48 protein-coding genes (1 of these 48 cut by a window edge) are annotated in these 57,671 nt (G+C 40.1%); 30 read left to right on the forward strand and 18 right to left on the reverse strand.

Annotation, left to right across the window (positions count from 1 at the left end; all coding sequences use genetic code 11):
- On the forward strand, positions 1–436 hold the final stretch of the coding sequence (clpA, locus tag I3259_RS03385; protein WP_238028328.1) for an ATP-dependent Clp protease ATP-binding subunit ClpA. Its footprint begins 1,832 nt before the window's first position; the window shows 436 of its 2,268 coding nt (coding positions 1,833–2,268); its start codon lies off the left edge, out of view; it ends in the stop codon at positions 434–436.
- Positions 437–578: 142 nt separating this feature from the next.
- Here clpA and infA read toward each other — a convergent pair whose 3' ends face one another.
- The 6 genes from infA to trxB form a co-directional block, all read right to left on the reverse strand.
- Complete coding sequence (gene infA / locus I3259_RS03390) at positions 579–797, reverse strand: translation initiation factor IF-1 (protein ID WP_005368778.1); 219 nt, start codon at positions 795–797, stop codon at positions 579–581.
- A gap of 200 nt (positions 798–997) precedes the next feature.
- Positions 998–1,687 carry an arginyltransferase gene (locus I3259_RS03395; RefSeq protein WP_238028329.1) on the reverse strand — a complete coding sequence of 230 codons (690 nt, stop codon included), beginning with the start codon at positions 1,685–1,687 and terminating at the stop codon, positions 998–1,000.
- Positions 1,688–1,690: 3 nt separating this feature from the next.
- Positions 1,691–2,404: a leucyl/phenylalanyl-tRNA--protein transferase gene (aat, locus tag I3259_RS03400; protein WP_238028330.1), complete on the reverse strand. Its 714-nt coding sequence runs from the start codon at positions 2,402–2,404 to the stop codon at positions 1,691–1,693.
- Positions 2,405–2,527: 123 nt separating this feature from the next.
- Positions 2,528–4,249: a cysteine/glutathione ABC transporter ATP-binding protein/permease CydC gene (gene cydC / locus I3259_RS03405; protein ID WP_238028331.1), complete on the reverse strand. Its 1,722-nt coding sequence runs from the start codon at positions 4,247–4,249 to the stop codon at positions 2,528–2,530.
- Complete coding sequence (gene cydD, locus I3259_RS03410; RefSeq protein ID WP_238028332.1) at positions 4,242–6,014, reverse strand: cysteine/glutathione ABC transporter permease/ATP-binding protein CydD; 1,773 nt, start codon at positions 6,012–6,014, stop codon at positions 4,242–4,244. Before cydD ends, cydC begins: the two co-directional genes overlap by 8 nt.
- 118 nt (positions 6,015–6,132) lie before the next feature.
- Complete coding sequence (gene trxB / locus I3259_RS03415; RefSeq protein WP_238028333.1) at positions 6,133–7,083, reverse strand: thioredoxin-disulfide reductase; 951 nt, start codon at positions 7,081–7,083, stop codon at positions 6,133–6,135.
- Between the two features lie 886 nt (positions 7,084–7,969).
- Between trxB and lrp the strand changes: the two genes are divergently transcribed.
- The 5 genes from lrp to serS all read left to right on the forward strand — a co-directional run bounded on the left by lrp (position 7,970) and on the right by serS (position 15,527).
- Positions 7,970–8,464, forward strand: a complete 495-nt coding sequence (lrp, locus tag I3259_RS03420) for a leucine-responsive transcriptional regulator Lrp (protein ID WP_005368765.1) — start codon at positions 7,970–7,972, stop codon at positions 8,462–8,464.
- Between the two features lie 439 nt (positions 8,465–8,903).
- Entirely contained in the window at positions 8,904–11,927 is a 3,024-nt protein-coding gene (locus I3259_RS03425; RefSeq protein ID WP_238028382.1) for a DNA translocase FtsK 4TM domain-containing protein, read from the forward strand.
- Positions 11,928–12,028: 101 nt separating this feature from the next.
- Positions 12,029–12,646, forward strand: a complete 618-nt coding sequence (lolA, locus tag I3259_RS03430; RefSeq protein ID WP_238028383.1) for an outer membrane lipoprotein chaperone LolA — start codon at positions 12,029–12,031, stop codon at positions 12,644–12,646.
- Between the two features lie 89 nt (positions 12,647–12,735).
- On the forward strand, positions 12,736–14,091 hold the full coding sequence (locus tag I3259_RS03435; RefSeq protein WP_275949774.1) for a replication-associated recombination protein A: 1,356 nt from the start codon (positions 12,736–12,738) through the stop codon (positions 14,089–14,091).
- A 128-nt stretch (positions 14,092–14,219) separates the two neighbouring features.
- Positions 14,220–15,527: a serine--tRNA ligase gene (serS, locus tag I3259_RS03440; RefSeq protein WP_105059839.1), complete on the forward strand. Its 1,308-nt coding sequence runs from the start codon at positions 14,220–14,222 to the stop codon at positions 15,525–15,527.
- Positions 15,528–15,570: 43 nt separating this feature from the next.
- Here serS and I3259_RS03445 read toward each other — a convergent pair whose 3' ends face one another.
- The 3 genes from I3259_RS03445 to metG all read right to left on the reverse strand — a co-directional run bounded on the left by I3259_RS03445 (position 15,571) and on the right by metG (position 20,418).
- Positions 15,571–16,425: a hypothetical protein gene (locus I3259_RS03445; RefSeq protein ID WP_238028335.1), complete on the reverse strand. Its 855-nt coding sequence runs from the start codon at positions 16,423–16,425 to the stop codon at positions 15,571–15,573.
- 196 nt (positions 16,426–16,621) lie between these two features.
- A complete protein-coding gene (locus I3259_RS03450; RefSeq protein ID WP_238028336.1) occupies positions 16,622–17,935 on the reverse strand; it encodes a dicarboxylate/amino acid:cation symporter in 1,314 nt (437 codons plus the stop codon).
- A 437-nt stretch (positions 17,936–18,372) separates the two neighbouring features.
- Complete coding sequence (gene metG / locus I3259_RS03455) at positions 18,373–20,418, reverse strand: methionine--tRNA ligase (protein WP_238028337.1); 2,046 nt, start codon at positions 20,416–20,418, stop codon at positions 18,373–18,375.
- 244 nt (positions 20,419–20,662) lie between these two features.
- On the opposite strand from metG, the gene apbC reads away from it, so the two are divergent.
- From apbC to yhjD, 5 genes are all read left to right on the forward strand, one after another.
- Positions 20,663–21,754, forward strand: a complete 1,092-nt coding sequence (apbC, locus tag I3259_RS03460) for an iron-sulfur cluster carrier protein ApbC (RefSeq protein WP_238028338.1) — start codon at positions 20,663–20,665, stop codon at positions 21,752–21,754.
- Between the two features lie 143 nt (positions 21,755–21,897).
- Positions 21,898–22,542 carry a uridine kinase gene (gene udk, locus I3259_RS03465; protein WP_238028339.1) on the forward strand — a complete coding sequence of 215 codons (645 nt, stop codon included), beginning with the start codon at positions 21,898–21,900 and terminating at the stop codon, positions 22,540–22,542.
- Between the two features lie 119 nt (positions 22,543–22,661).
- Positions 22,662–23,255 (forward strand): dCTP deaminase, encoded by a 594-nt coding sequence (gene dcd, locus I3259_RS03470; protein WP_107206183.1) that lies wholly within the window; start codon positions 22,662–22,664, stop codon positions 23,253–23,255.
- Positions 23,256–23,486: 231 nt separating this feature from the next.
- Complete coding sequence (locus I3259_RS03475) at positions 23,487–25,679, forward strand: AsmA family protein (protein WP_238028340.1); 2,193 nt, start codon at positions 23,487–23,489, stop codon at positions 25,677–25,679.
- Between the two features lie 168 nt (positions 25,680–25,847).
- Positions 25,848–26,810: an inner membrane protein YhjD gene (yhjD, locus tag I3259_RS03480; protein WP_238028341.1), complete on the forward strand. Its 963-nt coding sequence runs from the start codon at positions 25,848–25,850 to the stop codon at positions 26,808–26,810.
- A gap of 35 nt (positions 26,811–26,845) precedes the next feature.
- On the opposite strand, the gene I3259_RS03485 is transcribed toward yhjD, so the two are convergent.
- On the reverse strand, positions 26,846–27,169 hold the full coding sequence (locus I3259_RS03485) for a hypothetical protein (protein ID WP_238028342.1): 324 nt from the start codon (positions 27,167–27,169) through the stop codon (positions 26,846–26,848).
- A 218-nt stretch (positions 27,170–27,387) separates the two neighbouring features.
- Here I3259_RS03485 and I3259_RS03490 point away from each other — a divergent pair, with 218 nt between their 5' ends.
- Entirely contained in the window at positions 27,388–28,440 is a 1,053-nt protein-coding gene (locus tag I3259_RS03490; protein WP_238028343.1) for a metal-dependent hydrolase, read from the forward strand.
- Between the two features lie 200 nt (positions 28,441–28,640).
- The gene (locus I3259_RS03495; RefSeq protein WP_238028344.1) at positions 28,641–29,963 is read left to right on the forward strand and encodes an anaerobic C4-dicarboxylate transporter; all 1,323 of its coding nucleotides are present in this window, start codon (positions 28,641–28,643) and stop codon (positions 29,961–29,963) included.
- Between the two features lie 57 nt (positions 29,964–30,020).
- On the opposite strand, the gene I3259_RS03500 is transcribed toward I3259_RS03495, so the two are convergent.
- From I3259_RS03500 to rne, 6 genes are all read right to left on the reverse strand, one after another.
- Positions 30,021–30,455 (reverse strand): phosphate-starvation-inducible PsiE family protein, encoded by a 435-nt coding sequence (locus tag I3259_RS03500; RefSeq protein ID WP_238028345.1) that lies wholly within the window; start codon positions 30,453–30,455, stop codon positions 30,021–30,023.
- A 154-nt stretch (positions 30,456–30,609) separates the two neighbouring features.
- Positions 30,610–31,215, reverse strand: coding sequence for a cob(I)yrinic acid a,c-diamide adenosyltransferase (gene cobO, locus I3259_RS03505; RefSeq protein ID WP_238028346.1), 606 nt, complete (start codon positions 31,213–31,215; stop codon positions 30,610–30,612).
- Positions 31,216–31,224: 9 nt separating this feature from the next.
- Positions 31,225–32,052, reverse strand: coding sequence for an adenosylcobinamide-GDP ribazoletransferase (locus tag I3259_RS03510; RefSeq protein WP_238028347.1), 828 nt, complete (start codon positions 32,050–32,052; stop codon positions 31,225–31,227).
- The gene (gene cobT, locus I3259_RS03515) at positions 32,049–33,077 is read right to left on the reverse strand and encodes a nicotinate-nucleotide--dimethylbenzimidazole phosphoribosyltransferase (protein WP_238028348.1); all 1,029 of its coding nucleotides are present in this window, start codon (positions 33,075–33,077) and stop codon (positions 32,049–32,051) included. The genes I3259_RS03510 and cobT overlap by 4 nt, the downstream gene beginning before the upstream one ends.
- A gap of 159 nt (positions 33,078–33,236) precedes the next feature.
- Entirely contained in the window at positions 33,237–34,793 is a 1,557-nt protein-coding gene (locus I3259_RS03520) for a SulP family inorganic anion transporter (protein WP_238028349.1), read from the reverse strand.
- Between the two features lie 240 nt (positions 34,794–35,033).
- A complete protein-coding gene (gene rne, locus I3259_RS03525) occupies positions 35,034–38,315 on the reverse strand; it encodes a ribonuclease E (RefSeq protein ID WP_238028350.1) in 3,282 nt (1,093 codons plus the stop codon).
- Positions 38,316–38,751: 436 nt separating this feature from the next.
- Here rne and rluC point away from each other — a divergent pair, with 436 nt between their 5' ends.
- Positions 38,752–39,696 carry a 23S rRNA pseudouridine(955/2504/2580) synthase RluC gene (gene rluC, locus I3259_RS03530; RefSeq protein ID WP_238028351.1) on the forward strand — a complete coding sequence of 315 codons (945 nt, stop codon included), beginning with the start codon at positions 38,752–38,754 and terminating at the stop codon, positions 39,694–39,696.
- 63 nt (positions 39,697–39,759) lie between these two features.
- Here the strand turns inward: rluC and I3259_RS03535 are convergent, their stop codons facing one another.
- Positions 39,760–40,341 (reverse strand): nucleoside triphosphate pyrophosphatase, encoded by a 582-nt coding sequence (locus I3259_RS03535; RefSeq protein WP_238028352.1) that lies wholly within the window; start codon positions 40,339–40,341, stop codon positions 39,760–39,762.
- Positions 40,342–40,799: 458 nt separating this feature from the next.
- Here I3259_RS03535 and yceD point away from each other — a divergent pair, with 458 nt between their 5' ends.
- The 16 genes from yceD to I3259_RS03615 all read left to right on the forward strand — a co-directional run bounded on the left by yceD (position 40,800) and on the right by I3259_RS03615 (position 56,525).
- Positions 40,800–41,318 (forward strand): 23S rRNA accumulation protein YceD, encoded by a 519-nt coding sequence (yceD, locus tag I3259_RS03540; protein ID WP_005368721.1) that lies wholly within the window; start codon positions 40,800–40,802, stop codon positions 41,316–41,318.
- Between the two features lie 20 nt (positions 41,319–41,338).
- Positions 41,339–41,509, forward strand: a complete 171-nt coding sequence (gene rpmF / locus I3259_RS03545; RefSeq protein WP_005368719.1) for a 50S ribosomal protein L32 — start codon at positions 41,339–41,341, stop codon at positions 41,507–41,509.
- Between the two features lie 9 nt (positions 41,510–41,518).
- Positions 41,519–42,544 carry a phosphate acyltransferase PlsX gene (gene plsX / locus I3259_RS03550; protein WP_238028353.1) on the forward strand — a complete coding sequence of 342 codons (1,026 nt, stop codon included), beginning with the start codon at positions 41,519–41,521 and terminating at the stop codon, positions 42,542–42,544.
- Positions 42,545–42,549: 5 nt separating this feature from the next.
- Positions 42,550–43,506, forward strand: a complete 957-nt coding sequence (locus I3259_RS03555; RefSeq protein WP_238028354.1) for a beta-ketoacyl-ACP synthase III — start codon at positions 42,550–42,552, stop codon at positions 43,504–43,506.
- Between the two features lie 119 nt (positions 43,507–43,625).
- Entirely contained in the window at positions 43,626–44,555 is a 930-nt protein-coding gene (fabD, locus tag I3259_RS03560; protein ID WP_238028355.1) for an ACP S-malonyltransferase, read from the forward strand.
- 26 nt (positions 44,556–44,581) lie between these two features.
- Positions 44,582–45,316, forward strand: a complete 735-nt coding sequence (fabG, locus tag I3259_RS03565) for a 3-oxoacyl-ACP reductase FabG (RefSeq protein ID WP_008987487.1) — start codon at positions 44,582–44,584, stop codon at positions 45,314–45,316.
- Positions 45,317–45,473: 157 nt separating this feature from the next.
- Complete coding sequence (gene acpP, locus I3259_RS03570) at positions 45,474–45,707, forward strand: acyl carrier protein (RefSeq protein ID WP_005368712.1); 234 nt, start codon at positions 45,474–45,476, stop codon at positions 45,705–45,707.
- Between the two features lie 88 nt (positions 45,708–45,795).
- Complete coding sequence (gene fabF, locus I3259_RS03575; RefSeq protein WP_238028356.1) at positions 45,796–47,034, forward strand: beta-ketoacyl-ACP synthase II; 1,239 nt, start codon at positions 45,796–45,798, stop codon at positions 47,032–47,034.
- A gap of 111 nt (positions 47,035–47,145) precedes the next feature.
- The gene (gene pabC, locus I3259_RS03580) at positions 47,146–47,955 is read left to right on the forward strand and encodes an aminodeoxychorismate lyase (RefSeq protein ID WP_238028357.1); all 810 of its coding nucleotides are present in this window, start codon (positions 47,146–47,148) and stop codon (positions 47,953–47,955) included.
- The gene (mltG, locus tag I3259_RS03585; protein WP_238028358.1) at positions 47,949–48,968 is read left to right on the forward strand and encodes an endolytic transglycosylase MltG; all 1,020 of its coding nucleotides are present in this window, start codon (positions 47,949–47,951) and stop codon (positions 48,966–48,968) included. The genes pabC and mltG overlap by 7 nt, the downstream gene beginning before the upstream one ends.
- Positions 48,965–49,594, forward strand: a complete 630-nt coding sequence (gene tmk, locus I3259_RS03590; RefSeq protein WP_238028359.1) for a dTMP kinase — start codon at positions 48,965–48,967, stop codon at positions 49,592–49,594. The genes mltG and tmk overlap by 4 nt, the downstream gene beginning before the upstream one ends.
- A gap of 1 nt (position 49,595) precedes the next feature.
- A complete protein-coding gene (gene holB / locus I3259_RS03595) occupies positions 49,596–50,558 on the forward strand; it encodes a DNA polymerase III subunit delta' (protein WP_238028360.1) in 963 nt (320 codons plus the stop codon).
- A gap of 64 nt (positions 50,559–50,622) precedes the next feature.
- Positions 50,623–51,399, forward strand: a complete 777-nt coding sequence (locus I3259_RS03600) for a YchF/TatD family DNA exonuclease (protein ID WP_238028361.1) — start codon at positions 50,623–50,625, stop codon at positions 51,397–51,399.
- Positions 51,400–52,008: 609 nt separating this feature from the next.
- Positions 52,009–53,517, forward strand: a complete 1,509-nt coding sequence (locus I3259_RS03605; RefSeq protein WP_238028362.1) for a PTS transporter subunit EIIC — start codon at positions 52,009–52,011, stop codon at positions 53,515–53,517.
- A 914-nt stretch (positions 53,518–54,431) separates the two neighbouring features.
- Positions 54,432–56,048, forward strand: coding sequence for a PTS transporter subunit EIIC (locus I3259_RS03610; RefSeq protein ID WP_238028363.1), 1,617 nt, complete (start codon positions 54,432–54,434; stop codon positions 56,046–56,048).
- A gap of 6 nt (positions 56,049–56,054) precedes the next feature.
- On the forward strand, positions 56,055–56,525 hold the full coding sequence (locus tag I3259_RS03615; protein WP_255721069.1) for an RDD family protein: 471 nt from the start codon (positions 56,055–56,057) through the stop codon (positions 56,523–56,525).
- A gap of 54 nt (positions 56,526–56,579) precedes the next feature.
- Here the strand turns inward: I3259_RS03615 and I3259_RS03620 are convergent, their stop codons facing one another.
- Positions 56,580–57,479 (reverse strand): lysine exporter LysO family protein, encoded by a 900-nt coding sequence (locus tag I3259_RS03620; protein WP_238028365.1) that lies wholly within the window; start codon positions 57,477–57,479, stop codon positions 56,580–56,582.
- Between the last annotated feature and the right edge of the window lie 192 nt (positions 57,480–57,671).

Here is a 57,671-nt window from a genome sequence, read left to right on the forward strand (position 1 = left end):
TGTTACCGAGACAGTACGTAAATCTATTGGCCTTATACAACAAGACCATAGCCATGATGCGATGACTGAAATCAAACGTGTATTTACACCTGAATTCAGAAACCGTTTAGACAATATCATTTGGTTTAACCACCTAGAGAAAGATGTTATTGGTCAAGTGGTAGATAAGTTTATTGTTGAACTGCAAGCCCAACTTGATGCGCGTGGTGTATCGATGGAAGTCTCTGAGCGCGCACGTAACTGGATGTCAGATAAAGGTTATGATAAATCAATGGGTGCTCGTCCGATGGCTCGTGTGATTCAAGATAACTTGAAAAAGCCGCTGGCGAATGAATTACTGTTTGGTTGTTTAGTGAATGGTGGTTCTGTACGTGTTGACTTTATTAATGATGAGCTTGATTTCCAATTCAGTAGTGAGATGGAACCTGCGCATTAGTGATTAAATGCGATAAAACTAGAACGCCGCAGACTATATAAGTCTGCGGCGTTTTTTTATCTACGCAAAAAGATTATTTGATAGATAAAATAAAACCCAGCAATTAGCTGGGTTTCACTGCATCGTTAATTTTGAAAGAAAATTAACGTGCGCGGAAGACGATGCGACCTTTAGTTAGATCGTAAGGAGTCAGTTCCACAGTTACTTTGTCACCAGTAAGAATACGGATGTAGTTTTTACGCATCTTACCAGAGATGTGAGCAGTAACTACGTGACCGTTTTCCAGCTCAACACGGAACATTGTATTAGGTAGTGTATCTAGTACAGTACCTGCCATTTCAATTACGTCTTCTTTTGCCATTGAATCCTCTTAGGCTACCAGCCATTCATCTTGATCGGGCTGGATAATGCCTCGAAACTGTTTAAGTGTAAAGTTTAGGTGGTAATTTTACCCTTGCCAGTTGTCTTTGTCAGCTTTTGTTCGCGATTAATACGTATTTTCTACGTAAATTGACTTTTGTTTGATGTGTTCAGTTTGTATTGCTTTAGATTTAAGCAAACTTATTGCCATATACCATCAATAAGTTTTTGATGAGGGGAAAAACGTGTTTTGTAATTCATAGCCTTACAAGCATCGATTTGAAACCCTGGATATAGCCACTGACGCTTTGATTGACGACAGAACTCGATTTGAAAAAGTACACACAAGGTTCCGAGTGAAAGAGAATGCTCTGGCTCAAAAAAGCTATACACAGCACTTAATGCGTCAGGAAATACATCTGTGACTGCAATGGCGATAAGTTTGTCATCTTCATAAACATGCAAAAATGCGGTTGCCATCCAAGGTGCAGTTACAAATTCAAAAAATTGCTCTTTATTAGCTGGAAACATGGAGCCTGTAGAGTGACGAATACGGATGTATTTTTCATATAATGTAAACCAGTTTTCATCTAGCTTTGTTTTAAATTCGAAGCGCAGATTTCGCATTTGAGCTTGTTGACGCTTTTGACTTCTTGATGGTGTGAATCCTTGGCAATCAATACGTAAAGGGGTGCAGGCTGAACAAGCAATACACATAGGCTTATAAATGGCACGGCTACTGCGACGGTAACCTGAAGCTATTAATAAATCGTAGCCTTCGGGTGATAGCCACTGTGGCTCAATAACTACCCCTAATCGCTCTGTTTCATTAGGTAAGTAGCTGCAATTAGATTCTGGTGTTAGACCAATTTGTAGTGATAACTGATTCATTGGTTAGGCCTGTGCAACCGGTAAAACGTGAGAAAGATAGGTTTCTACTGGCAGTATAATATCTCGCTGCTGGTAAAGATGGTCTAAAAATAGCGAACGCTCAAAGGTTTCTGCGCCTAAGGATTCAAGGTGTGGGTTCATCATTTGGCAATCAATTAATGTACCACCAACCTCAGAGAAATAACGACAAAACTGCCATAGTGCAATTTTAGATGCATTATCAGCCAATGAAAACATCGACTCACCACAAAAAACAGTTCCTATTTCAACACCATAAAAACCACCTACTAGTTTTTCATTAGACCAAACCTCTACAGAGTGACAAATACCTAACGTATGTAGTCTTTGATAGGCTGAAATCATTTCTTCGGTGATCCACGTTTGTTCAGGCCCACGGCAACTTGCACAGTGGTGAATCACATCATGGCATGCTTTATTGATTGTAATGGTATAGCCTGATTTGCGGAAAAACTTTTTCAGGCTTTTACTTGGCATAAAAGCATGTGGATGAAAAACGCCACGAGGGGTAGGGCTCCACCAAAGAAGAGGTTCACCTTCAGAAAACCAAGGAAAAATACCTTCACGATAGGCGGTTTGTAAGCGTTTTGGGCTGAGATCACCTCCCATAGCCAGTAACCCATTAGGCTCTGATAAGGCGTTTGATGGGTGAGGGAATTGGTAAGCGTTGCTATCGATCTCTGGTAAATAAATAGTCATACTTTACTGATAGTAGTGGTAAATCTTAAATGATTATATCGCAGTTGATAGTGAGATGAGACAGATAATAAAAAGGCGATACACTCAGGTATCGCCTTTATTTATTTTTAGCTCTTACAGTACTTAAATACGATTACACAATTCTGCGTAACGACCGTTTTGTGCCAGTAATGCTTGGTGTTTACCGCGTTCGATGATTTCCCCTTCATCCATTAAACAGATTTGATCCATTTGATCGAGTCCAACTAATCGGTGGGTGATAAAGAGTACGGTTTTATCTTTTGCATGTTCGAGTAACAAGGCTAATATTTGTTGCTCAGTTCGGCGATCAAGACCTTCTGTTGGCTCATCCATTAGTAGGATAGGCGCATCATGAAGCAGTGCGCGAGCGATACCTAAGCGGCGTCTTTCACCACCAGAGATTTGACGTCCGCCTTCACCTAACCAAGTATCTAACCCTTTATCTTCAAGTAGGGGAGATAGGCCGACTTGAATTAATGCTTCTGTAAATTCAGCATCAGTGCCGTTAGGTTTCGCTAACACAAGGTTTTCACGCAATGAACCGTTGAAGATATCAACACGTTGGCTAACCACGGTAATTGCTTTACGTAGAGCGCCTTCACTCCATGCAGGAAGTGGTTTGCCATCAATTGAAATTTGACCTTGCTGAGGATCCCAACTACGCGTGAGCAGTTGAAGTAAGGTTGATTTACCACAACCTGTTCGCCCTAGTAATGCCAGTTTTTCACCTTGTTTTAAGTCTATTGATACATTCTTCACAACAGTCTGAGTGCTACCGTAGTAGGTGTAGCTGACATTTTCAATCTTCAGCTCACCTTGTGCATCACAGTGGTAACCGTTTGGATCAAAGACCGTATCTGGCGTAGCTTCAATGATTTCATTTAAGCGTTTTGCTGACGTTATGGTTTGTCCTAGGTATTGGAAAGCACCAGCAACGGGCATCATCATCTCAAAGCTTGCCATGGTTGCAAATGCGACCATAGCTACAAATGGATCGGGCGCATGGCCACCAATACCATCAGCAGCAATCCATAGAATGACCACTAAGGTCCAGCCTGTAGCTGCCATCAACATACCATTCGCAATACCTGTTAAACTCGCCATTTTGCGTTGAGCTGCAAGCAGTTGGTCTTGCTCTGCTTCTGCTTGTTGGCGGTAACGAGGTTCTGCATTAAACAGCAAGAGTTCTGCATGGCCTTGCAACCAATCTAGTAGTTTTATACGGTAGTTCGCTTTTGCAACTGTCAGTTGTTCACCGTTACGTTTACCTAAGCGGTAAAAGATAATAGGTAATATAAACATTAATGAGAGTAATATCCCACCAAGTGTTAAGCCTATCTTTGGATCAAACCATGATAAAAATGCGGTAATCGCAGCAATACCCAGTACGCCAATCACTAAAGGACTAACCAATCTTAGATAGATGTGATCCATCGCATCAACATCAGCAACTAAACGGTTCAGCAAATCAGCATCACGTAGGTTCGCTTGACGACCTGGGATCAGTGGTGTGAGCTTTCTAAAGAAAAATAAACGTAGATCGGCAAGGAGCTTAAACGTTGCATTGTGGCTAACAACGCGTTCCCCCCAGCGACCGGCTGTACGTGCCATAGAGAAACCACGAACACCTGCACCGGGTAGCATGTAATTGAATGTTTCTCTGGCTATGGTTAAACCTGCAACAGCAGAAGCGGCAATAAACCATCCCGATAAAGTTAATAGACTTATAGCGGCAAGAATTGTAGCTAAACCTAAGAGCATACCGAGTGTTAAGCCAAACCAATGCTTACGGTAAAGTTTTAGGTAAGGGATTAAATCACGCATCGAGATCCCTCTTATCTGTATGACTTAGCATATCTGCCAGTAAGCCATGTTGACTAATTTCTATGAACGAACCGTTTTGAACAAGTTTGCCATTCTCCATTACAAGAACACGATCCATTGCATGTAATTGATCTAAACGGTGGCTAACCATTAATGTGGTGTGTTGCTCAACAGCACGACCTAAACTTTCAAGGACTAAGCGTTCACTGTTAGCATCAAGGCTGGCTGTGGGTTCATCTAAAATCCAAAACGCACCCTGTTGTAACATCGCACGAGCAACAGCAATACGCTGCGCTTGACCTACAGATAAACCACCAGAACGATCACCCACATGATGTTGATAACCTTTTTCTAAGCGATTAATGAATTCGTCAGCGTAAGCTTCTTTTGCAACTTGAGTCACTTTTGTTTGTTCCGCTAACTGATCACCCAATGTGATGTTTTCATAAATCGTACCGTGAACAAGTAACGGGTTTTGACCAACCCAGCTAATTGCTTGACGCCATTCACTATGGTTAAGCTCTTTTAATTCCACATCATTAACTTTGATACTGCCACGGTAGGGAAGGAAACCCAGTAATGCATTTAGCAAACTGGTTTTACCTGCTCCACTAGGCCCAACCAATGCCACATGCTCATTGACATTAATATTAAATGTCAGTGGACCTGCAAGCTTTTGACCTTCAGGGCTGAGTACTTCTAAATCAGTAACAGAAATTTGAATTTTTTCAGGATTCACTAATGCTTTTGAACCATCCGTCATTTCGTCTGCTTCAATATTAAGAAACTCAACGATAGACTCTGCAGCACCAATAGCTTGTGCCTTTGCATGATAGAAAGTACCAAGATCACGTAGCGGTTGATAAAACTCAGGTGCAAGCACCAGAATGAACAAACCAGTAAATAAAGTAATAGGAATACCGTAGTTACCGAAATTTAATTCACCGATAAAAGCAAAACCGAAGTAAACCGCAACAATAGCAACAGAAATAGCAGAGAAGAACTCTAATACTGCTGAAGATAAGAAAGCAAGACGAAGGACTTCCATTGTACGTTTACGAAGTACGTGTGAAGCTGCATGAAGATTTTCTGCTTCAGCCTCTGCACGATCAAATAAACGTAGGGTAGAGAGTCCTTGAAGGCGATCGTAAAAGTGACCGGATAAGCGTTGTAATGCCTTAAAGTTTCGACGGTTAGCATCTGCAGCACCTAAGCCAACCAGTGCCATGAATAAAGGAACAAGTGGTGCGGTGAGTAAGAAAATTAACCCTGCAGCCCAGTTTAGAGGGAAAACGACAAATAAAATGACGACAGGAATAAGAACGGATAACGACATCTGGGGTAGATAACGTGCAAAGAAATCTTGCATTTCTTCTACTTGTTCTAGGACAAGGCTTGCCCATGTTCCTGCAGGTTTTCCTTTAATATAAGCGGGGCCCAAACTTTGTAGGCGATTAAGAATTAATTGGCGTATATGTAAGCGTATTTGTTCGCCACAACGGTAGCCAAAAATTTCTCTCCCCCAACTACATAGAGCACGCAAACCGATAATGGCAAATAAACCAATAAATTGATTAATAAGAGAGTATTTATCAGCATGTTCAATAATTAGTTGATGCAGAATGCTTGCAAGTAACGCCGCTTGTCCAACAAGTAGTAAACCAGACAAAAAGCCTAATCCAATACTTAGCATAAGCCAGCGTTTTGCTAACTTGCTTTGAGATTTAAGCCACTTGGTTAAATCGCGCTGTAATTGTTTATCCATATAAGGGTTTCATTACGGTATTAACGGTGGGTAGCTCATAGTTAAATGGTGAGCATACATTTAACTATGAGATAAACAAACCGCCACTTATTTAAGTTGCGGTTTGGACACTTACTGATTATTGAGCGTCAAGGTAACGTTCAGCATCAAGTGCAGCCATACAGCCTGTACCTGCTGATGTGATTGCTTGGCGGTAGTTATGATCCATAACATCACCTGCGGCAAAAATGCCTTCAATGCTTGTTTGTGTAGCATTACCATTTAAGCCTGACTGTACTTTAATATAGCCATTTTCCATATCTAATTGACCTTCGAAAATAGCAGTATTTGGCTGGTGGCCAATCGCAATGAACACACCCATAACATCTAACTCTTCTGTTTCGCTAGATTGGGTGTTTTTAAGACGAAGACCAGTAACACCCATATCATCACCAAGTACTTCATCTAAAGTGCGATCTGTATGAAGGATGATATTGCCATTAGCGACTTTATCCATTAGACGATCAATCAGGATTTTTTCTGAGCGGAAAGAATCACGACGGTGGATAAGGTGGACTTCAGCTGCAATATTTGACAGGTAAAGTGCTTCTTCAACGGCAGTATTGCCACCACCAACAACTGCGACTTTCTGGTTACGGTAAAAGAAACCATCACAAGTTGCACATGCAGAAACGCCACGGCCTTTGAATGCTTCTTCTGATTCTAAACCAATGTATTTTGCTGAAGCTCCTGTTGAGATAATTAGCGCATTACATGTATAAGTATTACTTTCACCTTTTAATAAAAAAGGACGCTGGCTGAAATCTGTTTCAACGATGTAATCGGTAATAATTTCAGTATTGAATTTTTCTGCGTGTGCTTTCATGCGATCCATTAGCGCAGGACCAGTTAGATCATCAGCATCACCAGGCCAGTTTTCAACTTCTGTCGTTGTGGTTAATTGACCACCTTGCTGCATACCAGTGATCATCACTGGTTTTAAGTTTGCACGTGCAGCATATACCGCCGCGGTGTAACCCGCAGGACCAGAACCAAGGATGAGTAGTTCACAATGTTTTACGTTACTCATTTCTTCTCCAGGCTGAATGAGATTATTGTTATTGAGAATTGATTGTAGGTAAATTGAAGACGTAAAGGAAGAGTCGAATTAAGAATAGCTTGTTGCTAATTAGTGGTTATATATGACAAAAAAAAGTTAACTAGAGACAAATAGGTTAATAAATAAAACGTTATATAGATCACAAAAAAACACGAAAGAAAATGAATTAGTAAAAAAGTTAAAATTGCAAAATCAGATCATATTTTTATCACGTCATTTTTTTATTATTAATTGTTTTGTTTTTAACCTTACGAGGCGTGTTAAATTTACAAGATAAAAAGTAACATGTTCTTAACGTGTTGATTTGTAGTTTTAATTTATCTGTATTTCTGAGAAGTGGAATAAGAAAACGTAAACAAAGATCCTTTGATTATAAAATGTTTGACTATAGATTAGTCACTTTTATATGGTTAATTATTCATATGATAGTGCTCTTTATTTCAAATGATATGAAGTCAAAGATACATGTTTTAGGTGTTTTTTACGCATTTTCGTAGTGATTAATACGTCTATTGCTGCTGTTTTACTTTGACAATCATTTCTTATCTGGTAAAAATTTCTATAACTACAGAGATAAGCGCACCCTATATTATAGGGTGAGTGGATGATAAATATTCAATTTTTAGCATGCGACAAAAATATTATAGGTCTTTTTGGGCAAGGAACATGAGTAAGATAGTGAATCATAAAGCTCAAATTGCCACGAAAATAATGTCAGATAGTCAATTTGTCTACGTTATACGTCAATTTATAGGTGATCATGAACTATTAATTTTGACTTATGGCGTATTTGATTCTAAAAATAGATAAAATGTAGTATATTTTTTTGCAAGGAAGTAAGAAGGTGGAATAAAAAATGGTAGATACCAAAAAGAAACCATCCAAGGAATTGGATCGCATTGACCGTAATATTTTGAATGAACTTCAAAAAGACGGCAGAATTTCAAATGTTGAGCTATCTAAGCGTGTTGGTTTATCTCCAACACCTTGTCTTGAGCGTGTACGTCGTTTAGAACGTCAAGGTTATATTAGTGGTTATACGGCATTGCTTAACCCACAGTTTCTCGATGCTTCATTATTAGTGTTTGTAGAAATCACGCTAAACCGTGGTGCGCCAGATGTATTTGAACAGTTTAATAAATCAGTTCAAGAGCTCGAAGATATTCAAGAATGTCATCTTGTTTCTGGTGATTTTGACTACTTATTGAAAACACGTGTATCTGATATGTCAGCGTACCGTAAGCTTCTTGGTGAAACATTATTGCGTCTACCGGGTGTTAATGACACGCGTACGTACGTTGTAATGGAAGAAGTTAAACAGTCAAATAATCTAGTAATTAAAACACGATAAGTGTATTGCTGGATATAAGCAGAATAAATAAACGAGCGGCTATTTAGCCGCTCGTTTTGTTTGTACGATATGTAATTGATTCATTGTGATGGTTAATTGGACAAACAGTGAATCAAATTGACATAGTGATGAATTTTTTTATCTATTAAGCGTCTACAATAGGTATCTCATATGAACTATTTGTACCTTGTTATCTGGGACGAGTGAAAATTTTTATTAAAAACTTTATCGGTACACAGACAATGTGCGCATTTAGTATAGAATAGTGGCATTGAGATAATGACATTGTATTTCTGATATTTGGCTAAGCTTTATAGCGTATTTGGCTGTAGAGATTAGTATTATTCGATGAATGTCTTAGATTTCTGGCAAATTTTTGAGTTTTATAGAGACATCGGAGTTATCCTTGAGGAAGATTAAAGGTAAAAAACTGTCCCAGATGCGTTTGTCAGGTACACAACGCATTATTGAAGGTTTTTTAATCATCAGTATTTTAGCTGCTATTTATATTATGGTGGCATTGGTAACATTTAACCCTGCAGATCCATCATGGTCACAAACTGCTTGGGAAGGGGTTGTTCAGAATAAAGCTGGCGCGTTTGGCGCTTTAGTCGCTGATACTTTCTTCTTCAGTTTTGGCTCATTAGCCTATGTATTTCCTGCCTTGATAGTCTTACTTGGCTATTATTTATTTCGTCGCCGTTCAAAAAGTTTATCTCACGATTATATGGTTTACGGCACTCGTCTTTTAGGCCTAATTTTATTGCTGTTAACGAGCTGTGGTCTTGCTGATTTAAACTTTGATGATATTTGGTACTTTTCATCTGGTGGGGTAGTGGGAGATGTTGTTTCAAATATCTCAATGCCGCTGCTTAATGTACTCGGCACAACATTAGTCCTTATGTTTATTTGGGCTATTGGTTTTACGTTGTTCTCGGGTATTTCATGGACATCCATTGTTGATACATTAGGTGAGAAGACACTTGCTTCGTTAACTTGGTTTCTAAATAAATTTCGTTCAGATAAGCATGAGGTTATGCGACCTTTTGCAACTGAAATTCCTGATGAATCAGAAATGCCTTACATGGCACACATAGATGACGTTGATGATGAAGACGACCCGTTATTGTCATCTTATGTTAATAACAATCCATCAGAGAATAATGCAAAAGAAGTAGAATCTTCACCTTACAAGATTGTTCGACCGAATTCTGATATGGCACGAGATCCATTGTTAGAAACGAGTCAACCTGTCATTAGTCAACCAGTTGTAAATCAGCCAGTGGCACAACCGCAAGCTGCAGTTCAACAACCAATGGTAAGTCAGCCAGCGGCACAACCGCAACCAGCTGTTCAACAACCAGTGGTAAGTCAGCCAGCTGAACAATCACAACCAGTTGTTCAACAACTAGCGGCACAACCGCAAACTGCTGTTCAACAATCCGCCGTAAGTCAGCCTGTTCAACAGCAACAAGAGACAGTTCAGCAGCCAGCTACTCAGCCTCGTGGTCTTTCGATTGAAGATTTAGAACGCGAACTAGATAAAAATGAAGATTTTACTGTTCCAGTGGATGAGTATACGCAAAGTGCAATTGAAGCGGCTGAATCAGCAGTAACCGCTGCTCCTGCTTACCATTCTTCACAGCAGAATGTTGCTGAACTAACTCAACCCGTAGAATCTATGGCTGCTCAACAGACAACACCTGTAGCGCCACAAGCTGTCGCTCCACAACTAACAACATCACAGCCAGTTCCTGGAAGTGATATTGAAATTGGTGTGCAAGATGGTATGTCTGAACTAGAGCGTGGTGAAGCGGTTGAGTTAACACCAGAGCAAAAAGAAAAAGCTGATCAGGAAGCGTTTTTACAAAACATTCGTGATTTACAAAAAGAACAAGCGCATTTGGCTGGATTAGATAATCCGTTTTTAATGCAAACAGAAGTTGATCTTCCGGCTCCAACGTCACCAATGCCGACATTAGATTTATTGCAACCTGCTCGTCGCACTGTTGAGCCAGCTTCTGAAGAAGAGCTGCAAGCGACAGCAGCGCTAATTGAATCTAAGTTAGTTGATTATAAAATTAAAGCGCAGGTGAAAGGGATTTATCCGGGTCCAGTTATTACCCGCTTTGAATTAGATTTAGCGCCAGGTGTGAAAGTCAGTCGCATCTCTGGTTTAGCAAAAGACTTAGCGCGTGCGTTGTCTGTGATGGCTGTACGTGTAGTTGAGGCTATTCCGGGTAAACCATATATTGGTTTAGAACTGCCAAACAAGGGTCGAGAAACGGTATACATGTCTGAAGTGGTCGCCAGTGAGCGTTTTCAGAATATGGATGGTCCATTACCGATTGTTTTAGGTAGCGATATCGCTGGTGAAGCTGTTGTGGCTGATCTAAGTAAAATGCCACACTTATTGGTTGCGGGTACAACGGGATCGGGTAAATCAGTTGGTGTAAACGTCATGATCTTAAGCTTACTATATAAGTGTAAGCCTGAAGATTGTCGCTTTATTATGATCGATCCAAAGATGTTGGAGTTATCTATTTATGAAGGTATACCGCATCTATTAACGGAAGTTGTGACTGATATGAAAGATGCAGGTAATGCCCTGCGTTGGTGTGTCGGGGAAATGGAACGTCGTTATAAGCTAATGGCGAAATGTGGAGTACGTAACGTAGCGGGCTTTAATGCTAAGTTAGAGGAAGCAGCGGCGGCGGGTTACCCTATTCATGATCCATTATGGCAACCAGGCGATACTATGGATGAATACCCACCATTACTTGAGAAAATGCCAAGTATTGTAGTGATCATTGATGAATTTGCTGACTTGATGATGGTTGTAGGTAAGAAAGTTGAAGAACTTATCGCACGTCTTGCTCAAAAAGCACGTGCGGCAGGTATCCACTTAGTACTTGCTACTCAGCGTCCATCTGTGGATGTTATTACCGGCTTAATTAAAGCAAATATTCCTACGCGTATGGCATTTACCGTATCAACGAAAACAGACTCACGTACCATTCTTGATCAAGGTGGTGCAGAATCCTTGCTTGGTATGGGTGATATGCTGTATTTACCACCAGGTCAAAGCCATACAACACGTGTTCACGGTGCATTTGCATCGGATGATGATGTACATAACGTGGTGAATGATTGGAAAGCGCGTGGTAAACCACAATATATTGAAAGTATTTTAAGCTCAGATCAAGGTTCAGAGAGCCTTCTACCAGGTGAAACATCAACCGGAGGTGATGATGATATCGATCAACTCTTTGATGAAGTGGCTGCATTTGTAACTGAAACACGTCGCGCATCAGTATCGGGTGTTCAACGACGCTTTAAAATTGGTTATAACCGTGCAGCACGCATTGTTGAGCAATTAGAAGCACATGGCATTGTTAGTCCACCAGGGCACAATTCAAACCGAGAAGTACTTGCACCAGCGCCTGTACAGATCCACGATTAATGAATAAACCGACACCTTGCTGTCAGTAAACTTATAGCGTAATTTAAACCGCTGCTCATAATATGTTCGGCGGTTTACTTTAATAGAGGTTAGCGAATATGATGAAAAAGTTATGGCTAGGTATGTTAGTTGCCGTTCCAATGCTTGCAACAACAAGCGTTTGGGCTACAACACCACAACAAGCATTAAGCAGCCGACTTGATAAAGTGAATGCCTTTAGCGCTAACTTTACTCAAAAAGTGATTAGCCCCGATGGTGAAACTTTGGTTGATGGGACTGGCGATTTATCCATTAAGCGTCCTAATCTATTTCGTTGGGATACCAAAACACCGGATGAAAGCTTATTAGTGTCGGATGGTAAAACGGTATGGTATTACAGCCCATTCGTTGAGCAAGTTACAGCGATGTGGCTAAAAGATGCGACAGCACAAACGCCGTTTGTTCTATTGACACGTAATAATGAAAAGGACTGGTCGCGTTATAATGTTAAGCAATTAGCTGATACATTTACATTAACGCCGAAAGATAAAACGGCTTCAATGGATAAGTTTATTGTAACTGTATCTAAAGATGGTCAAGTGCGTAATTTCTCTGTCGTTGAGACAGACGGACAACGGAGTAATTACACCTTATCTAAATTTACACGTACTACGCCAGCGACAGACTTATTCAAGTTTACGCCACCGAAAGGGGTAGAACTGGACGACCAACGTCAATGAATAAAACAATCTATATGATGCTATGAGTTAGCGTGTATGTATTGTTAATCTAAATTGTATAGGTGGCTGTTAGCCACCTTTTTCTGTTTATGGGAGTGGTTATTTTGAATAACTTCAGCCTTGATTTTTCTTCTGATTTCAGACCGCTAGCCGCAAGAATGCGACCTCGAACAGTAGAAGAATATATCGGTCAGCAACATATCTTGGGACAAGGAAAACCCTTACGTCGAGCCTTAGAAGGCGGACAACTACATTCAATGATTTTGTGGGGTCCACCGGGTACAGGAAAAACGACATTAGCAGAAGTCGCTGCACATTATGCCAACGCTGAAGTAGAGCGCGTGTCTGCTGTAACATCAGGTATTAAAGATATTCGAGCTGCGATTGATAAGGCTCGTGATAATAAAATGGCAGGGCGTCGCACTATTTTATTTGTTGATGAGGTGCATCGTTTTAATAAAAGTCAGCAAGATGCGTTTTTACCGCATATTGAAGATGGTACTGTAACCTTTATTGGTGCAACGACGGAAAACCCATCGTTTGAACTTAATAACGCATTACTCTCTCGAGCTCGTGTTTATAAGTTAAAGTCACTTGAGGATGATGAGATCTTACAAGTGATTGAACAAGCATTAACAGATAAAGAGCGAGGTGTAACTGAAACGAATTTACACTTTGCGGATGATATTAAGGAAAAATTAGCTGAGTTTGTTCGTGGTGACGCTCGTATGTCTTTAAATTATCTTGAGCAGCTTATTGATATGGCTGAAGAAGATGATAAAGGCATTAAGCAAATAACGGTCGAATTATTGGCGGAAGTCACAGGCGAAAAGGTTGCGCGCTTTGATAACAAAGGTGATCTTTGGTACGACATGATCTCGGCAGTGCATAAATCAATTCGAGGTTCTAATCCTGATGGCGCTTTGTATTGGTTTGCACGTATGCTCCAAGCTGGCTGTGATCCTTTATATGTAGCTCGTCGTCTACTGGCAATTGCTTCAGAAGATATTGGGAATGCTGATCCTCGCGCGATGCAAGTCGCGGTTTCTGCGTGGGATTGTTATACCCGTGTTGGCGCTTATGAAGGTGAGCGAGCTATAGCACAAGCGATTGTGTACCTAGCTTGTGCGGCGAAAAGTAATGCAGTTTATGTGGCGTTTAATCTTGCCAAAGCTGATGCTCGTGAGTTTCCAGACTTTGAAGTGCCTCATCATTTACGAAACGCACCAACGAAGTTAATGAAAGAGTTGGGCTACGGTGAGGGCTATCGTTATGCCCATGATGAAGGTGGCGCTTATGCTGCTGGTGAAGTGTATCTACCACGTGAAATTCGTGATCGGGTTTATTACCAGCCATCAAACCGCGGTTTAGAAATGAAAATATCCGAAAAGTTGGATTATCTTGCTTCATTAGATGCAAAAAGCCCGTTAAAGCGCTACCAATAATAAGGCTTTTTGGGTATCGTTAAACCACTGGCAGTTCCATAAGAGAACTGCCTTCCTAATTACAGACTATTTTGATAAAAATCGTCTAAATAACGTGCATTTCAGAATATTAAGAGCACAGGATTAGCATGCTAGATTCTAAATTACTTCGAACAGAGCTGGATGAAACAGCTGAAAAACTCGCGCGTCGTGGTTTTAACCTTGATGTAGAAACTTTACGTAACCTTGAAGAGAAGCGTAAATCCCTTCAAGTGAAGACAGAAGAGCTTCAAGCTCAACGTAACTCGCGATCGAAGTCGATTGGTCAGGCAAAAGCGAAAGGTGATCACGAAGAAGCCGAGCGTATTATGGCTGAAGTGGGTAACCTAGGTTCTGAGCTTGATGACGCGAAAAAAGCGTTAGCTGAGTTACAAGCAGAGCTTGATGTTATTACACAATCTGTACCAAACATCCCAGATGATTCTGTACCTGTTGGTAAAGATGAATCTGAAAACGTAGAAATTTCTCGTTGGGGTGAGCCAAAAGCTTACGACTTCGATGTGAAAGATCACGTAGATCTTGGTGAAATGGCGGGTGGTCTTGATTTTGCTAGTGCTGTAAAAATTACCGGTGCACGCTTTATCGTTATGAAAGGTCAATTTGCGCGTTTACACCGTGCAATTGCACAGTTTATGCTTGATCTTCATACCGAAGAGCACGGCTACACAGAAATGTATGTACCGTACCTAGTAAATGCAGATAGCTTATTTGGCACCGGTCAGCTTCCGAAGTTCGGTGAAGACTTGTTCCATACACAGCCTTTAACTGAAAAAGTAAATGACGAAGAGCCTCGCGTTCTATCATTGATCCCAACTGCTGAAGTGCCAGTAACAAACATGATGCGTGATACCATCACTGATGAAGCCGATCTTCCAGTTAAGATGACTGCTCATACTCCATGTTTCCGTTCTGAAGCTGGCTCTTACGGTCGTGATACTCGTGGTCTTATTCGTATGCACCAGTTCGATAAAGTTGAACTTGTACAAATTACGAAACCTGAAGATTCAATGGCGGCATTAGAAGAACTAACAGGTCACGCTGAGAAAGTACTTCAGCTTTTAGAGCTTCCATACCGTAAAGTGATTCTTTGTACTGGCGATATGGGCTTTGGCTCATGTAAAACCTACGATCTTGAAGTATGGGTTCCTGCTCAAGAAACATACCGTGAAATTTCTTCTTGTTCTAACATGTGGGATTTCCAAGCTCGTCGTATGCAAGCACGTTTCCGCCGTAAAGGTGAGAAGAAGCCTGAGCTTCTACATACACTAAACGGTTCTGGTCTTGCGGTTGGCCGTACTATGGTTGCTATTTTAGAAAATAACCAGCAAGCAGATGGTCGTATCGAGATTCCAGAAGTACTTCGTAAGTACATGAATGGCATGACTCATATCGGTTAATTATTGATATAATAATATAAACCCAGCAATGCGCTGGGTTTTTTTATGCCTGTTTATTGTGGTCTAGGTTAATGGTGCATGTTGTTATGTTAGGGATTGTGATAGGAAGATCGTCAGCAATATCATTGATAATAAGATCAAAGAACTGGAAAATAGTGTCTGATATCTGAATAGAATAAAGATAAAGATCTTCTTTAAGTTTATTTTTATCTTGGTTATTAAACTTAATTTCTAGAAAATTTTGCATGAGCTTTTCGATTGGCCAAACTGGTGGTGTTTGTTGGCTTATCATCGATATTTGTCCAAGTCTTCGTTGGATCATTTTTACATGCATTTCTAATTCTCGCGTATAGCTTTTACTTTCTAACGGGTAATGTTCAATCGTCCACCGGAATCGGTTTAAATTATCTAGCGCATTTAATGTGACAGGCCAAGCGGCTTGGTAATGTTCGAAAGTGGTATCTTTTTCAGCCGTGAGTAAACTAGAGCTAATAACATCATCAATAAGATACATGATATGCCGAATAATTCTTCCATGTACGGCTTGGCTGCGTTGTAGAGAGTAGCTGTGGTAATCCGCAAATAAACGCTGTATTTCTTGTCTCAATATCCGAAACATTGGTTTGTGATTGGTATCAGCTTGATGAATTAACATTGAGAGTGTTTCTTTTAAGGTATGTCTTTTATTCTTAACAGATTCATGGAAGTTATTATTTTTATTGTTATTCACAATTTTTTGATGGCAATAGCGGCGATGATAACGAATAAATTGTATCAGTTGCCTAAGCTGCATTATTTGGTCAAATTGCAGTTGTAATTGTGCGTTGTTTTTCTTTGTTTTCCAAGTGATATATCCAATAGTTAATAGTGAAATAATTGCAGCTATGATCAACCACATAAATAGCCCTTTAATTACTCTTATTATTTTAGTGAATAAGCAAGGGGTATGCCGTTAGTGTTTATTTATTAAAACAATTAGTTACTGTTTTAATGACAATATTTGATGGGCAAATTTGGTTCAAGTGCACTAAATAAGTGCGAAGAAATAAAAAAGGCGCCATGATGAGGCGCCTTATATAAATAAACTAGATGAATTAGGATTCTTGTTTTAGAGGGTGAAAGTTAACTTCTTCATCTTTAGCCGCAGCTTTAGGATCATTGAAGCGTTCAATATCAAGCTCGTTTTCACTCTTAGCGACAATACATGTCACTACAGAGTCACCAGTAATGTTGACAGCAGTACGGATCATATCAAGCAGGCGGTCAACACCCATGATGATTGCAATACCTTCAACTGGAAGACCAACTTGGTTTAGTACCATGGCCAGCATGATTAAGCCGACACCAGGAACACCCGCTGTACCAATAGAGGCAAGTGTTGCAGTGACAATAACGGCAATGTAGTCACCCATGCTTAGGTCAATGTTGAACGCTTGAGCAATAAATACTGTCGCGACACCTTGCATGATAGCTGTGCCATCCATATTAATGGTTGCACCTAGCGGTACTGTAAATGAAGCAATCTTGTTATTGACACCAAGACGTTTGGTTGCTGTTTCCATCGTAACTGGAATTGTTGCATTTGATGATGCTGTTGAGAAAGCAAACATCACCGCATCTTCCATTTTCTTTAGGAAAGTAATAGGGCTTAGACCGGTAAAGATCTTTAGCATCGCGCTGTATGTTACTAAACCGTGGATCAGTAAAGCGGCAACAAGCACTAAGAAGTAGTTAATCAGGTTAAAGATTGCATCTAGCCCTAATCCTGTAAATAGCTTAGCCATTAGGAAGAACACACCGAATGGTGCAATGTTCATTAGTAATGCAACAAGCTTCATGATTACTTCATTAAGATCTTTGAATACTTCAGCGATACGTTCACCAGGTTTACCCGCAGCACTAATTGCGATACCGAATAATACGGCAAAGACAATGATTTGAAGAGTATTACCATTTGCCATAGAACTTATTGGGTTAGTTGGGAACATGCCCACAATAACGCTACCTAGCGTTGGCGCTTCTTTTGCAGCAAATGTTGTTGCTGCGCTTAGATCTGCACCTGCACCTGGTTGGAATACATTTGCAAGGAAGAGTGCGAGGGTAATAGCAATGGCAGTCGTTGCAAGATAAAACAAGACTGTTTTACCACCTAGGCGGCCTAATGTTGCGATATCTTTTAATGAACTAGTACCACAAACCAGCGATACAAAAACGAGAGGCACTACAAGCATCTTTAAGCTGGCAATGAAAATTTTGCCACCAACATCGAATAAACCATTAACGATGTATTCGTGGATAAAAGAGATATCAGCTAAAAAGGTGCGAATTAAAAATCCTGTTAGAATACCCAGTACCATACCGAGGATCACTCGGGAGGTGAGGGACATTTTTTTCTTTGTCGTTGACATTGAATTTTCCTTATAATTATTCACTCTGTCCATCTATATATCAGAGCACAAAGAGACTATCAGGACTTCAATGTTTCAACCAAAGTAAAAATACGATCAAATATTAACTATATGGTTGATGTCACGTTTTTTATATTTCGGTAAAGTTAAATAGAAGCAATATTAACTACTTGTTAACATTTTAATAGTTTTTATATCGGGTTGGTCACGATTTCATCTTAAGTATTTCTTTGGTAAATAGACGGCGCTAATTCTCATAGTATAAGGAAATGTTACTACTTCAGAGTATTTAGCTATTTTGCTAATGATTCACTTGTAACTTAAAGTGATTTCCCCTGTGGCGTTGTGAATATATATTCTAAATATATGAATTTAAATATTTCAGGTATAAAAAAGGGCACAAATTTTGTGCCCTCTATATATAAATGAAGTGTAAATTACATTACACGCATACCAGGCTGTGCACCTTCATGTGGCTCTAGGATCCAAAGATCTTTACCACCAGGGCCTGCTGCTAGGATCATGCCTTCAGACATGCCGAACTTCATTTTTCGAGGTTTAAGGTTAGCAACCATAACTGTCATTTTGCCCACTAACTCTTCTGGTGTGTAAGCAGACTTAATACCAGAGAATACTTGGCGCATTTCACCGCCAATATCTAATTGGAATTTAAGTAGTTTGTTTGCCTTTGGAACTTCTTCACAAGAAACGATCTTAGCGATACGCATATCCACTTTTGCAAAATCGTCAAATTCGATTTCAGCTTCAATCGGCTCATCAGTTAAAGGGCTTGCAGGTTTTGCTGCCGCTTCAGCCGCTGCCTTATCTGCTGCCGCTTCTTCTTTAGATGATTCAACCATCGCAGCAACGTGTGCAGGATCGATACGGTTAAATAATGCTTTAAACTTCGTTACTTCGTGCGCAGTCAGCGGCTTGGCAATTGTTTCCCAAGTTAGTGTTTCGTTTAGGAATGCTTCACTACGCTCAGTCAGTTTTGGCATGACTGGCTTCAGGTAAGCCATTAGCACGCGGAATAGGTTGATACCTACAGTACAAATTTCTTGTAACTCTTGGTCTTTACCTTCTTGCTTCGCAACAACCCAAGGTGCTTTTTCATCAACATATTGGTTTGCTTTATCTGCAAGTGCTGTGATTTCACGAATTGCGCGACCGTATTCACGGCTTTCGTATAGTTCACCGATACGATCAGCGGCTTCAACGAATTCTGCATATAGCTCAGGTTCAACGAAATTATCAGATAACTTGCCATCGAAACGTTTAGCGATGAAGCCTGCATTACGAGATGCAAGGTTAACAATCTTGTTTACTACGTCACTGTTAACACGTTGCGTGAAATCTTCTAGATTTAAATCTAGATCATCAATACGGCTGTTTAGTTTAGCAGCGTAATAGTAGCGTAGACACTCTGGATCTAGGTGTTTTAGGTAAGTTCCTGCTTTGATGAACGTACCTTTAGACTTAGACATTTTCGCACCATTTACTGTTACGTAACCGTGTACGAATACATTGTTTGGTTTACGGAAACCCGCACCATCTAGCATTGCAGGCCAGAATAGGCTGTGGAAGTAAACAATGTCTTTACCAATGAAGTGGTATAGCTCTGTTGAGCTATCTTTATTCCAGAACTCATCGAAGTTTAGATCGTCGCGCTTGTCACAGAGGTTTTTAAATGAACCCATGTAACCAATTGGCGCATCTAGCCATACATAGAAGTATTTGCCTGTCTCACCTGGAATTTCAAAGCCGAAGTAAGGAGCGTCACGAGAAATATCCCACTGTTGCAGGCCTGACTCAAACCACTCTTGCATTTTGTTTGATGTTTCGTCTTGAAGTGCACCAGATTTAGTCCATTCTTTTAACATGCTTTCAAATTGAGGCAAGTCAAAGAAGAAGTGCTCTGAATCTTTCATTACTGGTGTAGCACCAGATACAGCAGATTTAGGGTTGATCAAATCTGTTGGGCTGTAAGTTTCGCCACAGTTATCACAGTTGTCACCGTATTGGTCTTCAGCTTTACACTTAGGGCATGTACCTTTTACGAAACGATCCGGTAGAAACATTTCTTTCTCAGGGTCAAAAAGCTGAGAAATAGTACGGCTAGTGATAAAACCTTTTTCTTTTAGCTGAGTGTACACAAAAGACGCCAGTTCACGGTTTTCCGGTGAATGCGTACTGTGGTAGTTGCTAAAATCAATATCGAAGCCAGCAAAATCAGCTTGGTGCTCTTTGCTCACTTCGGCAATCATTTGCTCAGGTTCCATACCCATCTGCTGGGCCTTAAGCATGATTGGAGTACCGTGTGCATCGTCTGCACAGATGAAATGAACTTCGTTGCCGCGAAGGCGCTGGTAGCGCACCCAAATATCCGCTTGTACATGCTCAAGCATGTGACCTAAGTGGATAGAACCGTTAGCATACGGAAGGGCACAGGTAACCAGAATTTTTCTTGGATTGGCAGCCATAATTACTTATTTCGCTCATGATGGGTAAAAAACGTAGCTGTAAATACTACCTGATGGTTGCCGTTATTCCTAGCATCAGATACGGTTTTATCCGCTTAAAAGCTTGTGAAATAGGGCAGTTTTCATGCTTTGGTGGTAGCATTAAGTAAAACAAGTAAAATTAGCGTAGCAACAAGCTTTTAAATGACGAACTAAAGGTTAAGTTGTTGCTCGTTTGATAATAGATTATGTGGAGCGTTAACTTATGACTAACGGTGTGACTCATCGTTTTCAGAATGTTGCTGATATATGCCAATGGCTAAATCACTTTGAGCATTCTCTTCTTAATTCAGAATGGGCAGATGTGCCTAATGTTGTTTCAATCTCTGCCGATGGTTTAATTACGATCACCATACCTTTTGCTGCGGCTAAATTGGTTAATGAACTCGAAGAATGGATTGCCAGCGAGCAACATAACGGTGTAATTCCCTTAAGTGCAACCTTTAGTGTTCGTGCAAAAGTTGCCACCTTAGCGGTTGAGAATAAACAACCTTTACGCGGTGTGAAAAATATTATCGTAGTGAGCTCTGCAAAGGGCGGGGTCGGTAAATCAACAACTTCAGTTAATTTAGCTTTAGGTCTTCAACAACAAGGGGCTAAAGTTGGGTTACTTGATGCTGATATTTACGGCCCATCAGTACCTATGATGTTAGGAACGATGGATCAAAAACCACAGTCTCCTGATGGTAAAATGATGATGCCTATTGAATCTTGTGGTTTATATACTAATTCTGTGGGGTATTTGGTGCCTGCTGAAAGTGCAACGATTTGGCGTGGGCCTATGGCATCTAAAGCGTTAGCGCAAATTATCAGTGAGACATGGTGGCCCGATCTTGATTACCTTGTTATTGATATGCCACCAGGTACGGGTGACATTCAACTGACGTTATCGCAACAAATACCTGTTACAGGCGCTTTGGTTGTAACTACACCACAAGATTTAGCACTAGCTGATGCTATTAAAGGGATCAGTATGTTTAATAAAGTGGATGTGCCTGTATTGGGTATTGTTGAGAATATGAGTTATCACGTTTGTAGTCATTGTGGACATCATGAGCATATTTTTGGCACTGGTGGTGCTGTGAAAATGGCGCAAGATTACTCTGTTCCGTTACTCGCTCAATTACCACTTGATATTAAAGTACGCCAAGATATTGATAACGGTAAGCCAACCGTGGCGGCATCGCCTAATTCTGAGCAAGCGGTGGCTTACATTGATTTAGCTGCGACAGTGGCTAGTCGCTTATACTGGCAAGGTGAAATAGCTGCAGAGCAGATTACAATTCGTACTATGTAACAATAATATGAGACGGCTTTTGTCCGTTTTCTATTAAAATGTGTCGGATGTCTCATTTTTATTGGCATCTGACATAACAACTGCTTATAATCAGGCGGTTTAATTATTTATCTCGCCACGTGATCTAACAGGTGCCTTCTGATATGTCTGAAAATTCACACCAATGCGTTATTATTGGTATTGCAGGTGCTTCTGCATCCGGTAAAAGTCTGATTGCCAGTACTGTATATAAAGAGCTAAAAGAAAAAGTAGGCGATCATCAGATCGGTGTTATTACGGAAGATTGTTATTACAACGATCAAAGTCACCTGACCATGGATGAGCGGGTCAAAACTAACTACGATCACCCTAACGCCCTTGACCATGATTTACTTTGTGATCATCTAGAGCAGTTAATAAAAGGTGAAGCTGTAGAAGTTCCACAATATAGCTACAGTGAACATACTCGTTTAAAAGAGACGACGCTATTAACACCTAAGAAGGTGATTATTTTAGAAGGTATTCTTTTACTTACCGATCCTCGTCTGCGAGATTTAATGCATGCAAGTGTATTTATGGATACACCGCTAGATATTTGTTTACTTCGTCGTTTACAACGTGATGTTGCAGAGCGTGGTCGTACAATGGAATCTGTGCTTGTTCAGTATCAAAAGACGGTACGCCCTATGTTTATGCAATTTATTGAACCGTCAAAACAATATGCTGATATTATCGTTCCTCGCGGTGGTAAAAACCGTATTGCAATCGACGTACTGAAAGCGCATATAGCGAAGTTATTACGTTCTTAAATTTTCATAAGGCTGGCTTTTGCTAGCCTTATTTTTATCTTTCGGGAAACCCTGTTAAGATTTGCCTACACAGGTATTATTGATAATACGTGTGTTTTGTTATTCAGGAGAAAGCTCAAATGAGACTTTGTGACAAGGATATCAAGGCGTACCTTGATGAAGGAAAAATCAATATCGAGCCACGTCCAGCCGATGACTGTATTAGTGGTTTAACTGTTGATGTGACCCTTGGTAATAACTTCCGTATTTTTAATGATCATGGTGCACCCTTTATCGATCTTTCAGGAAAGAAAGAAGATGTAGCAACGCAACTTGATAAAGTTATGAGTGATGAAATTGTTGTTGAGGAAGGAGAAGCTTTTTTCCTTCATCCAGGACAACTTGCTTTAGCAGTAACTCATGAATCAGTAACATTACCTGCCAATATCGTAGGTTGGTTGGATGGACGATCATCATTAGCGCGTTTAGGTCTAATGGTACACGTTACTGCACACCGTATCGATCCAGGTTGGTCTGGTCGTATCGTACTTGAATTTTATAATTCAGGTCGCTTACCACTGGCATTACGTCCACATATGCCAATTGGTGCGTTAAGTTTTGAAACCTTATCTGGTGAAGCTGAAAAACCGTATAATAAACGTGTTGACGCTAAATATAAATATCAGCAAGGTGCAGTAGCAAGCCGTATTAATGAAGATGATAAAGAGAGTTAATTTCAGTCTTCAATAATTTGTATTTTAAGAGGCAATCCATCGTGATTGCCTTTTTGTTATGTGTGATATTTTATTACCTGATAGTACTACTATGATGTTTAGGGTCGAAACTATCATTATAAATCATTGTCATAACGCAGAGCTTAATATTATTAAGCTTATATTTTAATTGTTTATATTTCTTATGCAGACTCCTAATCGTGATAATGGGTGCTATGGAAAGAGGGTAGTATGAAAAAATTACTGTATGTTTTAATCGGTATTATTATCGTCGTTGTACTTGGGATCACAGCCCTTGCCACGTTAGTAAATCCCAATCAGTTTAAAGCTGTGATTGCAGAGCAAGTAAAAAAGCAAACAGGGCGTGAATTGGATATTCGCGGCGATATTAACTGGCGTTTTTTCCCAACATTAGGTTTAAGTGTGGGGGAAACAACGTTAAATAACCCTCAAGGCTTTGCTCAACCAAACCTAATTCAATTTAAGCAGGCAGAGTTGTCTGTTTCAGTATTGCCGCTTTTATCTCATGAGCTTGATATTGGGAAAGTACGTTTAGATGGTGCGCATGTTTTTGTTCAAACACTGAAAGATGGTCGTAGTAATTTAGATGGCCTAACTGAAAAGTCATCAGTGAAGGAAGTGAATGACTCTACATCATCAAAAGCTAATAAAGATGCTGTTAGTAATGTTCAGGATGAGCAGTCAACTGCATCAAAGGTAAAGGCACAGCCATGGAAAATATCTCTTGCAGGGGTTGAACTTATCAATGCTAGTGTTGATATTATTAATGACAAAACCGCATCGAATATTGCGTTAAATAAGGTGAATTTCACCTTAGATAAGCTGACACCAAATACATGGACGAAAGCGACATTTGATATTTCGGGAAGTGCAAATGCGCTTAAATTTGCGGCTAAAGGCAGTACCGAGTTGAATTTGTCTTCTGCATATCAATTAGCGGAATTAAAAAATTTAGATTTATCTCTTATTGCACAAGATGGAAAAACTGAGATAAAACAAGCTCAAGTAACGTTGGATCATTTTAAGTATGGTCAATGGGCAACGGTTAATCTAAATATAGATGGCCAATTACCAGAGTTGGCTTTTGTTACCAAAGGGAAAACCCAGTTTAAATTATCGTCTGATAGAAATATTCTGACTTTAGAGAACCTATCAATAGATAATGCATTGTCAGGCAAAGCGTTACCTCGCCCTAAGATGCAGGTAAACATTAAAACCAATGCTAGTTATGATTTAACGACAAAAACAGCGACGTTATCAAAACTCAATGTGAATGCTGATGAACTAGCGTTAATGGGAGATGTATCATTTATCAACCATGATGTTCCCGTTATCCGTTTTAACTTATCTAGCGACAATATTAATGTTGATAACTGGCTTAACAAGCAGCATGGACAGGTTTCACCTAAAAAGCCTGCAGGATCAGATCAAGCTGTAAACAACGCATCAACCGAAATCGCTGCGTCAACGCCACAACAAACATCTTCACAATCGGTATCAAATACTCCTCCTGCAATACAAGAGCCGGATCTTTCAGGATTAAAAGGTATTGATGTTGACGGAACGATAATGGCGAAAAGGTTCACTATTTCACAGGCACATTTGTCTGATGTGAAATTGTCGGTTGTCATTAAAAATGGGATTGCAAAGCTAAATTCGTTTACGGCAAATTTATATAAAGGCACAGTGAGTGTATCTGCACAATTGAATGTAAATACACCTTTAGCTAGCTATCAATTACATAATCAAATAAAGGGTGTTGAAATCCAGCCATTATTGGAAGATGTTGCTAATAATAAGCAGTTAGCTGGACGTGCAAATATTATTGTTAATCTTGCAGGTAAAGGCTTATCTTCACAACATTTGAAAAATAACAGTACAGGTACGATTAATGTGAATCTAACCGACGGCGCTGTTTATGGTGTGAATATATCGGAGATGATCCGTTCGGCAAAAGCCCGTTTAAAAGGTGAGAAGTTAGCAGATAGTCAGAAGCAAAAGAAAACCGATTTCTCTTCTTTAACGGCATTGCTGCAATTAGGGCAAGGCCAAGCAAAGATCGATAATCTTCATCTAGTTTCACCATTACTTGATATTAATGGTAGTGGTACGACTAATTTAAATAATGAGTCATTAAACTTTTCTGTTGATACTGCTATTGTAGCAAGTGGTAAAGGTCTAGATGAATTGAAAGGTATTACCGTTCCTATTAGAATAAAAGGCACATGGCAGCAGCCTAAATATCAATTAGATTTAAAAAACCTCTTTAAGCAAAATAGTGGATTAGAGCAGAAAGCGAAGAAAGAGCTAAACCGTGGTCTTGAAAAGTTATTAGGTGATAAAGCCAAAGACGAAAAGATTAAAAATGTAGCGGATCAATTGCTTAAAGGTTTGTTTAACTAACAATATTTCCTATGTTGGTCACGTTATTACTGAAAAGGTTTGCTTATTAAGGCAAGCCTTTTCTATTTTATATGTTTTTGATACTAAAAAGTAAATGGCGACTTTTTAGTAAGAAAGTGAGCAGTAATTACTGTAACTTGATAAATGAATGACGCCATATGATGGATTATGATAGATAAACCGACGTCGACAGATGAAAAGACGACCTTGATGTCAAAAGTAATGGCGATTGTTACTTTTGTGGTCGATAAAATAAAAGCCTTGCCTCCTATTGATCACTTGATCCGTGCTGCGGATCGTTTTAATGATCGTTTGGGGAGTCAGTTTGGTGCAGCTATCACTTATTTCTCTTTTTTATCCCTTATCCCTATTTTAATGGTGTTGTTTGCAGCTGCTGGTTTTATATTGGCCTCTAATGCCTCATTACTAAATAGCATTATTGATAAAATAGTTGCAGGTGTTACTGATCCAAGCTTAGCAACGACATTAAAAAACACTGTTAATATTGCGATTAGTCAGCGTACAACTGTCGGTTTAAGTGGTTTAGCTATTGCTTTGTATTCTGGTATTAGTTGGATGGGGAATTTACGTGAAGCCATTCGAGCACAAACCCGTGATGTATGGGAACGTAAACCAGAAGACAAAGATCATTTTTTACTGCAATATGTGAAAGATTTTGTCGCACTGACTGGATTGGTGGGCGCATTAATTTTTACCGTTGTGCTAACGTCAGTTGCCGGCTCAGCCCAAGCAACGATTGTTAATGCGTTAGGTTTAGAAAATATTACTTGGCTACGCCCCGTTCTTACCGCAACAGCTTTAACGATATCAATCTGTGCTAATTACCTTATGTTCTTATGGATCTTTTGGATGTTACCAAAGCGTCGTTTTAATCGCTGGGCACTGATGAAAGGAACACTACTTGCAGCGATAGGTTTTGAAGCGATTAAGTTTGCTATGACGTTCATGTTGCCTAAATTAGCAAGTTCACCATCAGGTGCGGCGTTTGGTTCAATTATAGGTCTAATGGCATTTTTCTATTTCTTTGCGCGTCTAACGTTATTTTGTGCCGCTTGGATCGCGACTGCAAATGAACACCGGGTATTATCAGCTAACGATGCTGAAAATTAATAAACAGTGTTAGAAAAGAGGGATGACAATTATTGTCATCCCTTTTTTTGTGCAGAAAGCTCTAGATCCGTTAGGAATTGACTGATTTTATTACATTCGATGTCAATAAAAGGTTCAATGACTTTATGACGGATCAAAGCGTAACTAATGACAGATATAGCCATCGTTATAAAGGCATTGATACCAATAGAGAGTAAGATAATACTAACAATTGCAATGTATGCGATAGCGTAACCTAGTACTTGATTTTCATTATGCTGAAGTGGGGTTTCGCAATGTTCGCAGTTAAAATACAGTACTTCTTTATTCAGTGCTGGAACTGTGGTTTTTTGCTGACAGCAAGGACAAGTTTTTTTCATTATTATTACCTCTAAATAGACTTACAACGCTTGATATGCGAGCTACATCCATGTCTATATCAGTGACGTTTATACTACTGAAGGTACATATTCTATTTGACCGAGCAATGTAAATTTTTTGTTTATACATGGTTAACTGAGTACTATGTTAGTAGTTTATTTGTTGAAATAGCAATAAAATTTCACATTTACAAACAATGAAATACGAAGGAGTGTATGTGGATTCAATAACGCAAGCAGCATTAGGCGCATCTGTTGCAGCGGTTGTGGCTGGACGTCACTGTAAACCAAAAACCTTATTGGCAGGAGCTGCTTTAGGTACCTTGCCTGATCTGGATGTATTAATTAGCTATGGTGACCCTATTTCAGATACGGTGAAACATCGTGGTTTTAGCCATTCACTTTTTGTGTTGCTTCCGTTTTCTTTATTATTTACTGCATTGTGGTACCGTTTTAGACTTACAGTATTATCATTTAGTCGATTATGGTTTTTGATAGCAGCATGCTTGATCACCCACCCATTATTAGATTCGTTTACGACTTATGGTACGCAGCTTTTTTGGCCTTTAGATGTCAGTGTAGCAATATCCAGTATCTTTATTATCGATCCACTTTATACCTTACCTTTACTAGTAATGCTCACTGCGAGCCTTATGTGGCGGGAGAAAATGGCTAAGTTGTGTGGTATTGGGTTGTTAATGTCGAGTTTATATCTAGTATGGTCTGTCGCGGCTTATTCGATAATAAATCAGCGTGTTCATGATGAAGTTAAAGATACGCCTTTAGCCAATAAACCGATATTTATTAGTCCAACACCGTTTAATACTGTGTTGTGGCGGATCATTATTTTAGATGATAATAAATACTATGAAGGTTTTTCTTCATTATTAGATAGTAAAAAGAATGGCAACTATCCGATGCAATGGGCTCAGCGAGAGCGGGGGTATTGGCAACTTGAGCAAACCTCAGAACATGTTAATGATCTTGTTAAGTTTTCGAGTAATTTCATTCAATATCAGATCATTGATGATCAATTAGTGGTAACAGATTTACGGTTAGGGTTAATTGAGTACTTACCATTTCGATTTGTGGTTGCGAAACGATCACCTCAAAAAGATTGGCAATTAGTTACCCCGATTAAAATAGAAGAGAGAAAGGTTAAACCAAAGCACCTTCCTGCTTTATGGTTACGTTTATTGGGGAATCAAGATGTGAATGCTGATCTTTGTCATATCAATGAGTGTCCCAATTTAACTGTTACTAAAAAGTGATAAATCTGTTTTTTTTTATGCTTGCTAATGTGTGTGTTTAGTAATGGTGGAAGGCTTTTTTCGCTGTGGGTATCACAGAGATGAAAGCCTATTATTTAACCCATTTAGACTGTGATTACTATCAATAAATAATAAGCGAAATACTGCCACCTTATCCTTAGAGATTGATTTTTATAATATTGATTAACAGGGAGATGGGTATGTTGTACCTTGAGTTTATATTTTTACTGGTTGTGCTTTATGCTGGTAGTCGGTTCGGTGGTATTGGTCTTGGAGTGGTATCTGGTTTAGGTTTGTTGGTGGAAGTATTTATTTTCCGTATGCCGCCAACATCACCACCGATTACCGTTATGCTTATTATCCTTGCTGTTGTGACTTGTGCATCGATTTTAGAAGCGGCTGGTGGTTTAAAATACATGTTACAAGTAGCAGAACGGATTCTACGTAGTAACCCCAAGCGCGTTACAATAGTCGGCCCACTTGTTACGTATGTAATGACGTTTATGCTAGGGACAGGGCATGCGGTTTACTCGATTATGCCTATTATCGGTGATGTCGCATTAAAAAATGGTATTCGACCAGAGCGCCCAATGGCTGCGTCTTCTGTTGCATCTCAACTTGCGATTACGGCAAGTCCAATCTCAGCGGCTGTTGTGTATTATCTTGCTCAACTATCAGGTATTAATGATTCAATTAGTTTACTATCAATTTTGATGGTGACGATACCCGCAACTTTAGGCGGTACAATATTATTATCACTATACAGTCTACGCCGTGGTAAAGAATTAGCCGATGATCCTGAATATCAACGTCGTTTACAAGATCCTGTATGGCGAGATCAAATCCTTCATACAACCTCGACATCGTTGAATGAAACATTACCTAAATCAGCGATGCATGCTGTTATGTTGTTCATTGTTGCACTAATTACGATTGTCATTGTTGCAATGGTGCCTGAAATTAGAACCATTGGGGATGCTAAACCTATTTCAATGTCGTTAATTATCCAAATGATGATGTTGGGCTTTGGTGGTTTGATCTTATTAGTGACGCGTACCAATGTGCAAAAAGTACCAGAAGGCGTGGTATTTAAGTCAGGTATGGTTGCGGCAATCGCTATTTTTGGTATCGCGTGGATGAGTGATACTTACTTTCAGTATGCAATGCCGTCGTTTAAATCGGGTATTACCGAAATGGTTCAAGGCTATCCTTGGACATTTGCATTAGCGTTATTTACTGTTTCTGTTGTCGTTAACTCACAGGCTGCAACGGCACGTATGATGTTACCAGTGGGCTTAGCAATGGGATTAAGCCCAGCTTTATTGATTGGTTTAATGCCTGCAACGTATGGATATTTCTTCATTCCTAATTATCCATCAGACATTGCAACGGTTAATTTCGATGTCACAGGTACAACTAAAATTGGTAAATGGTACTTCAACCATAGTTTTATGGTACCTGGTTTAATCGGTGTTATATCTGCGTGTTGTATTGGTTACTTGTTAGCTCAAGTTATTATTTAATACGATGGAGAATAATAAAAAAGGCACGATGTGCCTTTTTTATTTTATACCATTCGATTAGTCATCAGCTTGCTTTTTGGTTGGATCTTCCGGCGTTTCATAAGGCCAATAATGATGACCGATGCGAATAAGCACTGTTGCTGCAGCTAAAACAAATGCGGCTAATGATAGCCAAATAATGAAAGTACCATCTAACTCTTTCATACCCAATGTGATGTAGCGAGCAATCGCCATGATTGCAATATAAATAGGATAACGAACTGGAATTTTACCATTGGCAACAAATTGTTGAACCATGGCCAATATTTCCAAGTAAATGAACATTAAAAGGATGTCTGTTAGTAAAATATTTCTTTCGACAATGACATGTATAAATTCATTAAACATGGCAACGACGGTTGAAAGAGTTATCCCAACCAAAAGAATCGCTTCTAAGATATGAAATATTTTAAGAAAAGGTTTACTAAACGCTTTCGGTAAATGGGAAGGCATAATTGCTCCAAAAATAGCATTAATGACTGATAAGCATGCGGCTATTATATGAAGCTATAGACTCTGTGATAGTAAAAAATGTAAAAAGCAATCCGGTTGTTTGTTATTTAGCCATTAAAAGTAAGGTTTATTACCTTTAATGGCTTATCGTCATTTACCAATCAATACCTTTACGTGCTTTTATACCGCTTTCGAATGCATGTTTAACATTACGCACTTCTGATACAGTATCGGCAATTTCAAGTAATTGACGGTGTGCAGCACGGCCTGTGATGATCACCGATTGTGTGACTGGTCGCTTTTCTATAGCTTCTATAACATCATCTAGAGCAACGTAATCATAGCTGACCATATAAGTCAGTTCATCGAGTAATACAACATCATAGCTATCATCTGCTAACATAGCCTTACATTGTTGCCATGTTTCTTGCGCAGCGATGGTATCAGCGTCTTTATTTTGCGTCTCCCACGTAAAACCAGTAGCCATTACGGCAAAGTTGACACCGTGTTGTTCTAGCAAATTACGCTCGCCACAATCCCATGTCCCTTTTATAAATTGACCGACGCCACAGTGCTGACCATGACCGACAGCTCGTGTAATCATGCCAAATCCTGAGGTGGATTTACCTTTACCATTGCCAGTGATGACCAGAACCAGTCCTTTTTCTTGCTGGGCGGCATCAATACGAGCATCGACTTGCTCTTTTAATTTTTGTTGGCGCGCTTTATAGCGATCATCCTTGTTGGTTGTAACTGTCATCTGAAATCCTTAAAAATGATAATGAGTCGCGAAGGCTAATAATGTCAGGTATCCCGCTATCTCTGCAAGTTGCTGCGTTGCTCCTAAACAATCCCCAGTGTATCCACCAAGTTGCTGGTTGAACCAATAACCACAGCTTTGACGTACAAGTGTTGTTGTGACAAGGCAACCCAAGACGAGAGATAGTGGTAATATTGTAAGAATCAATACGGCTGTTGTTAGTAGTATTCCAATATCAAATAAAGACTGCTGATTGGCTAAAGGTTTAACTTTACTATCTTGATCTGCGCGAACATAAGGGTAAGAGAATATAAGGCTAGCGGCTGCGACTCGACTTATACAATGAATGACAATGAAAGCATAAACAGGGAAGTAGAGGCTTATGTTAGCCAATGAGACTAATGTTACCCATTTTAAACCTAATGCCATTACTAGTGCTGAAGCGCCATAAGTCCCCAAGCGAGAATCTTTCATTATATTGAGCTTCGACTCAATCGTCCAACCACCACCAAAGCCGTCAAATACATCAGCTAGTCCATCTTCATGGAAAGCTCCCGTGATTAAGATACCTGAAATCATTGCTATACCAATAGCAATTGTAGGGGGAAAAAGCAGAATAAATATTAGATATATTAAGCTACATATTACTCCTACAATAAGACCAATAACACCAAAGTAGCGATTGGCATGATTTAATCGCTCAGTGCTAAATGGAGTATTGATTGGAATAGGAATACGGGTAAAAAACGCTAATGCTACTAAAAATAGCTGCCATTGATATCGATAGCCATTTTCCGTTAGTGATGCTTTGCTCTGGGTTTGATGTTCGGTACTCACACAGTAACTCCTGCATCATCAAAACTCGCCATATCATTGTAAAAGGCACAAGCAGCTTTGATTAAAGGTAGGGCTAGTACTGCGCCAGTTCCTTCACCTAAGCGCAAGCCTAAGTTAAGTAATGGTGAGGCATTGAGATGTTGAAGCATACGGTGATGCCCAGCTTCTTCTGAATGGTGACAGAAAACAAGATAATCAATCACATTCGGGTTGATTGCAACAGCCAGTAAGGCGGCAGCAGTAACAATGAAGCCATCGACCAATATAATCATACGGTTTTCAGCCGCTTGCAGTATACCGCCTGTGATTTGCGCAATTTCAAATCCACCGACAGCAGATAACACTCTTAGAGGATCGCCTGTCGCGCTAAAGTGAAGTTTACAGGCAAGACGAATAAGCGCTAATTTTTTTTGATATTGGCTGTCATCAATGCCCGTACCGTGCCCAGTGCAAGCATCTGCAGGAAGGTTTAGCAATAATGCCATAATTGCAGCAGCACTACTGGTATTGCCGATCCCCATCTCACCAAAAGCAACAAGGTTTGTACCAGATTGATTAAGTGATTCAACAACACTTGCTCCAGCAGATATTCCTCGTTGTACGGTATCAAGTGACATTGCATCTTGAATAGTGAAATCTTGTGTTCCTTTACCTAATGATTGCTTGATTAAATTTGGATGGTCATCAACATCACCTAAAATACCAGCATCAACAATTTTAAGCGCCATATTATTGCTACGGCAAAAACAGTTCGCTGCCGCACCGCCGGCTAAAAAATTATGGACCATTTGGGTGGTGACTTCTGCGGGCGCAATACTTATTCCATGTTGTGAAATGCCATGATCTGCCGCGAAAATAAGGAGGTGAGGATTATCGATGGTCAGTGTATCGCTTTGTTGTATTAATGCGAGTTGTTCAGCAAGTGGTTCTAATTGGCCTAACGCACCAATGGGCTTCGTTTTATTATCAATGCGTTTTTTAATGTGGATAGATTGAGTTTTATCTACAGATGAAATGTTAAACACAGTGCGAATCCTTTGCCGAATGTTTGAAATATTAATCACTTAATACAGTGATTGTTTCAGAAAACAGAGCATAAAGGGAGTCGAATGAGCAAAACAAACGTAAAATATGATCTACAGGTAGAAAAAAGCCCACCTTGTAAGTGGGCTTATTAATATATCTTAGCCTAGTACGTCAGAAGCAACTTTATAGGTTGGATCTTCAAGAACGTTAACTTCAACCAAACTTCCTGCTTTTTTCAGCAGCTTACTACACTCAGGACTTAAGTGACGCAAATGAATGGTTTTATTACGATTAGCATAACGTTCTGCAATCGTATCAATCGCTTCGATAGCGGAATGATCGGCAACACGTGATTTAGCAAAATCAATGATCACTTCTTTTGGATCATTTTGAGCATCAAATAACTCAAGGAAATGTGATACTGAACCAAAGAAAAGTGGACCATTTACTTGGTAAACTTTTGCGCCATTATCATCGATGTAGCTTGCCGCATAAATTTCTTTAGCGTGATTCCAAGCGAACACGAGTGCTGAGTAAATCACACCGACAAGTACTGCAACCGCAAGATCTGCAATTACGGTAACGCTAGTTACTAAGATAATGGTAAAGAAATCGTGCTTAGGTACTTTGCGCATCATTTTGAAGCTTGCCCATTCAAACGTCCCGATCACAACCATGAACATTACGCCAACAAGTGCAGCAAGCGGGATCATTTCAATAAATGATGAACCGAATAAGATAAACAGTAAAAGACCAATAGCAGCTGTAATACCGGATAAACGACCACGACCACCAGAGTTAATATTGATCATGGATTGACCAATCATCGCACAACCGCCCATCGCCCCGAATACTGAACAAGTAACGTTTGCAACACCTTGACCAACACATTCACGGTTACCATGACCACGCGTATTTGTCATTTCATCAATAACAGTTAGCGTTAGTAATGATTCGATTAAACCAACCGCAGCAAGGATTAATGAGTAAGGTAAAATAATTTTTAGGGTTTCGAGGTTAAAGCCAACATCAGGTAAAGCGAATGTTGGTAAAGAGCCTGCCAGTGTTGCATTTGCGTCACCACTCATGGTGCGAACAAAATCGACGACAGTGCGAGAGTCTAAACCTAAAATATGAACTAATGCTGTAACAGTTAAAATGGCAACAAGTGAAGAGGGAACTGCTTTAGTTAGTTTTGGTAAAAAATGGATGATAAACATGGTTAACGCAACTAAGCCTAACATGATGTAAAGCTGTGTGCCGTGCATCCATTCTAAGCCACCATCAAGAGACGGAACTTTAAACTGACCTAACTGAGCTAAGAAAATTACAATCGCAAGACCGTTAACAAAACCGATCATGACAGGGTGAGGTACCATTCGAATAAATTTACCGAGACGAAACACCCCCGCAAGGATCTGAAGTAAACCTGCAAGCATGACGGCAGCAAAAAGATATTGAATACCGTGCTGGGCAACAAGGCTAACCATCACCACGGCCATTGCACCTGTAGCACCTGAAATCATACCTGGGCGACCACCTAAAACGGCAGTAATTAAACCGACAATAAAGGCTGCGTATAAGCCAACCATCGGGTCTACGCCAGCAACGAATGCGAAAGCAACGGCTTCAGGTACCAGTGCAAGTGCAACGGTTAAACCTGAAAGTACATCGTTCTTGACGGATTGATGAGTTTTTTGGGGAAAATCTAACATGTTAGTTGAGGATTCTTCTATTATTTGCTGTATTTAAAGCGCATTTTGGTTAACAGAATGCTACAGAAAGTTGTAATTAGCTTCAACTTTTGTTGGCTAATAACGGCATTTACTCCGCTTACAAGTAAAAAATTAGAGCTATATGTAATTATTAAACATAAAGTGCGCTGGTTTTGACTCATAATTAGATAATAAAAAAGCCATGCAAGAGCATGGCTTTTTCATTGCTAAACTTAACTTTTAGTCAAAAGAAGGTTTAGTCATTGGTGCTGCAGCACTGTTTGTTGCTGTTTGGCTACCCGCTGCACGTGTATTAGTACGTTCGCGTAATGGTGCCGCTTGAACAACAGAGCCTGAAACATGTTCTTCAGGTGCTGGCGCTTTTGTCATTGCAGAAGCTGCATGGAAACCACGAGGTGATGTTGCCATTACAGCTGTTGCTACAGCAGGTAAATCAATAACCTGAGTTGCAGGTGATTTTATCTCAACTGTCTCTTGTGTTTCGATTTCCGGTGCTGTTACTTCTTCAACAATAACAGGTTGCTCGATCACTTGCTCAGCAGCAGGTTCTGACTTCATTTCCACTGTTGTTTCTTCTGCTGTATAGCGTGGGAAGACTTTACCCATCGCTAATTCAGGAATTGCAACACCAGAAAGTTGTGTCGTTTCAACTGCAATTACTTCTGATTTTGCTTCTACAACTGGTGTATTAATGATGATGTCATTTGTTTCAACATCATCAATTACATCAGCAATATCGGCTTTATCTTCTGTGATGTTTTGCTCAACAGTTGCTTCAACGGCTGGCTTGATACGAGACCAAACTTTACCCATTGCCATTTCAGGAATTGCTACACCTGAAGTTGGACGAACTGTTTTTGGTTTTTCAACGATAGAAACAACATTGACCATCTCGCTAATGCTATCAGTTGATTGATTAGCTGCCAGTTCAATGGCGTTTGCTTCTTCATTAGTAACAAAGTCAGACTTCTCGACACGTGTATCACGCATACGACGACGACGTTGACCACTTGCACGTAAATGACGTGGTGAGCGACGATTACGACGTTGAGTGCCTTCTTGTTCTGCGTTGTCACTTTGCTCGTCAGTCAAACCCTGAATTTGTTCAGGTTTGTCTTGTGCTTCTTTAGCAATGCTAGTGCCTAACGCCATTAATGGTGATGGTGTCTGTTCAACAGCTTCAACGTTTTCTACAGTATTAACAGCAATATTTTGTTGTTCAACTGACTTTTCAACATTATCTGTGATACGTACTTTTTTACGAAGTTGGCGACGCTGGCGACGTTGCTTCACTTTTACCGCTTTTTCTTCGTTGTCACGTTGAGTATCAGCAGGTTGTTCAGTTGCTGCTTTTGCTGTTTGCTCGTTTTGTTGTTGACGTTGCTGCTTTTGCGCTTGAATTTCTTCTTTACGAGACTGACGCTTTTGCTCTTTCGCTTCATCGTTATTACGGTTTTGGCGAGGTGCTTTTGCAGCCTTGTCGTTTTGCTGTTGACGGTCTTGACGGTTTTTGTCATTACGGTCATTGCGGCGACGATTTTGGCGTTGCTCGTTATTACGCTCTTGACGTTCGTCATTGTTTTCAACATCGTTGTTATCTTGTCGATTATTACGACGGTTGTTATCTCGATTGTTGTCACGGTTATTACGACGGTTGTCAGAACGATCGTTGCGACGGGTATTGTTGCGACGATTATTCTGATTGTTGCTTTGCTCTGCTTTTGCTTCAACAGGCTTCTCTTGTTGCTGTTCAGGGCTACCTGAGAAGAATGATGCTAATACAGAGAAGAAGCGACTAAGTAAACCAGGCTTTTGTGGCGTTGTTGCTGTTGGCTTCGCCGTTGCTTTCGGAGCCGGTTTAGCTGTCGGTTTTGCAACAGGTGCTGGTTGTTTTGGCGCTGTGAAACCTTGAAGTACTGGCTCTTCACGCTTTTTGATTACGCGCTCAGGTTGTGGTGCTTCAATTGCCTCTGCTTCTTTTAGTGCTTCTAACGTTTTAGGGATATGGTATGAAAGTGTATCTTGCTCTTCACCTTCACGAATACGCAGTACTTCAAAGTGCGGCGTTTCCATATCAGAGTTAGGAACGATGACAACACGTACACCGTGGTACTTTTCAATGTGTTGAACTGAACGACGTTTTTCGTTTAGAAGGTACGAGGCTACAGGCACAGGTACAATAGCAAGTACTTGTGAGCTGTTATCTTTCAGTGCTTCTTCTTCGATCAGACGTAAAATTGATAGCGATAGTGATTCATTATCACGAACAACACCAGTACCAGTACAACGAGGACAAACGTGGTGGCTTGCTTCTGCAAGAGAAGGGCTTAGACGCTGACGTGACATTTCAAGTAGACCGAAACGCGAGATTCGACCGATCTGAACACGTGCGCGATCCATACGAACAGCTTCACGTAAACGGTTTTCAACTTCGCGTTGGTGGCGAACAGGCGTCATATCAATAAAATCGATAACAACCAGACCACCTAAGTCACGTAGACGCAATTGACGTGCAATTTCATCTGCCGCTTCTAAGTTTGTCTGTAATGCCGTTTCTTCAATATCGCCGCCCTTTGTAGCACGAGCTGAGTTGATATCGATAGACGTTAACGCTTCTGTTGGGTCAATAACAACAGAACCACCTGAAGGTAAACGAACTTCGCGCTGGAACGCAGAGTCAATTTGGCTTTCGATTTGGTAGTGGCTAAATAGTGGAACTTCACCTTCGTAACGCTTAACACGAGATAAGAAATCAGGACGAACCAATTTAATATGATCACGTGCGCGGTCGAAAATTTTCGGGCTATCGATCAGAATTTCACCGATGTCACGACGTAAATAATCGCGGATAGCACGAGCAATCACGTTACTTTCTTGGTGGATAAGAAACGGTGCTGATTGTGAATCGGCTGCTTCTTTTACTGCATTCCAATGGTTAAGTAGAACGTTTAAATCCCACTCAAGCTCTTCACCTGATTTCCCCACACCAGCTGTACGAACGATTAGACCCATACCTTGCGGTAGGTCTAATGTACTTAGTGCTGCTTTAAGTTGGGTGCGCTCTTCACCTTCGATACGACGAGAAATACCGCCAGCACGAGGATTATTAGGCATTAAAACAAGGTAACTACCTGCTAGAGAGATAAAAGTAGTAAGGGCTGCGCCTTTGTTTCCGCGTTCTTCTTTATCAACTTGAACGATAACTTCTTGGCCTTCTTTTAGGACTTCCTTGATATTAGGACGACCTTGGTAAGAATAATTGGCAGGGAAGTAATCTTTCGCAACTTCTTTAAGAGGAAGGAAACCATGACGCTCTGCACCATAGTCAACGAACGCTGCTTCCAGGCTTGGTTCGATGCGTGTGATGCGGCCTTTGTATATATTTGCTTTTTTAGATTCGTGACCAGGGCTTTCGATATCAAGATCAAATAGCTTTTGGCCATCAACTAATGCGACGCGCAACTCTTCCTTCTGAGTTGCGTTAATCAACATTCTTTTCATTATATTGTACTCATTTATTGTCGTTGTATTAGTACGCTAGTTACATCTATTTTTTGATGGCGCCGGACTCCAAGTCTGATGTACGGTTGCAACCTCACGGTTGGAATGCAGGAGTGCTTTTTGGCCACACTTATCAGCCAACTGTATGTGAGATGGTTAGATCTAAAAAATACAGCTGGTATCACCACATTGAAGTGGTTGTATCTGTCACATCAAAAAAAAATGTAATTTGACGCACTAAAAAAAACTCCGATAACCCTAACGTCTTACGCCATTTGCTGCGTTTATTATCTGAGTTGTATAAAAAATAGCCATAAAGATGATCATGTGCTCATCTTGTCAGTGAAGTAGACAAAAAAACCTACCTCAGCACACAATGATAGCAGGCTCACTTTTTTGCGGCAATCTGCTTTATTTGCGTGATACAATCAAACCCATGACAGAAGATAAACCTAAAGTGCAATTCATCGACATTAGCGATGACTTTGCAGGCCAGCGGATTGATAACTTTCTCCGCGCGAGGCTTAAAAACGTACCAAAAAGTATGATTTACCGCATTTTGCGTAAAGGCGAGGTGCGAGTAAACAAAAAACGTATTAAACCTGAATATAAATTGCAGGATGGTGATCTAGTACGCGTACCGCCGGTTTTTGTTCCTGAAAAAGAAGAACAAGCACCGGTAAGCACCAAGTTGAATAAGGTTGCGGAATTAGAACATTGCATCATCTACGAAGATGATCATATGTTAATTCTGAATAAACCATCAGGAACGGCTGTTCATGGTGGCAGTGGCTTAAAGTTTGGCGCGATTGAAGCGTTACGAGCCTTACGTCCTGATGCGCGATTTTTAGAACTGGTTCACCGTATTGACCGTGATACCTCGGGCATTTTGTTAGTGGCAAAGAAGCGTTCAGCTCTTCGTCAACTGCAAGAGCAATTTAGAAATAAAACGGTGCAGAAATATTACTTCGCTTTAGTAATGGGAGAATGGAAAGCGAATTGCAGAAAAGTCACTGCACCGTTGTTAAAAAATGAAGTAAATAGCATTGTGCGCGTTAACCCGCAAGGTAAAGCGTCTGATACGCGTTTTAAAGTATTAGAGCGCTTCCCACAGGCGACATTAGTACAAGCTAGCCCTGTTACAGGGCGTACACACCAGATCCGTGTGCATTGTCAGTATGAAGGCAATCCTATTGCTTGGGATGATCGTTATGGTGATCCACGTTTTGATGCTTACACCAAAAAAACAGGTTTAGGGCGTTTGTTCCTTCATGCTGCAAATATCAAATTTACGCATCCTAGTACGGGTGAAGCGATGGATATTAGCGCGCCAATGGAACCGGTTTTAGAACGTTGTTTGGAAAAGCTACGTCAAATGTAATCAAAGTGAAAGGCGAGGAAATAGTCTCGCCTTTTGTTTGCACTAATGTTAGTGACGTAAGTCTTATAAGACAGAAATGCCCTCATTAGCTAACATCTCAGTTAATGCAATTAAAGGTAATCCTACGAGCGTGTTAGGATCGCGCCCTTCAAGTTTTTCAAATAGTGCTATTCCTAACCCTTCACTTTTAAAACTCCCAGCACAATATAAAGGTTGTTCTTTTCTCACATAATTCTCAATTTGTTGTGGCGTTAGTGTTTTAAAGTGAACATGGAATGGCTCACAAATAACCTGTGTTGATTGTGTTTTTGCATTGTAAACACATAACCCTGTGTAAAAGGTTATGGTTTTGCCACTCGCAGCTTGCAATTGTCTGCAAGCATTTTCTTCTGTATGAGGTTTACCTAATATTTTTCCATCGATAATACAGACTTGATCCGATCCTATAATAAGAGAATCAGGATAGATGTTGGCGCAAGCTTTGGCTTTTAATTGTGCAAGTCGACAGACTAATTCTTGGGCTGACTCTGTGGGTAATGCCGTCTCATCAGTTTCAGGGCTTGCTGTCTCAAAAGGGATAGCTAACTTTTCGAGTAGCATTTTTCTAAAAGGCGAGGTTGATGCCAGTAATAATGGTTGTGTCATAACAATGTTCTACGTATTTAGAGTGAATTTTAATAGAACAATGATATAGGAAGTTTCGCTATGATTGCTGTAACTTTTATTCGCATAATATTGAATTGATATTGTTGTATTACGGTTGTTTCATTCTACGATTCGGTGTATGTTCCCGCACAATTGTTAGATGCCCAATTAAAATAATGACAATACCCATATTACTGAAATGTTCGTGGGTTATTGGTATGACAAGTGCTGTACTAATACCATTTATTAGTTGGTTTTTACGCTAGGTTGGGTGTTATTTCATCGATTGTTATGATGCTATCAAGTGATTGAGTAGCAGACATTTATAATTTTATTACGGAGATGCGGTGTTGAAGCGTTTTGTAATTTTCATCACAGCATGAGAATTGGTCAAAAGCTGTTAAATCACACACATTTCCTTTGACTCAAACAGACTATAAGGCTAATATTCGCGCCCTATGCAAAAGGTAAAATTGCCGCTAAAGGTAGATCCAGTACGCACAGCACAAAAAAGACTCGATTATGATGGCATCATCAAAGCCGATCTTTTGTCTCGCTTAGCTGAATCAACCCAGAGCGTAATAAGTGATGCAAACGTCAACTTGTCTTTTGACCTTGACCAACGTCGTATTCCTTTCATCCGCGGTATCGCAGATGTAGACGTGATGTTGACCTGTCAGCGATGTCAGGGAGAATTTCCACACCATATTCATGTGGAATTCTGTTATAGTCCGGTTCGCAACGAAGAAGCCGTAGATGAGTTACCGGAAGCCTATGAGCCGACAATCGTCGACGAAAATGGCGAGATCAACTTGATTCAACTCGTTGAAGACGAATTGATTCTGGAATTACCACAAGTCGCAATGCACGACGATGCTGATTGTAAAATTGGCTCGAAGAACATGTCTTTTGGTGAGATCCCCGTTGCTGATGAGCGTCCGAATCCGTTTGCAGTATTGAAAAATCTTAAGAGTTAAATTTAACAGGAGTAGGGTTAATGGCCGTACAAAAGAGCAAAAAATCACGTGCAGCACGTGGTATGCGTCGTTCACACGATGCCCTAACTACAGCAGCAGTTTCTGTAGATAAAGCATCTGGTGAGACTCACCTACGTCACCACGTGACAGCTGACGGTTTCTACCGTGGCCGCAAGGTTATCAACAAGTAAGGTTGAACCTTGATGGGTCTTACCGTTGCACTTGATGCAATGGGCGGGGATTTCGGTCCTCAAGTAACAGTGCCTGCCGCCGTGCAGGCACTGTTGCATTCGCCTGAGCTCAAACTGATTCTTTTTGGTGATCTAAGTGCAATCACTGCGCAGTTAACTCTCCTCAATAAGCTTAATCATCCTCGGCTGACTATCGTGCATTGCGATACCGTTATCGCCAACGAAACCCGTCCATCACAAGCCCTTCGACATAGTAAAGGTTCATCTATGCGTATGGCATTAGATGCGGTTGCTGCAGGTCAAGCGGATGCATGTGTAAGCGCAGGTAATACTGGCGCACTCATGGCATTATCACGTTTTGTATTGAAGCAACTTCCGGGTGTTGAACGTCCTGCATTAATTTCAGCTATCCCTAATCGTGGTGACAATCCAACCTGGTTGCTTGATCTTGGCGCGAATGTGTCTTGTGATGCAGATACCTTATTTCAGTTTGCTGTTATGGGCTCTGTTCTGGCAGAACAAACCTTGGGTACTACGCCACGTGTTGCATTATTAAATATCGGTGAAGAAGAGATCAAAGGTAATGATTTGGTCAAACGTTGTGCAGAGATGTTGATCCAATCTCCTGATATTAATTATGTTGGTTACGTTGAAGGACATCAGCTTTATTCCGATAAAGCAGATGTGATCGTGTGTGATGGTTTCGTCGGTAATGTGAGTTTGAAGACAAGTGAAGGGGTCGCAAACTTATTTATTGAACGGATAAAGCACGCAATAGGTAGAAACCCAATTCGACGTATTATTGCTAAATGGCTGTTTAGTGAGCTATTTGAAGGCTTACAACAGTTGAACCCCGACCAGTATAACGGTGCAAGTCTGTTAGGATTGCGCGGTATTGTGGTTAAAAGCCATGGAAGTGCTGATACTGTCGCTTTCGCTCATGCGATAAGTGAAGCGGTTTACGAAGTTAAACGACAAATACCGAATAAAATCAGTGACCGTTTAGAAGAGGTCCTACTCGAGAGGCACTATTAGTCTTCATGTATAGCAAAATTCTAGGAACTGGCAGCTACCTGCCACAACAAGTACGCTCAAACGCGGACTTAGAAAAAATGGTAGAAACAACCGATGAGTGGATTGTGACACGAACAGGTATTCGTGAGCGTCGTATTTCGTCTGAAGATGAAACCGTTGCCGTGATGGGGTACCAAGCTTCGTTAAAGGCAATTGAGATGGCGGGCATCGATAAAGAAGATATCGATTTGATCATTGTTGCCACCTCTAGCGCCAGCCATTCATTCCCATCATCAGCTTGCCAAGTGCAAGGTATGCTAGATATTAAGGGCTGTCCTGCATTTGATTTATCAGCAGCATGTACAGGTTTTGTTTACGCGTTAAGTGTTGCAGATCAACATATCAAAACGGGTATGGCGAAAAATGTACTTGTTATCGGCTCTGATGCACTGTCTCATAGCTGTGATCCTGAAGATCGCTCAACCATTATTCTATTTGGTGATGCGGCAGGGGCCGTTGTGATCGGTGCAAGTGAAGAACCAGGTATTATTTCAACGCATTTATATGCTGATGGTCATTTTGGTGGTTTATTGAGTCTAGCTGTGCCAGAGCATGGTAAAGATTTTGATGCTAACAAGTGGCTTTACATGGCAGGTAACGAAGTGTTTAAAGTAGCGGTAACACAGTTATCTAACTTAGTAAAAAACACTCTTGCCGAAAATAATATGGATAAATCAGAGCTTGATTGGCTAGTTCCTCATCAAGCAAATATGCGTATTATCTCAGCGACAGCGAAAAAGTTATCAATGTCGATGGATCAAGTTGTAGTTACACTTGATCGTCATGGCAATACATCAGCAGCAACAGTACCAACAGCATTGGATGAAGCTGTGCGTGATGGCCGTATTCAACGTGGTCAAACATTATTATTAGAAGCGTTTGGTGGCGGGTTTACTTGGGGCTCCGCATTAGTGAAATTTTAATCTATTGATTAAAAGTTATGCATTGCTTTTATTTTTAGTGCATTAAAACTAATAAAAGATATATTAGTTTTAATGCATATTAATCGACTAATGATTAGTCAATAAAGAAGGATTCTCGAATGTCTAAGTTCGCGATTGTTTTCCCAGGTCAGGGCTCTCAAACCGTTGGTATGCTAGCCGAGTTAGTAGAACAATTTGATGTGGTTAAAGAAACGTTCTCTGAGGCATCTGATGCACTTGGTTACGACCTTTGGTCGCTGGTTCAAAACGGCCCAGTAGAAGATTTAAATCAAACACAACGCACTCAGCCAGCATTGTTAACAGCATCTGTTGCGATTTGGCGTGTATGGCAGCAGCAAGGTGGTGAGCAACCAACGCTACTTGCTGGTCACAGCCTTGGTGAATACTCTGCACTAGTATGTGCAGGTGTTATCGATTTTAAAGCTGCGGTAAAACTGGTTGAACTTCGTGGTCAACTAATGCAAGAAGCAGTACCGGCTGGTGTTGGTGCTATGTCTGCAATTATCGGTCTTGATAACGACGCAATTGCGAAAGCCTGTGAAGAAGCGGCTCAAGGTGAAGTATGTTCTCCTGTGAACTTCAATTCACCGGGTCAGGTTGTTATTGCGGGTAATAAAGAAGCGGTAGAGCGTGCAAACGTACTATGTAAAGAAGCGGGCGCTAAGCGTGCATTGCCTCTTCCTGTTTCTGTGCCCTCTCACTGCGCATTGATGAAACCTGCTGCGGATAAACTTGCAGTAGCACTAGAAGCTATCGAATTTAATGCACCGTCTGTACCTGTTATTAACAATGCTGACGTGGCAACAGAAACTGATCCTGCAGCTATTAAGCTTGCACTTGTTAAGCAGTTATACAGCCCAGTACGTTGGACTGAATCTGTTGAGCGCATGGCTGCAGAAGGTATCGAAGAATTATTAGAAATGGGGCCAGGTAAAGTATTAACTGGCCTAACTAAGCGTATTGATCGCGCACTTAGCGGTGCTGCTGTTAATGATATTGCTTCATTAGAAGCAGCAATGACTAAGTAGTCATTAAGCTTTAAAGAGGATTTACAATGAGCCTGGAAGGTAAAGTTGCACTAGTTACAGGTGCAAGCCGCGGTATTGGTCGCGCAATTGCTGAAATTTTAGCAGAGCGTGGCGCAACAGTTATCGGTACTGCGACATCTGAAAGTGGTGCTGAAGCTATCAGTGCGTATCTTGGTGATAAAGGTAAAGGTCTTGCTCTTAACGTGACATCACCTGAGTCGATTGAATCAGTTTTAGCGCAGATTAAAGCAGATTTTGGCGATGTTGACATTTTAGTGAACAATGCTGGTATCACTCGTGATAATCTATTGATGCGTATGAAAGATGATGAGTGGCAAGATATTCTTGATACCAACTTAACATCTATCTTCCGCCTTTCTAAAGCAGTACTGCGTGCAATGATGAAAAAGCGTAATGGCCGTATCATCAGCATCGGTTCTGTTGTCGGCACTATGGGTAATGCGGGTCAAACCAACTACGCAGCAGCAAAAGCTGGCCTATTAGGTTTCACTAAATCAATGGCACGCGAAGTAGCTTCTCGTGGTATTACTGTTAATGCAGTGGCTCCTGGTTTTATCGAAACCGATATGACTAAAGCACTGAATGATGATCAACGAGCAGCCACACTTGCAAATGTACCTGCTGGTCGTTTAGGTGATCCGCGTGAAATTGCAGCAGCTGTTGCATTTTTAGCCTCTGATGATGCTGCTTACGTAACGGGCGAAACTTTGCACGTTAACGGCGGTATGTACATGATTTAATCAAAAGATTTGCAATACTTAATGACGCAAGTCAAACTGGTCTAGTTTTATGATAAAATCGTGGTTTGACCAGCACTATGAGTGTTGCAACTTTTGTCGTAATGAATAAACTACAGCAAATCGCATTAGCGAATTCTTGTTAAGGAAATATATTAGTATGAGCAACATCGAAGAACGCGTAAAAAAAATCATCGTTGAGCAACTTGGCGTAGACGAAGCTGAAGTTAAAAACGAATCATCTTTCGTTGACGATCTAGGTGCAGACTCACTAGATACAGTTGAACTAGTAATGGCTCTTGAAGAAGAATTCGATACAGAGATTCCAGACGAAGAAGCTGAAAAAATTACTACTGTTCAAGCTGCTATCGATTACGTAAACAGCGCACAGTAATATAAAAATTAATATATCCAGGCGGTCTTTATGACCGCCTGTTTTTTTTCAATTCCTGTTTTATCCTCAATTCCCGGAGAAATTAATCGTGTCTAAGCGTCGTGTAGTTGTAACTGGCATGGGTATGCTTACCCCGGTTGGTAATTCTGTTGAATCTTCTTGGAAAGCTTTACAGTCTGGCACTAGTGGTATTAGTACTATCCAACATTTTGATGCAAGCGCATTTGCTACTCAATTTGCCGGCATGATCAAAGACTTCAATTGCGAAGATTACATGTCTAAGAAAGATGCACGTAAAATGGATTTATTTATCCAATATGGCGTTGCAGCTGGCGTACAAGCTTTCAAAGATTCTGGTATTGAAGTTACTGAAGAAAATGCACCACGTATTGGTGTTGCTATCGGTTCTGGTATTGGTGGTTTAGGTTTAATTGAAGCTGGCCATCAAGCTTTTATGGAAAAAGGTCCGCGCAAAATTAGCCCGTTCTTTGTTCCTTCTACAATTGTAAATATGATCGCTGGCCACATGTCTATCATGTACGGTCTTCGTGGTCCAAATATCGCGATTTCTACTGCGTGCACAACAGGCCTTCATAACATTGGCCATGCTGCACGTATGATTGCTTACGGTGATGCAGATGCAATGGTTGCTGGTGGTGCAGAAAAAGCATCAACAGAATTAGGCATGGGTGGCTTTGCTGCTGCTAAAGCATTATCTACGCGTAACGATGATCCACAAGCAGCTTCTCGTCCATGGGACAAAGACCGTGATGGTTTCGTGTTAGGTGATGGTGCGGGTGTGATTGTATTAGAAGAATACGAGCATGCTAAAGCACGTGGCGCTAAGATTTATGCTGAGCTTGTTGGTTTTGGTATGAGTGGTGACGCTTACCATATGACTTCACCAAGTGCTGATGGTTCAGGTGGTGCGTTAGCAATGGAAGCATGTATTCGTGATGCGGGTATTAATGCTGATCAAATTGGTTACATCAACGCACATGGCACATCAACACCTGCTGGTGATGTTGCTGAAACATTAGGTATTAAGCGTGCTATGGGTAGTGCGGTTGATAACGTAATGGTGTCATCAACCAAATCTATGACTGGTCACTTACTTGGTGCAGCAGGTTCTGTTGAATCAATTATCACGATTCTAAGCCTTGTTGATCAAGTGGTTCCGCCAACAATTAACTTGGAAAATCCAGGTGAAGGTTGTGATCTTGACTATGTTCCAGGTGAAGCACGTCAAGCAAACCTAGAGTACGCATTGTGTAACTCATTTGGCTTTGGTGGAACTAACGGTTCTCTACTATTTAAGAAAATGTAGTCATATTTGTCTCTAAATAGCATCAGGAAAATCGCGTGATAACCTGATATGATTAACAGCCCGATATCTTTATTGATATCGGGCTGTTTTTTATAATAAAAAGGATAATAGATGGCGTTTATTAACAGTCAGAAGCAACGAGAGTTAGTAATAACTGATCGTGCTACACAGTATGGCGATGGCTGTTTTTCGACAATAGGCGTTAAACAAGGAAAGTTGTTGTTATGGCCATTTCATCTTGAGCGTTTACAACAAACGCTACGCAGATTAGCGATTAATGAACCTGATTGGGAACAAGTATTTCTGCAGGCTGAACAGTTCGCGGCGACATTTACAGATCGTGGTGGAGTGAAAATATTAATAAGCCGAGGCAGTGGCGGTAGGGGTTATAGCTCTACAGGTTGTGATGATACGACAGTTATTTTTAGTACGTTTTATTGGCCTGATCATTATCATCAATGGCAACAACAAGGTATTGTACTTGGTATTTGTCAGCAACGAATCGGTTATAGCCCAATGCTTGCGGGTATGAAGCACTTAAATCGTTTAGAGCAGGTGCTTTTAAAACAAGAAGTCGAACAAAATCAGTGGTTAGATGCTCTGGTGCTCAATACCAACCAGCATGTTATTGAAACAACGGCATCTAATATTTTCTGGCGAAAAGGCACTTGTGTATTTACGCCTGATTTAACCGGATCTGGGGTTGAAGGTGTGATGCGACGACATGTCATGACATTGCTTTCAACTTTACCCTATACGTTAGAATTTGGTGATTATTCATTGGCTGATTTGCTTTGTGCTGATGAAGTCTTTATAACCAATGCGTTAATGGAGTTAGTACCAATAAAGGCGATTGACTCTAACTATTTTCAAGAACAGTCACTACTCGACGTATTAAAAAAGAGGCTATATACGTGTTAAAGAAGTTGATGCTTATTGTTTTGATTCTTGCTGCAATGGTGGCAGGAGCTGCTGGCTGGGCATATATTCAAGTTAAAAATGAGTTAGTACAGCCCGTGATTAACTCAGAGCAGGTAATGTTAACAGTTAAACCAGGGACATCGTTTAGAGGGTTAATTAATCAACTTGTGCAAGATAAAGTGATCAAAGCATCACAATGGACGCGCTGGGTCGGAAAATTAGATCCATCTTTAACGGATATAAAGGCTGGCACTTACGGTGTAGAACCAAACAAAACATTGAAAGAAGTACTGGCATTGATTGCTTCTGGTAAGGAATTTCAGTATTCGATTACCTTGGTTGAAGGTGAGCGTTTTAGTGATTGGTTAAAACAAATTCAAGCTGAGCCCGAGTTAAAGCATGTTACGGATGGCATGACAGAGCCACAAATTGCAAAAGCGATTGGTATTGATAATGTGAAAATTGAAGGTTACTTATTGCCTGATACTTATCATTATACAGCGGGTACAACGGATATTGCGGTATTAAAACGTGCTTACTTAGCAATGAATAAAGAGTTAGCGGCAGCATGGGAGTTACGTGAGAAAGATTTGCCTTTAAAAGATCCTTATCAAGTATTGATCATGGCTTCTATTATTGAAAAAGAAACTGCCGTACCAACAGAACGAGGTTTGGTTGCTTCTGTGTTTATGAATCGTTTACGTAAGGGAATGCCTTTACAAACGGATCCAACGGTTATTTATGGCATGGGTGATAAATATGACGGCAATATTCGTAAAAAAGATCTTAGAACGCCAACACCTTATAACACTTATACCATGAAAGGTTTGCCACCAACGCCGATAGCAATGCCAAGTAAAGCGTCAGTATTTGCAGCCGTTAATCCTGATACAAGCAATTACTATTACTTCGTTGCTGATGGTAAAGGTGGGCATAAATTCTCTACAACTTTGGTTGAGCATAACCGAGCGGTTCGTGCATACCTAAAAACATTAAGAAAACAGTCACAATGATCGGTAAATTTATTGTCATCGAAGGCCTTGAAGGGGCTGGTAAAAGTACAGCGATTAAGCAAGTTATCGCGACATTGGCACAGCATGGTATTCATGAGCCTACATCGACACGAGAACCGGGTGGTACACCGCTGGCAGAGCAAATGCGCGCACTTGTTAAAGAAGGGCATCCTGATGAGCCGTTAACTGATATGGCTGAATTATTGCTTCTTTACGCTGCACGTATTCAATTGGTTGATAACGTCATTAAACCAGCACTGAATCAAGGCAAGTGGGTGGTTGGCGATCGTCATGATATGTCTTCTCAAGCTTACCAAGGCGGTGGCCGTGGTTTTAATAAGGCGTTGATGGAAAATCTACGTGATACGGTACTTGGTGATTTTCGTCCTGATTTAACGATTTATATGGATATTGATCCTGAGCTGGGGTTACAACGAGCCCGTGGTCGTGGCGCGTTAGATCGTATTGAGCAAATGAATGTCGATTTTTTCCATCGTGCTCGTGCGCGTTTTCTTGAATTATCAGAAAATCAGCCAAACGTTATTATTATTGATGCTAGCCAGAGTTTGGAAAAAGTTACTGAAGATCTACAGTCTGCGCTGAAAGCGTGGTTGGAGCAGCAATAATATGTTGTATCCGTGGCAAGAATCGTTATGGCAGAATTGGCAACAGTTGTTAGAGCAAAAGCGGCTTCACCATGCCATTTTATTGTTAGCGGTAAAAGGTAGTGGCCGTGATGTACTAGCACACCAGTTAGCTAAAACGGTATTGTGCCAAAACAATGAAATAGAACCGTGTGGTGTTTGTCATAGCTGTAAATTGTTTGAAGCTCAAAGTCATCCTGATTTTCATGTTATTAAACCTGAACAAGAAGGAAAACAAATCGGTGTTGATGTGGTACGGCAATGTAACCGCTGGGCAACGGAAACCTCTCATTTAAATGGTCAGCGTGTGATTTTAATTGAACATGCTGATGCAATGGGTGAGGCGGGAGCAAACGCGATATTGAAAACCCTTGAAGAGCCACCACAAGGTTGTCAATTTATTTTAACGGCGCAAAGCTTAGATAGTTTACTACCTACTATTGTTAGTCGTTGTAATAAATGGCGTTTACCCGTACCAATAGAATCGAGTGTAAAGCAGTGGGTTGAGCATAAATTAATGCAGTCTATTAAAGTGGAATCTATCCGCCTTAATAGTGGAGCTCCGTTGTCAACTTTAGCATTTATTGAAAGTGGTATGGATATTCGTCATGCTAATTTGATAAAAGCCTTTGCTGAATTTTTACAGCCACCGAATATTGGTATTTATGATGTCGCTACTATGTGTACTACCGATGGTATTGTGACGCTCAAATGGTTGAGCTATTTTTTGGTCGACTGTATTAAGTATCAACAAGGTGTGAGTAGTAGCTTTGTACATAATGAATCTTTAACTGCGGTACAACAGGTGGCGACACAGGTTTCGAGTGCCTTGTTACTTGAGCAATCAAGAAAAATTAATACGTTATACCGCAAATTAGAGCTGCATACAGGACTGAATATTGAGCTATTAGTTGTAGAGTGGCTAACTGGCTTTATTCAAGATTAAGCGTAGTATTGAGCTTTGTATTTATAATTAGATAAGTCATATTTAGAGATTAAGAGGAACGCCCGTGTTAGTTGATTCACATTGTCATCTCGACAAACTTGATTACGATAAGTTACATACAGGGATTGATGATGTACTTAATAAAGCAAAAGAAAGAGGCGTCGAGTACTTTCTTTCTGTTGGTGTAACGTTGGCTGCTTTTCCTAAGATGATGGAAATGATCGCTCCTTACGAAAATGTATTTGCTTCTTGTGGTATCCATCCTTTGGATGTTGAGTCGGGCTATAACTACGAACAGTTTAAGGCTTTTGCTCAACATGAAAGAGTCGTGGCGATCGGTGAAACAGGGTTAGATTACCATTATCAGCCTGATACGGCAGAGCTTCAACAAGAGATCTTTCGTCAACAGGTTCGTGTTGCGGTTGAATTAAATAAGCCACTCATTATCCATACGCGTATGGCACGTGAAGATACAATGCGCATTCTTCGTGAAGAAGGGGCAGAAAAATGTGGTGGTGTTTTACACTGTTTCACCGAATCACTTGAAATGGCATTAGATGCGATTGAACTTGGTTTTTATATTTCGATTTCAGGGATTGTCACATTCAATACAGCAAGCGATTTGAAAAACGTGGTGAGCCAATTGCCATTGGATCGTTTGTTAGTTGAAACGGATTCACCGTTCCTTGCACCAATTCCATACCGAGGAAAGCAAAATCAGCCTGCGTATACACGTGAAGTTGCTCAATATATTGCGTTGCTAAAAGGCGTTTCCGTTGAAGAGGTTGAACAAGCAACCACTGAAAATTTCTTTACGCTATTTTCTTTAGCAAAGAAATAATATTGATATATTGGTAGTAAAAAAAGAGAAGCGCTGTCTTCTCTTTTTTTTTAAAACAAAGATGGAAGTCAATATACAGAAATCATTAACGCTAATTATTACAAAAGTTACAAATGTAACTTAATTTGTATGTTGAGTATAAAATGAAACTCAATTAATAATGTTTATATTGATATAAATGAGTTAAATATTTTTCGTGTTTTAAATATTACATATATTTAACTAATTATATTTGGTTAATATATTGTATCTATTTGGTTTTTTATTTGTCATTAAAACCAAATAAAAAGTGATTTTTTATCTTTATTACTAGTGGCTTAGTCGTTTTATTTAAATTAATGTGATCAATGTTCTATATTTTCGATGTGATTTACGTATATTCTAGCGAAATCGGTCAAAAACGCGCAATATTGATTATTGGGGATGCTTTCAGGGAATGTTTTAATCAATTTATCATTACAAGATGTTAAAGATAAATTGATTAAAGTAGACAGCATATTATATAACTCCCTAATTATACTAATTAAATTAATGAGATATTTCAGGTGTTTCTGTGAGTGCTAATGACATTCTGCAGTTGTACATTTGGATATATAAAGGGTAAAAATTATGTCGAATGGCAATCAGTCTTCAGCTGAAAAGATCCTTGAAGGGGTTGGCGGAGCAGGAAATATAAAATTCTTCACTTGCTGTGCAACGCGCTTACGTTTTGAATTAAATGATAATTCTATTGTTGATAAAGCAGCATTAGACGCGATTCCTGAAGTAATGGGGTGTATTCCTCAAAGTGGTGATCGCTACCAAATTGTTGTCGGTGGTGGTGTTGCGACTATGCATAGTGCAATACAGCAATTATTAGAAAATCAAGCGGGTAGCGGCACAACAAGCACGAATGAAGCGAAAGCTGATAATGCATCAAATGATGATATCAAAGCTTCTATGCGCTCTAGTGGTGTACGAGGAAAAGTCGCGTGGGTTGATGGTTTTTTTGAATACCTTTCAGATTCGTTCCGTCCAATTTTAGGTATTTTATTAGGTGCGTCGTTAATTATTGCGCTTTGTGCAGTATTAGATGCCCTTCATATTGTTGATTTTAGGGGTGATAAGGCTGCTGGTTGGGTTTTTGTTGACTCAATGTGGCACTCAGTATTTTACTTCTTGCCGATTATGGTTGCTTATAACGCCTCTAAAAAACTGAAGGTTGATCCTTGGTTAGGTGCAGCAATCATGGGCGCTCTAATGACGCCTGATTTTCAAAAACTAACCTCACTTGCATCAACAACATCGATTAAAGATACGACCTTAGGGACTGTTTCTCATGTTGCCCATGTGTTTGGTTTACCAATGCAGCTTAATGATTACTCTGGTAACGTTTTCGTACCGTTAATCATGGTGGCTATTTTGGCCTTAGTGTATCGTTTTTTAAAGAAAATCATTCCTGATAACCTACACATGGTATTTGTACCTTTCCTTTCATTGATCATCATGATTCCGCTAACTGCGTTCTTGATTGGTCCACTAGGGGTATGGATCGGTACGTATTTAGGTCTTGGTTTAGCTTGGTTAAATACGCATGCACCATTTGTGTTCGCAATTCTTATTCCATTACTGTACCCATTCCTTGTTCCATTAGGATTACACTGGCCATTAAATGCGTTGATGTTAATGAATATTCAAACGCTCGGTTATGACTTCATTCAAGGGCCTATGGGTGTTTGGAACTTTGCATGTTTTGGTGCAACTGCGGGTGTACTACTGATTTCACTGCGTGAGAAAGATCAAACAATGCGTCAGACGGCTTCTGGTGCGTTGGCTGCAGGTTTATTTGGTGGTATATCAGAGCCATCTTTGTATGGTATTCATTTACGCTTTAAGAAAGTATACCCACGTTTACTTGCTGGTTGTTTAGCTGGTGGTGTAACGTTAGCAATTCTTAGTTCTATGTACGGAAGTGTTAAAACTCAAGCATTTGCATTTACGTCACTATTAACTATTCCAGTATTCCACCCAATGTGGGTATATGCTGTATCTATTGCAGTTGCCTTTATTGTGCCAATGGTACTTATTTTCTTCTTTGACTACCGTACACCAGAAGAGAAAGCTGCCCATAAAGAATAAGTTTCATAGTATTCTTTTAATACTCATAATCCCGTAATGACTGTTACGGGATTTTTTTCATTAAAATACATATATATCAATATGTTGGTTTGTGCGTCTATTGTTTTTTGTGAGGGGAATCTTTAGCTTAAATTATATTGAAATAGCTAGCTATTATAGAACGGTGCTTCTCTTGAGTTCAAACTCGTGATATTTAGCTTATATTTGAAGTTACTCAATTATAGAGTCAATAGCATATTAAATACAAAAAAGTGCTGGATATGTGTAACCGCTATATCAATATTGCTTAGATCAATGATCTTAATAAAAAGTGGTATTTAATTCCGATTTTTTAATTTATAAATTATCATGCATTTCGATTAAAATAAGAATAAATAAACGAAATACTAAACTTATATTACACTTACGTAACAACTGCTATTAATTTCACTTGCGTTACATTGGTTACATAAGTTACCTTTTAGAAATTAAATTGTGGTTATTAATGGTTTTGATTAAATTAAAATCATTAACAATCAACAACTTGCCTTTATATTTCCTATATTTAATATATGTATTTCAATGTGATCTATATTATATATTTTGAATGTCTTATTACTCTCTATTAGTAAGTATGACAGTCATCAAGTTATATTAATTATCGAAATTTATACTTACACCGAAATAACAAGGAATGAATACTAACATTATGGCTACGGGGGTATGTCGTTAGTGTTTATGTTATTTCAGATAAATAGAGTACTCAGGAGCTAAATGTTCACTATCACAATCAATTACCTTGGTAATTTGAGCTTGTCTCGTGTGAGTGTTCATTACTACGCTTAATGAAGTAATAAAAATAATGGTTAAAAAGACAAATAAAGTCTGAATTATTTTTGATACAAGTTTAGATCCCATATCGAGGAGATAAGGTAATGAAAGCCTTCTTTAGTAAACTATCGCAAGCAGTAATGCTACCGATAGCACTATTACCAGCTGCTGGTATTATGCTTGGTCTTGGTGGTAGCTTTACCAACCAAAGCATGATTGATGCGTACAACATTGGTATTTTGCAAGACGGAACACTTTTAAATAGTTTCTTACAGGTTATGACCGCAGCGGGCGGTATCGTTTTTGCAAACTTACCATTAATGTTCGCATTAGCAATTGCTATTGGTTTTGCGCGTGCTGAAAAAGGTGCAGCAGCACTAGCAGCAACTATTTCATACTTAGTAATGAACGTTGCGATTGCGAAAACGCTTTCTGTTGCTGGCATGGTCGATACAACTAACAACACTGTTGTGTTAATGGGTAACCATTACGCTGGTGTGTTAGCTGATGTATTAGGTATTCAAAATACGCTAAGTATGGGTGTGTTTGGTGGTCTGATCGCTGGTGGTATTACTGTTATTCTGCATAACAAATACCATGACGTTAAATTACCAGAATTCCTAGGTTTCTTCGGTGGAGCGCGTTTCGTTCCTATCGTAAGTGCATTCTCTGCATTGTTCTACGGTATTGCGCTAGTATTCGTATGGCCTTACATTGGTGCTGCATTCGGTACTATCGGTGCTACACTGGGTGAAATGACTGCATCTGGTCATGGTTACATTGCATCATTCATCTTCGGTATCATTGAGCGTGCGCTTATCCCTGTTGGTCTACACCACGTATTCTATCTTCCACTATGGCAGACAGAGATCGGCGGTACAGCTGAAATCGCAGGTCAGGTTTATAAAGGTACACAAAACATCTTCTTTGGCTCTCTAGCTAATGGCGATTACTCTCAGTTCTCTTCAACTAACTTCATGACAGGTAAATTCCCATTCATGATGTTCGGTCTACCTGCTGCTGCATACGCAATGTACACACTAGCTGATAAAGAGAATAAGAAAGAAGTAGGTGGTCTATTGTTCTCTGTTGCGTTAACAGCGTTCCTAACAGGTATTACAGAGCCAATTGAATTTACATTCCTATTCCTATCTGCACCGCTTTACTACTTCATCCACGTGCCACTAGCAGGTCTATCATTCATGATCATGGACTTACTAAACGTGAAAGTAGGTATGACGTTCAGTGGTGGTTTCATCGACTTCGCACTATTCGGTATGCTTCCTGGCCTAACGGGTACTGAGAACCATTGGTACTACATCCCACTACTAGGTCTAATTTACGGTCCTGTATACTTCTTGTTGTTCCGCTGGTTCATCGTGAAGTTCGATATTAAGACGCCTGGTCGTAAGGGTAGTGCTGTAGCGGTTGTTCGTAAGAAAGATTATCAAGAAGCAAAAGCGGGCGGTGCTAACGACAGCCAAGTTGATGAGATGATCGAAGCGCTAGGTGGTAAAGATAACATCGTTGACGTTGATGCATGTATTACACGTCTACGTATCACAGTTAAAGATGGTGACTTGGTTAAAGACAACAAGTACTGGACTGAAAACCTAGGTGCGAAAGGCTTAGTGAAAGTAGGCGGTACGGGTATCCAAGCTATCTACGGTGCACAAGCGGCTGGCTTTAAAGCACAAATTAACTCGAAACTAGGTAAGTAATTAGTGATGAGTAGCTTTTCGTTAAAATATAGGCGTGTCGGTACATTTATGATTGATATGGCCATCGTGCAGATGTTTGCAATGATTGCCAAAGATATCTTCCTTGGTGTGATTGGTTATATCACCAATGGCACAGGGGTCACGTTATCGCTTAACGATATGATGGCGCTACCAGTGTTGTTACTGTTAATTATTGGCATCATGGCGTTATTCATCGGTGTCTTTATGGGCTATCACTGGTTGTGTTACCGCTTACTAGGTACTTCATTATCACGTGCGTTGTTAAGCGTGAAAGTGATATCTAATGACGATGAACTACTCACTAAGCAACGTTACTTAAAACGTGAGTTTGATAAGATTTATCTTTGTATTGCCACACTGGGTTTGTACCCCCTATACGCTGGTGTGCAATACCTTACCTTTACCAATCCACCTTGGCATGACAAGAAAAATCATACTAATGTGGTAGAGCGTTAAAAATGGAAACCGCAGCAAAAGCTGCGGTTTTTTTATATCTGTATTTATGGAGAATTAGAGAGATAAGAAAAATAGAATAAAGACAGGAACAAGCAAGCTAAGAATAAAGCCGCTCACAATGGCAATCGGTACACAACGCACGCCACCCGTGTTTTGGATCACTGGTAAAGTAAAGTCCATTGCTGTAGCTCCTGCATAACCAATTGCAGTATTAGGATAGCGATGAATAAGTAGTGGGATCAGCATAAGCGCAAGTATTTCACGTAGTAGCTCATTAAGAAAAGCGGCACCACCAAATACACTGCCTAAACCGTCACCAATCAAAATACCGGCTAGCGAATACCAACCAAATCCCGAAGCCATAGCTAAACCGTGAGTAATGGGAATATCAAGAATTAGTGCTGCGATGATCCCACCAATAAACGAAGTCACGATGATCACTGCCGCAATAATGATGCCTTTTTTGTTTAGCACGATTTGTTTGAGTGTCATACCACTGTTACGCAGTTGGATCCCAATAAAGAAAAGCAGAAGAAGTAGAATCGCTTCACTGGCCTGATCAACCCATGATAAATCGACATTCAGTAATAGGCCGATTATCAACCCTGCAGCAACGACAAAAACCAACTTAATCGATTCCATCATCATTTTTGTCATTGGTAAATGATGGTGTCCATCAATCGTTTGGGTTGGCCATAAACGGTCTAAAAAGGGTAATGCTGCTAGGTTACATACACTGATTGCGATGAAAAATGTTGTGGTGTAGATAAGAATTTGGTTTAAGTTTTGGCTGAGATTATCTAGCGCAGCTAAGCTTAATCCCATTAATGTCAAAATTACTAAGACTAAGCGGCTAGTTTGAGCATTAATAAAGTCAAGATGCTTTTTATTATGAAGAGGGATGAGGTAGCCAATGATTAGCGGCAAAAAGATAAGTAAAATCCCAGACAACATATTAGTCCTTAAATATATTCAGAGAGTAGGTGATTTATTCGCTAGATGATTTGGTTATGTAACACAAGGTAACCAGCAAAAATGAATTCAGTTGTTTACATTTTTAACAGAAAGTTAATGTAACATAGTGATAAAGAAGGAGTATATAGTCGAGTAGGAATTGCTGAAAGGAGATATTCCCATCACCTTCTT

Source organism: Photobacterium sp. Ph5, assembly GCF_022129445.1.
Classification (GTDB): Bacteria; Pseudomonadota; Gammaproteobacteria; order Enterobacterales; family Vibrionaceae; genus Photobacterium.

What these genes read in the sequence shown, in the direction of transcription:
- aat (WP_238028330.1), bottom strand. Translation starts at nt 2,404, where the DNA reads ATGACTATTTATTTACCAGAGATCGATAGCAACGCTTACCAATTCCCT.
- I3259_RS03435 (WP_275949774.1), top strand. Translation starts at nt 12,736, where the DNA reads ATGGGAGTGGTTATTTTGAATAACTTCAGCCTTGATTTTTCTTCTGAT.
- pabC (WP_238028357.1), top strand. Translation starts at nt 47,146, where the DNA reads ATGGCGTTTATTAACAGTCAGAAGCAACGAGAGTTAGTAATAACTGAT.
- lrp (WP_005368765.1), top strand. Translation starts at nt 7,970, where the DNA reads ATGGTAGATACCAAAAAGAAACCATCCAAGGAATTGGATCGCATTGAC.
- I3259_RS03445 (WP_238028335.1), bottom strand. Translation starts at nt 16,425, where the DNA reads ATGTGGTTGATCATAGCTGCAATTATTTCACTATTAACTATTGGATAT.
- I3259_RS03535 (WP_238028352.1), bottom strand. Translation starts at nt 40,341, where the DNA reads ATGACACAACCATTATTACTGGCATCAACCTCGCCTTTTAGAAAAATG.
- cobO (WP_238028346.1), bottom strand. Translation starts at nt 31,215, where the DNA reads ATGACAGTTACAACCAACAAGGATGATCGCTATAAAGCGCGCCAACAA.
- udk (WP_238028339.1), top strand. Translation starts at nt 21,898, where the DNA reads ATGTCTGAAAATTCACACCAATGCGTTATTATTGGTATTGCAGGTGCT.
- yceD (WP_005368721.1), top strand. Translation starts at nt 40,800, where the DNA reads ATGCAAAAGGTAAAATTGCCGCTAAAGGTAGATCCAGTACGCACAGCA.
- I3259_RS03475 (WP_238028340.1), top strand. Translation starts at nt 23,487, where the DNA reads ATGAAAAAATTACTGTATGTTTTAATCGGTATTATTATCGTCGTTGTA.
- rpmF (WP_005368719.1), top strand. Translation starts at nt 41,339, where the DNA reads ATGGCCGTACAAAAGAGCAAAAAATCACGTGCAGCACGTGGTATGCGT.
- holB (WP_238028360.1), top strand. Translation starts at nt 49,596, where the DNA reads ATGTTGTATCCGTGGCAAGAATCGTTATGGCAGAATTGGCAACAGTTG.
- serS (WP_105059839.1), top strand. Translation starts at nt 14,220, where the DNA reads ATGCTAGATTCTAAATTACTTCGAACAGAGCTGGATGAAACAGCTGAA.
- I3259_RS03425 (WP_238028382.1), top strand. Translation starts at nt 8,904, where the DNA reads ATGCGTTTGTCAGGTACACAACGCATTATTGAAGGTTTTTTAATCATC.
- I3259_RS03520 (WP_238028349.1), bottom strand. Translation starts at nt 34,793, where the DNA reads ATGTTAGATTTTCCCCAAAAAACTCATCAATCCGTCAAGAACGATGTA.
- infA (WP_005368778.1), bottom strand. Translation starts at nt 797, where the DNA reads ATGGCAAAAGAAGACGTAATTGAAATGGCAGGTACTGTACTAGATACA.
- apbC (WP_238028338.1), top strand. Translation starts at nt 20,663, where the DNA reads ATGACTAACGGTGTGACTCATCGTTTTCAGAATGTTGCTGATATATGC.
- I3259_RS03620 (WP_238028365.1), bottom strand. Translation starts at nt 57,479, where the DNA reads ATGTTGTCTGGGATTTTACTTATCTTTTTGCCGCTAATCATTGGCTAC.
- rluC (WP_238028351.1), top strand. Translation starts at nt 38,752, where the DNA reads ATGACAGAAGATAAACCTAAAGTGCAATTCATCGACATTAGCGATGAC.
- lolA (WP_238028383.1), top strand. Translation starts at nt 12,029, where the DNA reads ATGAAAAAGTTATGGCTAGGTATGTTAGTTGCCGTTCCAATGCTTGCA.
- I3259_RS03500 (WP_238028345.1), bottom strand. Translation starts at nt 30,455, where the DNA reads ATGCCTTCCCATTTACCGAAAGCGTTTAGTAAACCTTTTCTTAAAATA.
- I3259_RS03555 (WP_238028354.1), top strand. Translation starts at nt 42,550, where the DNA reads ATGTATAGCAAAATTCTAGGAACTGGCAGCTACCTGCCACAACAAGTA.
- fabG (WP_008987487.1), top strand. Translation starts at nt 44,582, where the DNA reads ATGAGCCTGGAAGGTAAAGTTGCACTAGTTACAGGTGCAAGCCGCGGT.
- I3259_RS03605 (WP_238028362.1), top strand. Translation starts at nt 52,009, where the DNA reads ATGTCGAATGGCAATCAGTCTTCAGCTGAAAAGATCCTTGAAGGGGTT.
- metG (WP_238028337.1), bottom strand. Translation starts at nt 20,418, where the DNA reads ATGGCTGCCAATCCAAGAAAAATTCTGGTTACCTGTGCCCTTCCGTAT.
- I3259_RS03495 (WP_238028344.1), top strand. Translation starts at nt 28,641, where the DNA reads ATGTTGTACCTTGAGTTTATATTTTTACTGGTTGTGCTTTATGCTGGT.
- I3259_RS03610 (WP_238028363.1), top strand. Translation starts at nt 54,432, where the DNA reads ATGAAAGCCTTCTTTAGTAAACTATCGCAAGCAGTAATGCTACCGATA.
- yhjD (WP_238028341.1), top strand. Translation starts at nt 25,848, where the DNA reads ATGATAGATAAACCGACGTCGACAGATGAAAAGACGACCTTGATGTCA.
- rne (WP_238028350.1), bottom strand. Translation starts at nt 38,315, where the DNA reads ATGAAAAGAATGTTGATTAACGCAACTCAGAAGGAAGAGTTGCGCGTC.
- cydC (WP_238028331.1), bottom strand. Translation starts at nt 4,249, where the DNA reads ATGCGTGATTTAATCCCTTACCTAAAACTTTACCGTAAGCATTGGTTT.
- fabD (WP_238028355.1), top strand. Translation starts at nt 43,626, where the DNA reads ATGTCTAAGTTCGCGATTGTTTTCCCAGGTCAGGGCTCTCAAACCGTT.
- cydD (WP_238028332.1), bottom strand. Translation starts at nt 6,014, where the DNA reads ATGGATAAACAATTACAGCGCGATTTAACCAAGTGGCTTAAATCTCAA.
- I3259_RS03615 (WP_255721069.1), top strand. Translation starts at nt 56,055, where the DNA reads ATGAGTAGCTTTTCGTTAAAATATAGGCGTGTCGGTACATTTATGATT.
- dcd (WP_107206183.1), top strand. Translation starts at nt 22,662, where the DNA reads ATGAGACTTTGTGACAAGGATATCAAGGCGTACCTTGATGAAGGAAAA.
- tmk (WP_238028359.1), top strand. Translation starts at nt 48,965, where the DNA reads ATGATCGGTAAATTTATTGTCATCGAAGGCCTTGAAGGGGCTGGTAAA.
- I3259_RS03485 (WP_238028342.1), bottom strand. Translation starts at nt 27,169, where the DNA reads ATGAAAAAAACTTGTCCTTGCTGTCAGCAAAAAACCACAGTTCCAGCA.
- I3259_RS03450 (WP_238028336.1), bottom strand. Translation starts at nt 17,935, where the DNA reads ATGTCAACGACAAAGAAAAAAATGTCCCTCACCTCCCGAGTGATCCTC.
- acpP (WP_005368712.1), top strand. Translation starts at nt 45,474, where the DNA reads ATGAGCAACATCGAAGAACGCGTAAAAAAAATCATCGTTGAGCAACTT.
- trxB (WP_238028333.1), bottom strand. Translation starts at nt 7,083, where the DNA reads ATGAGTAACGTAAAACATTGTGAACTACTCATCCTTGGTTCTGGTCCT.
- I3259_RS03395 (WP_238028329.1), bottom strand. Translation starts at nt 1,687, where the DNA reads ATGAATCAGTTATCACTACAAATTGGTCTAACACCAGAATCTAATTGC.